This is a genomic window from Pseudarthrobacter sulfonivorans, from assembly GCF_031454915.1.
Taxonomy (GTDB): domain Bacteria; phylum Actinomycetota; class Actinomycetes; order Actinomycetales; family Micrococcaceae; genus Arthrobacter; species Arthrobacter sulfonivorans_C.
Map to the genome: position 1 here is coordinate 1 of NZ_JAVDRS010000012.1, position 56,216 is coordinate 56,216.

General features: G+C 64.7%; 53 protein-coding genes, 5 tRNA genes and 1 other RNA gene (1 of these 59 running past the window's edge). 37 read left to right on the plus strand and 22 right to left on the minus strand.

The genetic code is table 11. The annotated features are described in order from the left end of the window. Window positions 1-147: 147 nt before the first annotated feature. Complete coding sequence (gene aceE, locus J2808_RS20415; protein ID WP_309820314.1) at window positions 148-2,916, minus strand: pyruvate dehydrogenase (acetyl-transferring), homodimeric type; 2,769 nt, start codon at window positions 2,914-2,916, stop codon at window positions 148-150. Between the two features lie 397 nt (window positions 2,917-3,313). On the opposite strand from aceE, the gene J2808_RS20420 reads away from it, so the two are divergent. The 4 genes from J2808_RS20420 to J2808_RS20435 all read left to right on the plus strand — a co-directional run bounded on the left by J2808_RS20420 (window position 3,314) and on the right by J2808_RS20435 (window position 5,341). After that, complete coding sequence (locus J2808_RS20420; RefSeq protein ID WP_309820316.1) at window positions 3,314-3,733, plus strand: DUF3052 domain-containing protein; 420 nt, start codon at window positions 3,314-3,316, stop codon at window positions 3,731-3,733. Beyond that, a complete protein-coding gene (locus tag J2808_RS20425) occupies window positions 3,730-4,224 on the plus strand; it encodes a peroxiredoxin (RefSeq protein ID WP_309820318.1) in 495 nt (164 codons plus the stop codon). The genes J2808_RS20420 and J2808_RS20425 overlap by 4 nt, the downstream gene beginning before the upstream one ends. A 6-nt stretch (window positions 4,225-4,230) precedes the next feature. Beyond that, a complete protein-coding gene (locus J2808_RS20430; protein ID WP_309820320.1) occupies window positions 4,231-5,157 on the plus strand; it encodes an NAD-dependent protein deacetylase in 927 nt (308 codons plus the stop codon). Window positions 5,158-5,265: 108 nt separating this feature from the next. Continuing rightward, a tRNA-Val gene (locus J2808_RS20435) sits at window positions 5,266-5,341 on the plus strand. A 183-nt stretch (window positions 5,342-5,524) separates the two neighbouring features. Here the strand turns inward: J2808_RS20435 and J2808_RS20440 are convergent. Continuing rightward, window positions 5,525-6,595, minus strand: coding sequence for an NAD(P)/FAD-dependent oxidoreductase (locus tag J2808_RS20440; RefSeq protein ID WP_309820323.1), 1,071 nt, complete (start codon window positions 6,593-6,595; stop codon window positions 5,525-5,527). Between the two features lie 122 nt (window positions 6,596-6,717). Between J2808_RS20440 and J2808_RS20445 the strand changes: the two genes are divergently transcribed. The 4 genes from J2808_RS20445 to J2808_RS20460 all read left to right on the plus strand — a co-directional run bounded on the left by J2808_RS20445 (window position 6,718) and on the right by J2808_RS20460 (window position 10,217). Beyond that, on the plus strand, window positions 6,718-7,302 hold the full coding sequence (locus J2808_RS20445) for a helix-turn-helix domain-containing protein (RefSeq protein WP_309820325.1): 585 nt from the start codon (window positions 6,718-6,720) through the stop codon (window positions 7,300-7,302). 47 nt (window positions 7,303-7,349) lie between these two features. Next, window positions 7,350-7,640, plus strand: coding sequence for a hypothetical protein (locus J2808_RS20450; protein ID WP_309820327.1), 291 nt, complete (start codon window positions 7,350-7,352; stop codon window positions 7,638-7,640). 255 nt (window positions 7,641-7,895) lie between these two features. Then, window positions 7,896-8,693: an IclR family transcriptional regulator gene (locus J2808_RS20455; protein WP_309820329.1), complete on the plus strand. Its 798-nt coding sequence runs from the start codon at window positions 7,896-7,898 to the stop codon at window positions 8,691-8,693. Between the two features lie 174 nt (window positions 8,694-8,867). Next, a complete protein-coding gene (locus J2808_RS20460; protein WP_309820331.1) occupies window positions 8,868-10,217 on the plus strand; it encodes an MFS transporter in 1,350 nt (449 codons plus the stop codon). A 191-nt stretch (window positions 10,218-10,408) separates the two neighbouring features. Here the strand turns inward: J2808_RS20460 and J2808_RS20465 are convergent, their stop codons facing one another. Further along, window positions 10,409-11,473 carry a D-2-hydroxyacid dehydrogenase gene (locus J2808_RS20465; protein WP_309820333.1) on the minus strand — a complete coding sequence of 355 codons (1,065 nt, stop codon included), beginning with the start codon at window positions 11,471-11,473 and terminating at the stop codon, window positions 10,409-10,411. Window positions 11,474-11,546: 73 nt separating this feature from the next. Here J2808_RS20465 and J2808_RS20470 point away from each other — a divergent pair, with 73 nt between their 5' ends. Genes J2808_RS20470 through J2808_RS20480 form a run of 3 tightly spaced genes read left to right on the plus strand, consistent with a single transcriptional unit; the run spans window position 11,547 to window position 14,328 of the window. After that, window positions 11,547-12,476: an NAD(P)-dependent oxidoreductase gene (locus J2808_RS20470; protein ID WP_309820335.1), complete on the plus strand. Its 930-nt coding sequence runs from the start codon at window positions 11,547-11,549 to the stop codon at window positions 12,474-12,476. Beyond that, window positions 12,473-13,243: an SDR family oxidoreductase gene (locus tag J2808_RS20475; protein WP_309820337.1), complete on the plus strand. Its 771-nt coding sequence runs from the start codon at window positions 12,473-12,475 to the stop codon at window positions 13,241-13,243. Before J2808_RS20470 ends, J2808_RS20475 begins: the two co-directional genes overlap by 4 nt. After that, a complete protein-coding gene (locus tag J2808_RS20480; protein WP_309820339.1) occupies window positions 13,243-14,328 on the plus strand; it encodes an L-idonate 5-dehydrogenase in 1,086 nt (361 codons plus the stop codon). The genes J2808_RS20475 and J2808_RS20480 overlap by 1 nt, the downstream gene beginning before the upstream one ends. A 42-nt stretch (window positions 14,329-14,370) precedes the next feature. Here J2808_RS20480 and J2808_RS20485 read toward each other — a convergent pair whose 3' ends face one another. Further along, window positions 14,371-15,099: a FadR/GntR family transcriptional regulator gene (locus J2808_RS20485; RefSeq protein WP_309820340.1), complete on the minus strand. Its 729-nt coding sequence runs from the start codon at window positions 15,097-15,099 to the stop codon at window positions 14,371-14,373. A 173-nt stretch (window positions 15,100-15,272) separates the two neighbouring features. Between J2808_RS20485 and gndA the strand changes: the two genes are divergently transcribed. Beyond that, on the plus strand, window positions 15,273-16,709 hold the full coding sequence (gndA, locus tag J2808_RS20490; protein WP_309820343.1) for an NADP-dependent phosphogluconate dehydrogenase: 1,437 nt from the start codon (window positions 15,273-15,275) through the stop codon (window positions 16,707-16,709). A gap of 111 nt (window positions 16,710-16,820) precedes the next feature. Further along, a complete protein-coding gene (locus tag J2808_RS20495; protein ID WP_309820345.1) occupies window positions 16,821-17,663 on the plus strand; it encodes an oxidoreductase in 843 nt (280 codons plus the stop codon). Between the two features lie 3 nt (window positions 17,664-17,666). Here J2808_RS20495 and epsC read toward each other — a convergent pair whose 3' ends face one another. The 3 genes from epsC to msrA all read right to left on the minus strand — a co-directional run bounded on the left by epsC (window position 17,667) and on the right by msrA (window position 19,816). Further along, the gene (gene epsC / locus J2808_RS20500) at window positions 17,667-18,251 is read right to left on the minus strand and encodes a serine O-acetyltransferase EpsC (protein ID WP_309820347.1); all 585 of its coding nucleotides are present in this window, start codon (window positions 18,249-18,251) and stop codon (window positions 17,667-17,669) included. A 39-nt stretch (window positions 18,252-18,290) separates the two neighbouring features. After that, window positions 18,291-19,226, minus strand: a complete 936-nt coding sequence (gene cysK / locus J2808_RS20505) for a cysteine synthase A (protein WP_309820349.1) — start codon at window positions 19,224-19,226, stop codon at window positions 18,291-18,293. A 65-nt stretch (window positions 19,227-19,291) separates the two neighbouring features. Continuing rightward, window positions 19,292-19,816, minus strand: a complete 525-nt coding sequence (msrA, locus tag J2808_RS20510) for a peptide-methionine (S)-S-oxide reductase MsrA (RefSeq protein ID WP_309820350.1) — start codon at window positions 19,814-19,816, stop codon at window positions 19,292-19,294. 99 nt (window positions 19,817-19,915) lie between these two features. Between msrA and J2808_RS20515 the strand changes: the two genes are divergently transcribed. Further along, a complete protein-coding gene (locus J2808_RS20515) occupies window positions 19,916-20,830 on the plus strand; it encodes a Nif3-like dinuclear metal center hexameric protein (protein WP_309820352.1) in 915 nt (304 codons plus the stop codon). Window positions 20,831-20,932: 102 nt separating this feature from the next. Beyond that, window positions 20,933-21,670, plus strand: a complete 738-nt coding sequence (locus J2808_RS20520) for a zinc ribbon domain-containing protein (protein WP_309820353.1) — start codon at window positions 20,933-20,935, stop codon at window positions 21,668-21,670. Window positions 21,671-21,736: 66 nt separating this feature from the next. On the opposite strand, the gene J2808_RS20525 is transcribed toward J2808_RS20520, so the two are convergent. Next, entirely contained in the window at window positions 21,737-22,501 is a 765-nt protein-coding gene (locus J2808_RS20525; RefSeq protein ID WP_309820356.1) for a YaaA family protein, read from the minus strand. A 56-nt stretch (window positions 22,502-22,557) separates the two neighbouring features. Between J2808_RS20525 and rnpB the strand changes: the two genes are divergently transcribed. The 4 genes from rnpB to J2808_RS20545 all read left to right on the plus strand — a co-directional run bounded on the left by rnpB (window position 22,558) and on the right by J2808_RS20545 (window position 25,865). Continuing rightward, window positions 22,558-22,943, plus strand: an RNA gene (rnpB, locus tag J2808_RS20530) — RNase P RNA component class A. A gap of 258 nt (window positions 22,944-23,201) precedes the next feature. Next, entirely contained in the window at window positions 23,202-24,680 is a 1,479-nt protein-coding gene (locus J2808_RS20535; RefSeq protein ID WP_309820359.1) for a glyceraldehyde-3-phosphate dehydrogenase, read from the plus strand. 81 nt (window positions 24,681-24,761) lie between these two features. Then, window positions 24,762-24,965 (plus strand): hypothetical protein, encoded by a 204-nt coding sequence (locus J2808_RS20540; protein WP_309820360.1) that lies wholly within the window; start codon window positions 24,762-24,764, stop codon window positions 24,963-24,965. 102 nt (window positions 24,966-25,067) lie between these two features. Then, window positions 25,068-25,865, plus strand: a complete 798-nt coding sequence (locus tag J2808_RS20545; protein ID WP_309820362.1) for an HNH endonuclease family protein — start codon at window positions 25,068-25,070, stop codon at window positions 25,863-25,865. A 24-nt stretch (window positions 25,866-25,889) separates the two neighbouring features. Here the strand turns inward: J2808_RS20545 and def are convergent, their stop codons facing one another. The 3 genes from def to orn form a co-directional block, all read right to left on the minus strand. Further along, a complete protein-coding gene (gene def, locus J2808_RS20550) occupies window positions 25,890-26,462 on the minus strand; it encodes a peptide deformylase (RefSeq protein ID WP_309820364.1) in 573 nt (190 codons plus the stop codon). 115 nt (window positions 26,463-26,577) lie between these two features. Further along, window positions 26,578-26,650, minus strand: a tRNA-His gene (locus J2808_RS20555). Between the two features lie 129 nt (window positions 26,651-26,779). Then, window positions 26,780-27,403, minus strand: coding sequence for an oligoribonuclease (orn, locus tag J2808_RS20560; protein WP_309820366.1), 624 nt, complete (start codon window positions 27,401-27,403; stop codon window positions 26,780-26,782). Window positions 27,404-27,566: 163 nt separating this feature from the next. On the opposite strand from orn, the gene mptB reads away from it, so the two are divergent. Then, window positions 27,567-29,123, plus strand: a complete 1,557-nt coding sequence (mptB, locus tag J2808_RS20565) for a polyprenol phosphomannose-dependent alpha 1,6 mannosyltransferase MptB (protein WP_309820367.1) — start codon at window positions 27,567-27,569, stop codon at window positions 29,121-29,123. Between the two features lie 15 nt (window positions 29,124-29,138). Here mptB and J2808_RS20570 read toward each other — a convergent pair whose 3' ends face one another. From J2808_RS20570 to J2808_RS20580, 3 genes are all read right to left on the minus strand, one after another. Continuing rightward, window positions 29,139-29,825, minus strand: a complete 687-nt coding sequence (locus tag J2808_RS20570) for a DNA alkylation repair protein (RefSeq protein WP_309820369.1) — start codon at window positions 29,823-29,825, stop codon at window positions 29,139-29,141. A 79-nt stretch (window positions 29,826-29,904) separates the two neighbouring features. Further along, a complete protein-coding gene (locus J2808_RS20575; RefSeq protein WP_309820370.1) occupies window positions 29,905-30,561 on the minus strand; it encodes a GNAT family N-acetyltransferase in 657 nt (218 codons plus the stop codon). A 6-nt stretch (window positions 30,562-30,567) separates the two neighbouring features. Continuing rightward, window positions 30,568-31,668 carry a LacI family DNA-binding transcriptional regulator gene (locus J2808_RS20580; protein WP_309820371.1) on the minus strand — a complete coding sequence of 367 codons (1,101 nt, stop codon included), beginning with the start codon at window positions 31,666-31,668 and terminating at the stop codon, window positions 30,568-30,570. Between the two features lie 177 nt (window positions 31,669-31,845). On the opposite strand from J2808_RS20580, the gene J2808_RS20585 reads away from it, so the two are divergent. The 3 genes from J2808_RS20585 to J2808_RS20595 are packed head-to-tail and all read left to right on the plus strand — an operon-like array spanning window position 31,846 to window position 35,083. Next, entirely contained in the window at window positions 31,846-33,015 is a 1,170-nt protein-coding gene (locus tag J2808_RS20585) for a Gfo/Idh/MocA family protein (protein ID WP_309820373.1), read from the plus strand. Then, window positions 33,015-34,229 (plus strand): dihydrodipicolinate synthase family protein, encoded by a 1,215-nt coding sequence (locus J2808_RS20590; protein ID WP_309820376.1) that lies wholly within the window; start codon window positions 33,015-33,017, stop codon window positions 34,227-34,229. Before J2808_RS20585 ends, J2808_RS20590 begins: the two co-directional genes overlap by 1 nt. Further along, a complete protein-coding gene (locus J2808_RS20595; protein ID WP_309820377.1) occupies window positions 34,226-35,083 on the plus strand; it encodes a sugar phosphate isomerase/epimerase family protein in 858 nt (285 codons plus the stop codon). The genes J2808_RS20590 and J2808_RS20595 overlap by 4 nt, the downstream gene beginning before the upstream one ends. A gap of 482 nt (window positions 35,084-35,565) precedes the next feature. Here J2808_RS20595 and J2808_RS20600 read toward each other — a convergent pair. Further along, window positions 35,566-35,641 (minus strand) — tRNA-Arg (locus J2808_RS20600). A gap of 217 nt (window positions 35,642-35,858) precedes the next feature. Between J2808_RS20600 and J2808_RS20605 the strand changes: the two genes are divergently transcribed. From J2808_RS20605 to ettA, 3 genes are all read left to right on the plus strand, one after another. Further along, window positions 35,859-36,398 carry a single-stranded DNA-binding protein gene (locus J2808_RS20605; protein ID WP_309820379.1) on the plus strand — a complete coding sequence of 180 codons (540 nt, stop codon included), beginning with the start codon at window positions 35,859-35,861 and terminating at the stop codon, window positions 36,396-36,398. Between the two features lie 108 nt (window positions 36,399-36,506). Beyond that, complete coding sequence (locus J2808_RS20610) at window positions 36,507-37,079, plus strand: DUF6993 domain-containing protein (protein ID WP_309820381.1); 573 nt, start codon at window positions 36,507-36,509, stop codon at window positions 37,077-37,079. Window positions 37,080-37,125: 46 nt separating this feature from the next. Next, a complete protein-coding gene (ettA, locus tag J2808_RS20615; RefSeq protein WP_309820383.1) occupies window positions 37,126-38,808 on the plus strand; it encodes an energy-dependent translational throttle protein EttA in 1,683 nt (560 codons plus the stop codon). Window positions 38,809-38,880: 72 nt separating this feature from the next. Here the strand turns inward: ettA and J2808_RS20620 are convergent, their stop codons facing one another. Then, window positions 38,881-39,861 carry an acyl-CoA thioesterase gene (locus tag J2808_RS20620; RefSeq protein ID WP_309820386.1) on the minus strand — a complete coding sequence of 327 codons (981 nt, stop codon included), beginning with the start codon at window positions 39,859-39,861 and terminating at the stop codon, window positions 38,881-38,883. Window positions 39,862-39,924: 63 nt separating this feature from the next. Here J2808_RS20620 and J2808_RS20625 point away from each other — a divergent pair, with 63 nt between their 5' ends. Continuing rightward, entirely contained in the window at window positions 39,925-40,581 is a 657-nt protein-coding gene (locus tag J2808_RS20625) for a hypothetical protein (RefSeq protein WP_309820389.1), read from the plus strand. Here the strand turns inward: J2808_RS20625 and J2808_RS20630 are convergent. Together J2808_RS20630 and J2808_RS20635 are read right to left on the minus strand one after the other, a co-directional pair. Next, window positions 40,578-41,030, minus strand: coding sequence for a globin (locus J2808_RS20630; protein ID WP_309820391.1), 453 nt, complete (start codon window positions 41,028-41,030; stop codon window positions 40,578-40,580). The genes J2808_RS20625 and J2808_RS20630 overlap by 4 nt on opposite strands. Window positions 41,031-41,034: 4 nt before the next feature. Continuing rightward, window positions 41,035-41,724, minus strand: a complete 690-nt coding sequence (locus J2808_RS20635; RefSeq protein ID WP_309820395.1) for a mechanosensitive ion channel family protein — start codon at window positions 41,722-41,724, stop codon at window positions 41,035-41,037. A 118-nt stretch (window positions 41,725-41,842) separates the two neighbouring features. Here J2808_RS20635 and J2808_RS20640 point away from each other — a divergent pair, with 118 nt between their 5' ends. Next, a complete protein-coding gene (locus J2808_RS20640; RefSeq protein WP_309820396.1) occupies window positions 41,843-42,835 on the plus strand; it encodes an NAD-dependent epimerase/dehydratase family protein in 993 nt (330 codons plus the stop codon). A 15-nt stretch (window positions 42,836-42,850) separates the two neighbouring features. Here J2808_RS20640 and J2808_RS20645 read toward each other — a convergent pair whose 3' ends face one another. After that, window positions 42,851-43,324: an OsmC family protein gene (locus J2808_RS20645; RefSeq protein WP_309820397.1), complete on the minus strand. Its 474-nt coding sequence runs from the start codon at window positions 43,322-43,324 to the stop codon at window positions 42,851-42,853. A gap of 9 nt (window positions 43,325-43,333) precedes the next feature. Next, the gene (gene pepN, locus J2808_RS20650; protein WP_309820398.1) at window positions 43,334-45,901 is read right to left on the minus strand and encodes an aminopeptidase N; all 2,568 of its coding nucleotides are present in this window, start codon (window positions 45,899-45,901) and stop codon (window positions 43,334-43,336) included. A gap of 109 nt (window positions 45,902-46,010) precedes the next feature. On the opposite strand from pepN, the gene J2808_RS20655 reads away from it, so the two are divergent. From J2808_RS20655 to J2808_RS20665, 3 genes are all read left to right on the plus strand, one after another. Beyond that, complete coding sequence (locus J2808_RS20655; RefSeq protein ID WP_309820401.1) at window positions 46,011-47,027, plus strand: hypothetical protein; 1,017 nt, start codon at window positions 46,011-46,013, stop codon at window positions 47,025-47,027. Window positions 47,028-47,104: 77 nt separating this feature from the next. Continuing rightward, window positions 47,105-47,599 (plus strand): ribose-5-phosphate isomerase, encoded by a 495-nt coding sequence (locus J2808_RS20660; protein ID WP_309820403.1) that lies wholly within the window; start codon window positions 47,105-47,107, stop codon window positions 47,597-47,599. Further along, a complete protein-coding gene (locus J2808_RS20665) occupies window positions 47,599-48,486 on the plus strand; it encodes an Fpg/Nei family DNA glycosylase (protein WP_309820406.1) in 888 nt (295 codons plus the stop codon). The genes J2808_RS20660 and J2808_RS20665 overlap by 1 nt, the downstream gene beginning before the upstream one ends. Window positions 48,487-48,576: 90 nt before the next feature. On the opposite strand, the gene J2808_RS20670 is transcribed toward J2808_RS20665, so the two are convergent. Further along, window positions 48,577-48,650, minus strand: a tRNA-Gly gene (locus J2808_RS20670). Window positions 48,651-48,797: 147 nt separating this feature from the next. On the opposite strand from J2808_RS20670, the gene J2808_RS20675 reads away from it, so the two are divergent. The 6 genes from J2808_RS20675 to J2808_RS20700 all read left to right on the plus strand — a co-directional run bounded on the left by J2808_RS20675 (window position 48,798) and on the right by J2808_RS20700 (window position 54,060). Further along, window positions 48,798-48,872 (plus strand) — tRNA-Pro (locus J2808_RS20675). Window positions 48,873-48,956: 84 nt separating this feature from the next. Beyond that, complete coding sequence (gene tig / locus J2808_RS20680; protein WP_309820408.1) at window positions 48,957-50,360, plus strand: trigger factor; 1,404 nt, start codon at window positions 48,957-48,959, stop codon at window positions 50,358-50,360. Between the two features lie 250 nt (window positions 50,361-50,610). After that, a complete protein-coding gene (locus J2808_RS20685) occupies window positions 50,611-51,234 on the plus strand; it encodes an ATP-dependent Clp protease proteolytic subunit (protein ID WP_309820537.1) in 624 nt (207 codons plus the stop codon). A 39-nt stretch (window positions 51,235-51,273) separates the two neighbouring features. Continuing rightward, entirely contained in the window at window positions 51,274-51,933 is a 660-nt protein-coding gene (locus J2808_RS20690; RefSeq protein WP_190988153.1) for an ATP-dependent Clp protease proteolytic subunit, read from the plus strand. A gap of 179 nt (window positions 51,934-52,112) precedes the next feature. Continuing rightward, entirely contained in the window at window positions 52,113-53,393 is a 1,281-nt protein-coding gene (gene clpX, locus J2808_RS20695; protein ID WP_309820412.1) for an ATP-dependent Clp protease ATP-binding subunit ClpX, read from the plus strand. Window positions 53,394-53,445: 52 nt separating this feature from the next. Continuing rightward, window positions 53,446-54,060 (plus strand): mycothiol-dependent nitroreductase Rv2466c family protein, encoded by a 615-nt coding sequence (locus J2808_RS20700; RefSeq protein WP_309820413.1) that lies wholly within the window; start codon window positions 53,446-53,448, stop codon window positions 54,058-54,060. A gap of 374 nt (window positions 54,061-54,434) precedes the next feature. Here the strand turns inward: J2808_RS20700 and valS are convergent, their stop codons facing one another. Further along, a protein-coding gene (gene valS / locus J2808_RS20705; protein ID WP_309820415.1) for a valine--tRNA ligase crosses the window boundary here: on the minus strand, window positions 54,435-56,216 show its 3' portion. It continues 837 nt past the right edge of the window; 1,782 of the gene's 2,619 nt are visible here — the last part of the coding sequence; its start codon lies off the right edge, out of view — the gene reads right to left on this strand; the stop codon is at window positions 54,435-54,437.

Below are 56,216 nucleotides of genomic sequence, written 5' to 3' on the forward strand. Positions count from 1 at the left end.
ACTTCCTGTTGGAACGCGATCTTTCCATTAAAGACGGCACGGTCGTTGCAACTCCCAAAATCTCGGGGTGTTGCAACGACCGCTAGAACTCAAGTGGGGGCCGCCGTCGTCGTCTATTTCCGCTGACAGCAGGTCAGCAGGAAAGGATCAGGATTCGCCGCCTGCATTGCCGGTGGAACCGGCGTTGACGTTGTGCAGCTTATACTTCTCGATCGCCTGGGCCGGGGCCGGGGCATCAACTTCACCGCGGCGCGCCAGCATTTCCAAGGAACGGACCACGATGGAGTGGATGTCGTTCTTGAAGAAGCGGCGTGCTGCGGCGCGCGTGTCGGAGAAGCCGAAGCCGTCCGCGCCAAGGGTGGCGAACTCGTTCGGTACAAACTGGCGGATCTGGTCCGGGACGGCCTTCATGTAGTCGGAGACTGCAACCACGGGACCAGTGGCACCCGCGAGCTGCTGGGTCACGAACGGAACACGGGCGGGCTTGCCCGGGTTCAGGAACGCTTCTTCCTCGGCAGCCATGCCGTCGCGGCGCAGTTCGTTCCAGGACGTGACGGACCAGACGTCGGCGGAGACACCCCAGTCCTCGGCGAGCAGCCGCTGGGCCTCGATGGCCCAGGGGACGGAGACGCCGGAAGCCAGGATCTGGGTCCGGGGACCGTCGATCTTTGCCGGAGCCACCAGGTAGATACCCTTCAGGACGCCTTCGACGTCGAGATCCTCGGGTTCCGCGGGCTGCGTGATGGGTTCGTTGTAAACCGTGAGGTAATACATAAGGTTCCGGTCAGCAGAATCCGGCCCGTACATGCGTTCGATGCCGTCCCGGATGATGTGGCCCATTTCGTACCCGTAGGCGGGGTCGTAGGTGACCACTGCCGGGTTCGTGGAGGCCAGCAGCGGGGAGTGGCCGTCGGCGTGCTGGAGGCCTTCGCCGGTGAGGGTGGTCCGTCCCGCGGTGGCGCCGATGATGAACCCGCGGGCCATCTGGTCACCGGCTGCCCAGAAGGCGTCGCCGGTGCGCTGGAAGCCGAACATGGAGTAGAACACGTAGACCGGGATCAGCGGCACGCCGTGGGTGGCGTACGCGGTGCCGGCGGCGGTGAAGGCTGCCACGGCGCCGGCTTCGTTGATGCCGGGGTGGATCAGCTGGCCCTGCGCGGATTCCTTGTAGGCCAGGACCAGGTCCCGGTCCACGGAGAGGTAGTTCTGGCCCTTGGGGTTGTAGATCTTCGCCGTGGGGAAGAACGCGTCCATACCAAACGTGCGGGCTTCATCGGGAATGATCGGGGCGATGTGCTTGCCGAAGTTCTTGTCCCGCATGAGGTCCTTGAGGAGCCGGACAAATGCCATGGTGGTGGCGGCCTGCTGCTTGCCGGAGCCGCGCTTGGCGACCTCATACGTTTTGGCGTCGGGCAGGGCGATGTCCTGGTGCTTGGAGCGGCGCTCCGGCACGGCGCCGCCGAGCTCGGCCCGGCGGTCCATCATGTACTTGATTTCCGGCGCATCACTGCCCGGGTGGAAGTACGGCGGCTGGTACAGATCCTTCTCCAGCTGCTCATCGGTGACCGGGATCCGCAGGTGGTCGCGGAACTTCTTCAGGTCATCCAGGGTGAGCTTTTTCATCTGGTGGGTCGCGTTGCGGCCCTCGAAGTGCGGTCCGAGTCCGTAGCCCTTGACGGTTTTGGCGAGGATGACGGTGGGTTTGCCCTTGAATTCGGTGGCTGCCTTGTACGCGGCGTAGACCTTGCGGTAGTCATGGCCGCCACGTTTGAGGTTCCAGATCTCGTCATCGGAAAGGTCCGCGACCATGTCTTTGGTCTGCGGGGTCTTGCCGAAGAAGTGTTCGCGGACGAACCCGCCGGACTCGGCCTTGTAGGTCTGGTAGTCACCGTCCGGGGTTTCGTTCATGATCTTCACCAGCGAGCCGTCGGAGTCCTTGGTGAGCAGGTCATCCCACTCCCGGCCCCAGACGACCTTGATGACGTTCCAGCCCGCGCCGCGGAAGAACGCTTCGAGTTCCTGCATGATCTTCCCGTTGCCGCGCACCGGCCCGTCCAGGCGCTGGAGGTTGCAGTTGATCACGAAGTTCAGGTTGTCCAGGTTCTCGTTCGCGGCGAGCTGGAGCAGGCCGCGGGACTCGGGCTCGTCCATTTCCCCATCGCCCAGGAACGCCCAGACCTGCTGGTCCGAGGTGTCTTTGAGGCCGCGGTTGTGCAGGTACCGGTTGGACTGGGCCTGGTAGATCGCGTTCATCGGGCCGATGCCCATGGACACGGTGGGGAATTCCCAGAACTCCGGCATCAGCCTCGGGTGCGGGTAGGAGGAGAGCGCGTGGCCTTCCTTGGACTTTTCCTGCCGGAACCCGTCCAGATCCTCCTCGGTCAGCCGGCCTTCCATGAACGCGCGGGCGTACATGCCGGGGGAGGCGTGGCCCTGGAAGAAGACCTGGTCACCGCCGCCGGGGTGGTCCTTGCCGCGGAAGAAGTGGTTGAAACCCACCTCGTACAGGGTCGCGGCGCCGGCGTAGGTGGAGATGTGCCCGCCCACGCCGATGTTGGCCCGCTGGGCCCGGTGGACCATGATCGCGGCGTTCCAGCGCATGTAGGCGCGGTAGCGGCGTTCGTATTCCTCGTTGCCGGGGAACGGTGCTTCCTGGTCCACCGGGATGGTGTTCACGTAGTCCGTGGTGGTCACCATCGGCACGCCCACGCTCTGCGCGCCGGCACGCTGCAGCAGGCTCCGCATGATGTATTGGGCACGCTCGGTGCCCTGTTCCCTGATCAGCGCGTCCAGGGACTCAACCCATTCGGCGGTCTCTTCCGGATCACGATCAGGCAGCTGGTTAGTCAACCCGCTGAGGATATGGGAGGTATCTTCTCCTGCAGCCACGTCCAACCTCTCTTTGCGCGCATGCATCGGCGCCCCCACACCGGGCAGGGTGACTGCCCGGGATGAATGCGACGTGTGCGACGTATCGGTTACAACAGCCCGGTCATGTGCGCCGGGCAGGGTCCTGCCACGCCTATGTCTGCATTCAATTCCAGGCGGTCGCCCCGCAGGCATAGTTGTCACCAGCCACTCTAGCTGTGACTCCAGCGCGATGCGTAGCCGCGTCCGTGGCACCGTGGTTGTATTTCGCCGTCATACTGGTTGTGTGACGAAAGCCGCTGCAATGCAGGCTGAAGGCCCCGGATGTGACGCAGAATATGGCGGATCGCGGGGTGGGCAGCTTGAAGCGCAGGCACAAAGGGTGTTGGCTTGGAGTAATGGAAATCACTATGCGTATCGCATGTATTAGGCATTGGAGGAACACGTGAGCGAGGCCGACGCCGCCACTTCGGTAAATGTGGCGGAAAAATTGGGTTTCAAAAACGGGGATCTGATTCAGGAGTTCGGTTACGACGATGATGTCGATTTCGACTTACGTGATGATATTGAGGACCTGACCGGGTCCGAGCTCCTGGATGAAGACGACCACGACGTTGTAGACGCCGTGATTTTTTGGTGGCGTGACGGCGACGGTGACCTCGTGGATACCCTCATGGACTCGCTGACCACATTGAGTGAGGGCGGTGTTGTCTGGGTCCTGACTCCGAAGTCCGGCCGGCCGGGTTATGTTTCTCCGGCAGAAATCCAGGAAGCGGCACCCACGGCAGGACTGCACCTCACTACCTCAGCCGGTGTCTCCAAGGACTGGAGCGCAACCCGGCTGGTCAGCAAGAAGAACAAGTGACGGCAGCGCTTTCCGTCGCCGCCGGGCCTGTCCCCGCGGTAGGGGAGTCCGCCCCGGATTTCGAACTGGTTAACCAGTTCGGGGAGCCGGTGAGACTGTCCTCTTTCCGCGGGCAGAACGTTGTATTGGTGTTTTATCCGTTCGCTTTTTCGGGCATCTGCACCGGCGAGCTGTGTGAAATCCGTGACAACCTGGCACTTTTCGAGGATGCCCGGGCAACGGTTCTGGCGGTGTCCGTAGACAGCAAGTTCAGTTTGCGGGCGTATGCCGAAAAGGAAGCCTACGGCTTCGATTTGCTGGCCGACTTCTGGCCGCACGGGGCAGTGGCAAGCACCTACGGCGTCTTCGATCAGGAGACCGGGATGGCCGGGCGCGGAACGTTCATCATCGATGCGGCTGGAATCATCCGCTATGTTGTGGTGAATCCGCGAGGCCAAGCCCGCGAACTCTCCGAATACCGCGATGTTCTGGCGGGTCTGGAACAGGCCTGAGGCCGGATGGACCAGCAGCGGCGGGGCGTTGGCGTTGGCCTGACGGGCTTCGCCAGCCTGCCCGCTGCGACCCCCACTGCGCTGTCTGCTGAACATCTGCAGGCTCTGGAAAACGTGCGGGAGCTTCTGTCCGGCCAGCGCCTGGCCCTGCTGACGGGCGCTGGGCTGAGCACGGATTCCGGCATACCGGATTACCGCGGCCCGGACTCTGTGCCACGCTCTCCGATGACGTACCAGGAGTTTGTGCGCGATTCCGCCAACCGCCAGCGCTATTGGGCGCGGAACCACATTGGTTGGTCGCATTTGCGGCATGCCGATCCCAACCAGGGGCACCGTGCCGTGGCGGAACTGGAACGGCGGGGGCTGCTGAGCGGCCTCATCACGCAGAATGTTGACCGGCTGCATGAAGACGCCGGCAGCGTCAATGTCATCGACCTTCACGGCCGTTATGACCAGGTGGTGTGCCTGGACTGCAAGCGGACCTACAGCCGGCGCTTGCTGGCAGGGGTACTGTCGGAACTGAACCCTGGATTCCTTGAACGTGCCACGAGGTCTGGCTTGGTGGAAATGGCCCCCGACGCTGACGCGACCGTTGACGATGCTGCCCTTATCTCCAGCTTTGTCGTAGCGGCTTGCCCGGCCTGCGGCGGTACGCTCAAGCCGGACTTCGTCTACTTCGGCGAGAACGTGCCCAAAGAGCGGGTGGAAGCCGCCTACGCCATGGTGGACGACGCCGCCGCCCTCCTGGTTGCCGGATCCTCACTGACGGTGATGAGCGGCCTGCGGTTCGTCCGGCACACGGCAAAGGCCGGTAAGCCGGTGGTGATCATCAACCGCGGCGAGACCCGGGGCGACTCCCATGCCACCATCAAGCTCCACACCGGCGTGAGCGAGTCACTGACGTGGCTTGCGGCCGAACTTCCGGATCTCTGAGCGACTGACCCACCCACCGCCGGGCACGCGGATTGGCTTTTGCTCCATTGCATCAGGTAGAGTTTATGTTCGTTGGTCGACGCGCTGAAGTGCGGAAACCGGCAGTTTGGGTCTTTAGCTCAGCTGGTAGAGCGCCACGTTTACACCGTGGATGTCATCGGTTCGATCCCGGTAGGACCCACCACCAAACCCCGCTGCTCCCGGCCATGCCGCCCGGAGCAGCGGGGTTTTTTGTTGTCCCGAGTTCGTCAACTTCCATCAGCCGGGGTGGCCACCCATGTGCTCCGGAGGGGCGCGGGGTTCCAGCTCGATATCGTCGGGGCGCCGCTCAGTCAGCAGCAGCCCGCGTGCTGGTTGGCGTGGTGGTTCATGCTGATTCCTGTTTTACTCTGGTCGCGGGGCCCTTGCCGGCTGTCCGCTGCCTATCATCAAGGCCATGGCGCCGGGGGCCCAGCACGGTCGCACAAACGGCTGCCTCCGAGGCGGCCGAAAAGGGGCCGAAGTTTCCTTCAACTGCCCACCGGGTTTCCTCTTCGATGAGGTCGGCGTTAATCCGTGCGCCGGCCATGACACCCTCGGCTGCCGCGGTGATCACCTGAGCCATGATGTTGGCGACGTTGCCCGCCGCGTACACGCCGCGGACGGCCGTGGCACCCATGGCGTCGGTCTCGATACACCGTCCAGCGCCCGACGGGTGCACCTGGGGACGTAGCCCAAGTGATTCCAGCAGCACGGACCTGGCCTCCATCCGGGTGCCCACCGCCAGTGCGGTTACGGAAAACGAAGAGCCCTGGCGGAGCGTAACCCCCGTGAGGACACCACCGACAGCGTCAACAGAGGCCAGGGCCCCGTCGACGACAGTCACTGACCGGGCAGCGAGCTTGTCCCATTCCTCGTCGGTTGGTTCCACGGTGTCGTTGAGGAAGAGGGTGACGTCCGGAGACCACTGCCTGAACAGCAGTGCCTGATGGACAGACAGCGGGCCTGTGCCCAGCACTCCAATCCGTTGCCCGCGGATTTCCCAGCCGTGGCAATAGGGACAGTGCACTACGCCCTTTCCCCACTGCTCCTGCAGCCCGTTGATGGGAGGCAACTCGTCCGTCAAGCCCGTGGTGACGAGGAGGCGCCTGCCCGAGAACCGGCGGTCGTCTCCTAGAATCACCTCGAATCCGTCGGGGCTCAGGTGTGCCGAAACGGCTTCGCCGTCAACAACCGTCCCTCCGTAAGAGAGCACTTCGCTGCGTCCGATGGCCAGGAGTTCCCGGGGGTTCATGCCGTCCCTCGAAAGGTAACCGTGCACACCCGCTGCGGGCGCGTTGCGTGGAGTTCCGGAATCGATGACCAGCACCGAGCGCAGCGCCCGGCCCAGCGTTGTCGCCGCGCTGAGTCCCGCCGCACCGCCGCCAACAATTACAACGTCATACCGTGTGGTGTTCATGCTGTATTTTTCCTTCGTCGCGTCCTGAAAGTTCGCCGCCAGCGTTCCTGGGCGGTTCCACCAGCTTTCACCGCATCAAAGATTATTGGCAAACTATATTGCCGATATGGCAAAATGGAAGGATGGTAAATGAGCTTGACGATGTCCTCGGTGCGGTCGGTCCGCGGCTTCGGGCACTCCGTACGGAACGGAACCTCACCCTGGGAGAGGTGTCATCCGCATCTGGAGTGTCGGTAAGCACCCTGTCCCGCCTGGAATCCGGCCAACGCAGGCCAAACCTCGAAATCCTGCTGCCGCTTGCTAGGTTGTACGGTGTTCCGCTTGATGATCTGGTGGGCGCACCGCCCACCGGGGATCCGCGAATCCATCTCCGGCCCATCACCCATGCCGGCATGACAGCCGTTCCCCTCACGCGCCGCCCCGGCGGATTGCAGGCCTTCAAGATGGTGCTCACCGGTGATGACCGCGGGGCAGAGCCCGACCCCCGCGTTCACGAAGGCTACGAATGGCTGTACATCCTCAATGGACGACTGCGTCTGGTGCTGGGCGACAAGGACTTTGAGCTCCGCCCTGGCGAAGCGGCGGAATTCGACACCCACACACCGCACTGGTTCGCCAGCGCCGACGGTAAACCCGTCGAGTTCATCAGCCTGTTCGGTCAGCAGGGCGAGCGGATGCACGTACGGGCGCGGCCCAAACCCTCATAGCTGGGAGGATCGCTTGATTGTCAGTGCCACTCCTTAGTGTTCCCCGTATGGAATTTGTGGAGATCAGGACGTCCCGTGACGGCGCTCCGACGGCGGTCCTCAGCAACGGCAGGGAATGGGCTGTCGGTGCCGAAGCGGTGCGATGGTTTGAACGCGTGAGTTGGTGGGAGGATCAGCGGCGGATGCCCAAGGGCCTGGGCCGGGTGGACGTCGAGGTGCTGCAGGTCCAGGTGAGGCTGGGGCGCAACCCGCAGTCTGCGCTGACCACTATGGTGCTGGAGCGCGACGGCCTGGGCGGTGGCTGGCGGCTGCGGGAAGCGGCGGCCGATGCGGCCTGAGGGCCGGGGCCCATGTTTGGGGCATTGGAAAACCCTCCACCGCGACTATTGGGGGATGCCGCGGTGGAGGGTCTTCCATGAATATACAGTGAATTTCCGGAAACAAACAAATGCCCCGGGCTTCGTGTCCGTGCCGTCTATCCGGCGGGGGTCCTTCCGGCGCCAAATCAGGCCGCAGCCATTATGATGGTTACTGTTCAGTGGAATGGACACCTACACGTGAAGCGCCCCAGGCGTGCCAATTGAAGGAGAATCATGGCTGATTCCCGCACACCCCGTTCCTCCGATGGATTGGGGAGCGCATCGCCGGCACCGGCGGTCACCCGGGCCGCCGCCGTCATGGACGCCCTTGCGGCTTCCGCTAACGGTCGCCTCACATTGAGTGATCTTGCCCGGGAACTGGGGATCCCCAAGTCATCGACGTCCAACCTGCTGCTGGCCCTTGAAGAAGCGCGGCTCATCAGCCGCCAGGGAGCGGAGTTCACGCTGGGACGCAAGCTGGTGGAGCTGGGTGCAGCTTATTTGAGCCGGCTCGATGAGGTGCAGGAATTCTACCGCTTCTGCGAGCAGGCGCCCACGCTCTCCGGGGAGACTGTCCGGATAGCCATGCTCGATGGCACCAACGTCATCTACCTTGCCCGCTATGAGGGGCACCCGGCGGTCCGCCTGACCTCTAATATCGGCGACAAAATGCCTGTGTCGCTGTGCGCCGTGGGCAAGGCCCTGATCGCGCGCCTTCACGACCATGACATCGACGCCATGTTTTCCGACACGGCTGAGCTTCCCGTACTCACGCCCAAGTCGCTGCGCACGGGCGCTGAGCTCAAAGCCCAGCTGCGCACTATCCGCGAACAGGGCTACGCCTTCGAGGATGAGGAGTCCACCACAGGCGTCGTATGCCTCGCAGTGTCCGTCCCCACCCGCGGCGCCCATGGGCCGAGCCTGGGCTTGTCCGTCACGGCGCTTAAAGCGACGTACACCGAGGAACAGGGATCCCAGATGGTCAAGGAGCTGAATGAGCTGGCCCGGTCCCTGGGCAATCCCATGGGCTAGAGGGCCTCTCCCGCTTGCTGCCGGCTTTGACGGTCGCAGGAAGCAACAATTCAGGATGCCCCTTGCGGCCTGTCCAACTTGCTGTACTCTGTTCAGTATAGTGATCCACACAACAGGTGTCGTCGCTAACCCACCAGGCCAACGGGGGCCTGGAGTGTTTTTGAGGGAGTTCTTGTGACAACTCGTACTAAATCACCGCAGGCTGACGCGGACGGCGCCGTCGTCGATCCGGAGCAGCTGCGAAGGGCAACTCTTGCCAGCTCAGTAGGCTCCGCGCTGGAGTACTACGACTTCTACATTTATGGGCTAGCGTCCGCACTCATTTTCGGCCCGCTCTTCTTCTCACCCCTGGGGGAAAGCGGTGCGGTCATCGCTTCCTTCGCTACCTACGGCGTGGGTTTTGCTGCCCGGCCGTTCGGCGGCATCGTTTTCGGCTACATCGGTGACCGGTTCGGCCGGAAGATGGTCCTGATCCTGACCATCGGCCTGATGGGCATGGCAAGCTTCGCCATCGGGCTCCTGCCCACCTTCGAACAGGCCGGAATGCTTGGGGCCGTTCTCCTGGTGGCCCTCCGCATCCTCCAGGGCCTGGGCGCAGGTGCCGAGCAGGCGGGTGCCACAACGCTGATTTCGGAGGTGGCCCCCCGCCGCCGTCGTGGATTCTTTGCCTCCCTGCCGTTCGTCGGCATTCAGCTGGGCACGCTCCTGGGGGCAGGAACCTTCGCGCTGATGGCGCTGGCCGACAAGGACGTGCTCCAGGGCTGGCTCTGGCGCGTGCCCTTCCTGGCGAGCGTCATCCTGATCGTCATCGCGGTCTTCATCAGGCTCCGGCTCAAGGAAACCCCTGTGTTCCAGGAGCTTGAGAAGCACAAGGCCGTGGTGAAGAACCCCGTGGGCCAGATCTGGAAGCACTCCAAGAAGAACGTGCTCATCGGCATCGGACTCCGTATGGGTGAAAACGGCAACTCGTCCATCTACTCCGCGCTCCTGGTGTCCTTCATCAGCCTGCCCGCCGGCGTCTTTGCCGGTGACAAGTTCATTGGCCCCACCGGCCTGCTCATTGCCGCAGGGTTCGCCGCGGTCATGGTGGTCACCTTCGGAGCGCTGTCCGACCGCTTCGGGCGTGTTCCGGTCTACCGGTACGGCGCACTCTTCCAGGCCATCATCGCCCTGCCGGCCTTCTACCTGGTCACCCTGGGCAACGTCACCCTCGTCTGGGTGGTCATGGCAGTAGGCATCTCCCTGGGTGTGCAGTCCATGCTCGGCCCGCAGTGCGCCCTGCTCCCGGAACTCTTCGGCGCCCAGCACCGCTTCACGGGCGTGGCCCTGAGCCGTGAACTCTCAGCAGTCCTGGCCGGAGGCTTCGCCCCCATGATCGGTGTAGCCCTCCTGGCTGCCACCGGACACTCCTGGCTGGTTCCGGCGATCTACTCGCTGGTCCTGGCGCTGATCTCCTTTGGCACAACGTTCTTCACGCCGGAGACGAACGGCCGTGACCTGGTCCTTGTGGAGGATGCCAGCTAGGCGCAGCCCATACGCAGTCGATGGCGGCCTTCCCGGTAGCGGGGAGGCCGCCTTTGGGTGCTTCCGGGGCAGCCGCAAAGTAAGCTTCGGCGCGGCAGCAACCGAAGGTCCGGATACGCGAAGAGCCCCTGCTGGATTCCTGAAGCGAGGAGTCCAGCAGGGGCTCTTTTGTGCGGCCGGGGCAGTGCCGGTCAGTAGAAGTGGACCGGGTCCACCAGGTGGGGCAGGTCGCCGCCGTCGAGGAACGTGCGGAGGTTGCTGGCGAAGCGCTCGGCGATGAGGCGGTTCTCTGCTGCGCTGAGCGCCGAGGTGTGCGGTGACACCAGGACTTTCGGGTGATCCCACAGCGGGCTGTCCTGGGGGAGCGGCTCCACAGCGAAGACGTCGAGGCAGGCGTAAGACACCTGGCCGTTGTCGAGGGCCTCCAGGAGCGCGTCTTCGTCCACCACGGTGCCGCGGCCGACGTTTACAAACACCGTTCCGGGCTTCATTGCGGCAAAGACGTCGCGGCTGAACAGCTTCTCCGTGAACGGTGTGCCCGGCAGCGTGTTCACCACGGCGTCGGCAGTGGCAAGGAGCCCGGCGAGTCCATCGTTGTCAGCAACCTGTTCGATTCCCTCGATGGGTTCCACCGTGCGCTTGGTTCCACTGACCTTCATGCCCAGGGCGCGGGCGATCCGGGCGGTCTCCAAGCCGATCTCACCCAGGCCCGTGACCACCAGGGTGGAACCGCTGACCAGCCGGGTGGGGGTCCGGAGCTCAGGCCACATCTTGGCGGCCTGGTCCTGGACCAGCTCGGCGCTGCGCTTGAACCCGTTGAGGATCCCGAATGCGGCGAATTCGGCGAGCGGCAGGGCGTGAACGCCGGCCGACGTAGTCACCTTGAATTTCCGCAGTGTCTCCTGGTCCAGCCCGGAAGCCTTGACGGCGCCGCCGGCCCCGGCAGCCATGGCGTGAACCCACTGGAGCCGCGGGTTCTCGCGGGCAATGCGGGCCAGGCCGGCCGGGCTTTCATTGGGCAGGCCGTACAGAATCTGTGCCCTGTTGAGCATGTCCCAGTACTGCTCCTCCTGCGCGGGCGTCCGCTTGAAGTCCGGATCCCCGGAGTGGTCAGCGGGAAAACGCTCGGGCGGAAGGAGGTCGGGCTCGTAGAGAACGGTTACGGAGGGGTCTACTGCGCGGATGCGGTCCACGAGCTCTGCTTCGAGCGGGACGGCGATCGCGACGGTGGTTTGAGTCGTCATACTGTTCATCATACTGAATAGCGGCTAGGATATTGGACAGATTTCCCTACATTAACCACACAACGATGTGAGTCGAGGCCTTTTGATGGAAGACAAACGAGCGGGCTTTGTGGGCCTTGGACTGATGGGGCTGCCCATGGCGGAGAATCTGCTCCGCGCCGGCTGGGACGTGAGCGCCTGGAACCGTTCCGCCGGGCCCCTGCAGCATCTGGAGGCACAGGGTGGCCGTCCGGCCCGCGATGTCGCCGCCTTGCGGGATCTGCCGGTCATCGCTTTTATGCTGCCGGACCTGTCCTTCATCGAGGAAGCAGCGGAGGAACTGCTGGCCAGCTGGGCCGAAACGCCACCGGCAGCCGGAACTGCGGTGGTGGTCATGAGCTCTGTTTCACCTGCCAAGGTCAAGGACTTCGGCCGCCGGGTGCAGGACGCGAGTGGCGGCCGCGCCGTGGTGGTGGACGCCCCGGTCAGCGGCGGAACCAAGGGGGCAACCGACGGCACCCTGGCCATCATGGCAGGCGGTTCGCCCGACGACTTCCAGCGGCTCGAGCCCTTCTTTGCGGCGATGGGAACCACCGTCCGTCACATGGGCGCATTGGGCTCAGGGTCGCTGGCCAAGGCCTGCAACCAACTCATCGTGGGAACCACGACGGCGGCGCTCGCCGAGGCGGCCGAACTCGCCGAGCGTTCGGGCATGGATCCGGCGGCGCTCTTTGACGTTCTGGCCGGCGGTCTGGCCGGCAGCCGCGTCCTGGACAACGTGGGACCACGGCTGGTCCGGAAGGACTACACCCCCACGGGCCCGGCGAAATTCATGCACAAGGACCTTTCCTTTGTGCTCGAGTCGGCACAGGCGGCCGGTGCTGCTGTGCCCATGGCGACCGCCGGCGTCGAGTTGTACGCCGAACTCAAACGCCAGGGCTTGGGCGAACAGGACCTTGCCGTCGTACGGCAGGCCATTTCACAACTCAGCGACGCAGCAGCGGACAGCGCTATGAAAGGGACAATTTCAGCATGAGTGGACTTTTTGACCTGACGGGGCGGGTTGCCTTGGTGACGGGGTCGAGCCGGGGGATTGGTAACGCGTTGGCGCGGGCTTTGGCTGAGGCCGGGGCGACGGTGGTGTTGAACGGGATTAATGCGGAGCGGTTGAAGGCGGCGGAGGCTGTGTTGGCGGCTGATTTCGCGCCGGGCCGGGTGCATAGTGTCGCGTTTGATGTCACGAGTGATGCGGAGGCCGCGCGGGGTGTTGCCTGGGTGGAGGAGCATGTGGGGCCGTTGCAGATCCTGGTGAACAACGCCGGGATCCAGCACCGGGTGCCGATGCTGGAGCTGGACGTCGCGGACTGGGAACGGGTGATCGCGACGGACCTGACCAGCGCGTTTTTGGTGGGGAGGGAGGCGGCCCGGCACATGATCCCGCGGGGGAGGGGCAAGATCATCAACATCTGCTCGGTGCAGACGGACCTGGCCCGGCCCACCATCGCCCCGTATGTGGCGGCGAAGGGCGGTTTGCGGAACCTGACCCGTGCCATGACGGCGGAGTGGGCGGGGTCGGGGTTGCAGATCAACGGGATCGCCCCGGGCTATATCCATACGGAGATGACGCAGAACCTGGTTGATGATGAGCAGTTCAATGCCTGGATCCTGGGCCGGACCCCGGCGCACCGGTGGGGGACCGTGCAGGATTTGGCCGGCCCGGCGGTGTGGCTGGCCTCGGACGGTTCGGACTTTGTGAACGGGCAGACGATCTTTATTGATGGCGGAATGACGGTGGTGGTCTGATGGGAGTTTCAGCGGCACAGGAATCAGGAGTTAGTGTCCGGCCGGTTGCTGGTCCGGCGGTGGTCGCGTATGCGGCCGGGGATCTGCGGGTCGAGGACGTGCCGTTAGCGGCGCCGGGACCGGACGAGGCCGTTATTGAGGTGGCCTTTGGCGGGATCTGCGGGTCGGACCTGCATTACTGGCTGCACGGGGCGGCGGGTGAGTCGATCCTGAAGGCGCCGATGGTCCTGGGGCATGAGATTTCCGGGACCGTGGTGGTGGCTGCGGCGGACGGGACGGGTCCGGCCGCGGGGACCCCGGTGGCGGTCCATCCCGCGACCCCCGGCCCGGGCGCGGGTGATATCCGGTTCCCGGCGGACCGGCCCAACCTGTCCCCGGGCTGCACGTACCTGGGCTCCGCGGCGAGGTTCCCGCATACCGACGGGGCGTTCGCCCGGTATGTGAACCTGCCCGGCCGGATGCTCCGGGCCCTGCCGGCAGCCCTGGACCTGCGCACGGCGGCGCTGATCGAGCCCGCGTCGGTGGCCTGGCACGCGGTGGCCCGGGCCGGGGACGTGGCCGGCAAGTCCGCCCTGGTGATCGGGTCCGGCCCGATCGGAGCACTGGCCATCGCGGTCCTCAAACGTGCCGGCGCGGCCCGGATCACCGCCGTGGACATGCATCCCAAACCGTTGGAGATCGCCGCGGCGGTCGGGGCGGACCAGGTCCTGCAGGCAGAGGACGCGGACGCGATCGCGGCCGTGCAGGCCGAGGTGGTGATCGAATCCTCGGGCAGCCACCACGGCCTGGCCTCGGCCATCCAGGGCGCCGCCCGGGGCGGGACCGTGGTCATGGTGGGGCTGCTGCCCACCGGACCCCAACCGGTCCTGATCTCGCTGGCCATCACCCGGGAACTGGACCTCAAGGGCTCGTTCCGCTTCAACAATGAGATCGATGACGTCATCACAGCCCTCGCCGACCACAGCCTGCACATCGGCCCGGTCGTCACCCACGAATACCCGCTCAGCCAGGGACTCGAGGCATTCGCCACCGCCAAAAACTCCGCCGAATCCGGCAAAGTCCTCCTCGACTTCCGGCCCGAGTAAGCCGCGTGGGGACGGCTGGTCCGGTCAGTTCCGGCGGTTCACTCAGGTCCTGCGGACAGGAATGAACACCCGGGGCTGATCGGTCCAGGTTTCGGACAGCCGGGACGTGGTGCGGCGCATGATCTGTTCGGAGGCGTCCCGGGCAGCCGCTGCGTCGCCAGCAGCAACCGCTTCTGCGAGGTCCACGTGCCACTGCAGCGCACCCTCGTGGGGGTGGTCCGGCATCAGGCCGTGCACCGTTCGCCCAGTGAGCGTCTCGGCCACCTGGCCCATCAGGTTGGCGAACATTTCGTTACCGGATCCGGAAAGCAGCACCGAGTGGAAGGCGATGTCCAGCTCCAGGAACTTCTGCCCATCGCCGGTATGGCCGGCATCGCGCAGGGCATGGGCGATGTCCACAAGTTCACGGCGCAAGTCCGCCGGCGCATTCTTCGCTGCCAGCTCTGCAGCGGCCGGCTCGACGGCGGACCGCAGCTCGATCAGCGACCTCAGCTGGGCTCCGCGGCCTTCGCTGGAGAGCCGCCAGCGGATGACCTGCGGATCGTAGGGGTTCCACCGGCTGGGCGGCAGGACGCGGATGCCCACGCGCTTGATGGTTTCCACCAGGCCCAAGGACTGGAGAACACGCACAGCTTCGCGGACCACAGACCGGGAAACCTTCAGTTCCTCCTCCAGCTGCTCGGCGAGCATAACGTGGCCAGTGGGGAGGTCGCCCGTGATGATTCGGGTGCCAACATTCTCAATGGCACGGTGGTGCAGGCTGGTCGACATGGTGTCAAGCCTAGACGGGGATTGACCCGCCGCGTTCCACAAAGTGGGCATCACTTCCCCTTCGCGCTTCGAATATATATGCTTTATTAGGATCGATCGGTTCGTGAGAGCGTGCTTCGCAACGAACGCGGAGCCATCTGCACATCCATTGCACACAATGAATTGGAGTTTTGATGTCTGCACACATCGGTGTCACCGGCCTTGCGGTGATGGGAGCAAACCTTGCCCGCAACCTGGCCCGCAACGGTTTCACGGTTGCCCTGCACAACAGGTCGGTGGAAAAGACCGACGCACTGCTCGAAAAGCACGGCACGGACGGCGATTTCATCCGCACCGAATCCCTGCAGGAACTGGTTGACTCGCTGGAGAAGCCCCGCCGCGTCCTGATCATGGTCAAGGCCGGCAAGCCGGTGGACTCCGTCATCGAGCAGCTTGAACCGCTGCTGGAAGCGGGCGACATCATCATCGACGCCGGCAACTCGCACTACGAGGACACCCGCCGCCGGGAAGCCGCGCTGGCCAAAAAGGACCTGCACTTCGTGGGCGTCGGCGTTTCCGGTGGCGAAGAAGGCGCGCTCAACGGCCCGTCCATCATGCCGGGCGGCTCCAAAGAGTCCTACAAGGCCCTCGGCCCGCTGCTTGAGAAGATTGCCGCAAAGGTGGACGGCGAGCCCTGCTGTGCCTGGGTTGGCACCGATGGCGCCGGCCACTTCGTCAAGATGGTCCACAACGGCATCGAATACGCCGACATGCAGGTCATTGGCGAAGCCTTCGACCTCCTCCGTTCAGGTGCCGGCATCGAGCCCGCCGAACAGGCCAAGATCTTTACCGAGTGGAACAAGGGCGATCTTTCCTCGTTCCTCATCGAAATCTCCGCCGAGGTCCTGGGCCACGTTGACGCCAAGACGGGAAAGCCGTTCGTTGACGTCGTCGTTGACGCCGCAGGCCAGAAGGGTACGGGCCGCTGGACGGTCATCTCGGCCCTTGAACTCGGCTCCCCGGTCTCCGGCATCGCCGAATCCGTTTTCGCCCGTGGGCTTTCTTCCCAGGCCGAGCAGCGCAAGCTCGGCCAGGAGCTGCTGGCCGGCGGAGAAGCCGCAGTGGAAATCCCCGAAACCTTCGTTGAGGACGTCCGGCAGGCGCTGTACGCCTCCAAACTGGTCTCCTACGCGCAGGGCCTGGACATGCTGACGTCCTCCGCCAAGGAATACGGCTGGGACCTCAAGCTGGATGAGATCGCTTCCCTGTGGCGGGCAGGCTGCATCATCCGCGCCGAGCTGCTCAAGGACATCACCAAGGCCTACGCAGCTGAAGAAAAGCCGGCAAACCTGCTCTTCGCACCGGCCTTCACCCAGGCCATCGCTGATGCACTGCCGGCCTGGCGCCGCGTGGTTGCCACTGCCGTCCAGCTGGGCATCCCGGTACCGGTATTCTCCTCGTCCCTCGCGTACTACGATGGCCTGCGCCGCAAGCGCGTGGCTGCCGCACTGATCCAGGGCCAGCGCGACCTCTTCGGCGCCCACACCTACGGCCGCGTCGACTCCGAAGGTACGTTCCACACCCTTTGGGGCGAGGACAAGTCCGAAATCGAAGCAGTAGACACGCACTAACACCGCTTACTGCATCACCCTGCGGCCGGCACTTCCGAGGATATTCTGGGAGCTGCCGGCCGTTGGCGTTTCACGGCAAGCGCGGTGTCCGTCCAGCCAAGGAGTCCAAAGATGCCAAAGCCAGTCGCCTTCATCACGGGAGCGTCCACCGGAATCGGTTTCGAGGCAGCCAAGAGACTCAGCGGCCACGGTTTCCTGGTGTATGCGGGAGCCCGCCGGGTGGACAGGATGGAGCCGCTGGCGGCCCTCGGTGTCCAGGTACTGGCGCTCGACGTGACGGACGAGGATTCGATGCGCGCCGCCGTCGGACGTGTCCTGGAAGAACGCGGGCGGATTGACGTTCTGGTCAACAACGCCGGCTACGGATCGTACGGGGCGCTGGAAGAAGTGGACGTGGCCGAAGGCCGGCGCCAGTTCGAGGTGAATGTCTTCGGGCTGGCCAGGATGACCCAGCTGGTATTGCCGGCCATGCGGCAGGCAGGCCGCGGACGCATCATCAACGTTTCATCCATCGGCGGAAAATTCTATGAGCCACTTGGTTCCTGGTACCACGCCTCGAAGTTCGCCGTCGAGGGTCTGAGTGACTCACTGCGGCTGGAGCTGAAGCCGCACGGGATCAGCGTCTCGATCATCGAGCCCGCCAGCACTATCTCCGAATGGGGACGCATCGCCGCGCAGGGGCTGCTGGAGACCAGCGGTACCGGGCCATACGCCTCCCAGGCGCAGCTGATGGCCGGGGCGCTGGCCTCCACTGAACAGGCCGGAACCTCAACGCAGCCGGCTGTCATAGCCGATGCGGTGCTGCACGCGGCCACGTCAGCCCGGCCCCGGACCCGTTACCCGGCGGGCAGCGGAGCCCGTGCCATCCTGACCCTGCGGCGCGTCCTGCCCGACAGGCTATTCGACCCGGTGGTCATGTACGTACTGAAGCGGGTGGCCGGCGGAAAAGCCTAGGCGTCAGATCCGGTATTCGATGTCGTACTCGGCCGGGTCAACCGCTGGCTTTGTTTCGCGCTGTGAATCCCGGTGGCGCCATTTAGCGGGCACCCCCGTGACAATCGATTCCGGCGGTGCGTCCTTCACCACAACGGCGTTGGCGCCCACGGCGCTGTCCCGGCCGATGGTGATGGGTCCCAGGATCTTGGCGCCGGCGCCAATAGTCACCCGGTCCTCAATGGTGGGGTGACGCTTGACCTTGGCCAGGGAACGGCCGCCCAATGTCACTCCGTGGTAGATCATCACGTCTTCGCCTATTTCGGCGGTCTCCCCGATGACCACACCCATGCCGTGGTCGATAAAGAAGCGGCGACCGATGGTGGCACCGGGATGGATTTCAATGCCGGTCAGGAAACGGCCAAGCTGGGATACCAGCCGGGCCGGGAAACGCAGCCCCGGCACCTGCCACAGCCGGTGCGTCAGCCGGTGGATCCAGATGGCATGCAGCCCTGAATAGGCGAAAAAGTTCTCAAAAGAACCTCGCGCCGCCGGGTCGTGGGACCGGGCGGCGTCGAGGTCTTCCTTCAGTCTTGCGTAAAAGCCCACAAAGTTCTTTCTACAGGAAACGGGGCGACAACGGCTGGATCAGCCGCGGATGTCGTCATAGAGCACGGTGGAGATGTAACGCTCACCGAAGTCGCACACGACGGCGACGATCAGCTTGCCGGCATTCTCCGGGCGCTTGGCAAGTTCCAGGGCACCCCAGACGATGGCGCCGGAGGAGATGCCGCCGAGGATGCCTTCCTGGACGCCGAGTTCACGGGCAACGCGCACGGAATCCTCGAGGGTGGCATCCAGTACTTCGTCATAGACGTTGGTGTCCAGGATCTCCGGGATGAAGTTCGCGCCAATTCCCTGGATCTTGTGCGGTCCTGGGGCGCCACCATTCAGGATGGCGGAGTCCTTCGGTTCGATGGCAACAATCTGGACGTCAGGATTGCGCTCCTTCAGGACCTGGCCGACGCCGGTGACGGTTCCGCCGGTGCCGATGCCGGCAACGAAGATGTCAACCTTGCCGTCGGTGTCGGACCAGATTTCCTCGGCGGTGGTGGTGCGGTGGATCTCAGGGTTGGCCTCGTTGGCGAACTGCTGGGCCCAGATGGAGTTCTCCGTGTTGGCCACAATCTCCTGGGCCTTTTCAACAGCGCCGCGCATGCCCTCGGAACCGGGGGTCAGCACAATTTCGGCGCCGAACGCACGAAGCATGACGCGACGCTCGGTGGACATGGTTTCGGGCATGGTCAGGATGACTTTGTAACCGCGGGCAGCACCCACCATGGCCAAGGCGATCCCGGTGTTGCCGGAAGTGCCTTCAACGATGGTGCCGCCGGGCTTGAGGGCGCCGGACTTCTCAGCGGCATCAACGATGGCCACGCCGATGCGGTCCTTCACGCTGTTGGCCGGGTTGTAGAACTCAAGCTTGACGGCCACAGTGGCGCCCAGGCCCTCAGTGAGCCGGTTCAGGCGGACCAGCGGGGTGCCGCCGACCAGCTGCGTTACATCGTCATAGATCCGTGCCATGTAGATATGCCTATCTCTCAAGAGTGAATGCTGAGGTCAGCCTAACGATGGCTGAGCGGCCTCGGCTAAGCATTAAGCCATGCAGAGTAATATTTCCGGGCCTTCGCGAGCTTGGGGTTGATGATCACCTGGCAGTACCCCTGCTCAGGGTATTTGGCGTAGAAGTCCTGGTGGAAGGCCTCGGCTACGTGGAACCGTGGCAGCCGGCTGACCTCGGTGACGATCGGATGGGTCCACAATGCCTGGTTCCGTTCGATGGCCTCCTCGAAGAGAATCTTCTCCTCGGTGGTCTCGTAGAACATGGATGAGCGGTACTGGGTGCCGACGTCGTATCCCTGGCGGTTGAGCGTGGTGGGATCGTGCAGCGCGAAGAACATGTCCAGGATGACCTCGGCCGGAATGATGGCCTCATCAAAGGTCACTGCCACCACTTCGGCGTGACCGGTGGTCCCGCTGCAGACCGAATAGTAGTCAGGTTGAGGATCGTGGCCGCCCGTGTAGCCGGAAACAACCGACGTGACGCCCTTGGTTTTTTGGTAGACAGCGTCCAGGCACCAGAAGCAGCCTCCGCCCAGAACAAAAGTTTTCATGATCTCTTCAATGGTTGAGTGCCCCGGATGATTCCCAGACCACCCTACGAGACTGTGGCACATGCCGGCTAAACGGCCTGATGGGGTAAAACTGAGTTTATGGAATCTGCAGACACCGGCGTTACAGATGCTGACAGTGGCGGCACCGGATCCGAGGAGAATGCGCCGGCAGAGGCACCGGCTCCCACCCTGGGGCAGGTCCTGCTGGCCGTAGAGGAACTCTGGCCCGAGTCCCTGGCCGAAAACTGGGACGAAGTGGGCCTCGTGGCCGGCCACCCCTCGGCGCCGGTCACCCGGGTGATGTTCGCCGTTGATCCCACGCTGGCGGTCATCGATGAAGCCGTGGAATGGGGTGCCGAACTGCTGATCACGCACCACCCGCTGCTGCTCAAAGGAGTCACGTCAGTGGCTGCCACCACTGCCAAGGGGCAGGCCATCCACCGTCTCATCGAGTCGGGCACGGCGTTACTGACCGTCCACACCAATGGTGATTCCGCCGTCGGCGGCGTTTCAGACGTCCTGGCCGACGCACTGGGACTGGAGGACGTTGCCCCGCTGACCGTGGCCGCGAACGGCCTGCCCGAAGAAGGCATCGGCCGCGTGGGGGATCTCGCCGACGTCATGAGCCTGGGCGATTTCGCTGCCCGGGTTTTCGGCATCCTGCCGTCCGTGGCCGGGGGAGTCCGGGTATCCGGCGACAAGGACGGGCTGGTGCGGCGCATTGCAGTGTGCGGCGGCGCGGGGGACTCGCTGTTCGACGAGGTGCGGGCCAGCAACGCCGACGTCTATGTCACCGCCGACCTCCGCCACCATCCCGCCTCCGAAGCCCGCGAGGCGGCAGTAAACGGCCGGCCGTACCTCATCGACGTTTCGCACTTCGCCAGCGAGTGGCTCTGGCTGCCGGCTGCGGCGTCGGCACTCGGCAACGTGCTTGCTGACCAGGGCCACGATGTGGAGATCCAGGTGAGCAACACCAACAGCGACCCCTGGGACTTCATTCTGACTCCCGGCTAAGCCTGGTGTATGCGAGGCAGGGGAGCAGGCTAGGCGCTAGAGTCTAGGGAGCGCCGATCGGGTGCCCGGCTCCGGCCGGCAGGATACAAGCGGAGGTAGCAGTTGGCTAAGGCAGCACCGGCGGAACAGTTGAAGTTGCTCGAACTGCAGGGGCTGGACGCCAAGCTCAAGTCCCTGTCGAACCGCCGCCGCACGCTGAGTACCGATCCGCGGATCACGGACCTTGAGGCCGCGCTCGCTGTGGCCAACGGTGAATTGGGCGGCGCCAAGGTGGCCGTCCATGACGCCGAAGCCGAACTCAAGCGGGCTGAGGCCGACGTCGAGCAGGTTGCTTCCCGGATCGAGCGCGACGAAGCCCGGCTCAACAGCGGTACAGGACTGTCCAAGGATCTTGTGGCGCTGCAGAAAGATATTGCCTCGCTGAACAAGCGCCGCTCAGATCTTGAGGACGTGGAGCTCGAAGTGCTGGAACGCCTCGATTCCCTTCGCGCCCGGCAGGCCGCCCAGCAGCAGATCGTTGATGACATCCAGGGTTCCTTCAGCGGCATCCGTGCCGAGCTCGATGAAGCCCTGGCCGAAGTGGATGCTGAAGCCAAGGCTGTCCGCGCCCAACGCGACGAATTCGCTGCAGGACTCGACGCCGGGATGCTGGCCGTCTACGAAAAGACCCTCGCCAAGCGCGGTGTGGGCGCCGCCCGGCTGTTCCACGGCACCTCCGAGGCGTCAGGCATGAAGCTGAGTCCCGGCGACCTCGCCGAGATCAAGGCCGCCGCAAAGGACGACATCGTATTCTGCCCGGACTCCGGTGCCATCCTGGTGCGTTCCGCAGAGTGGAACTAGGCTTTCCTGGGCCCACGCCGTCAGGGTTCCTTGGCCGAGCTTGCGAGGCGAGGGTGGCGGTGGGGACTAGTTGGGCAGGATGATGTTGAGCGCATGCGGTTTCCGCGCTGAACCGTCCACCAGTTCCGCATCCCACTTTTCGCGCGTGGCCTTGAGGAGCTGGGCCGGGGTCTGCGGAGCATTGCCGCGGCGGGACACCAAGTGCCGCGCCAGCTCACCTCGGGTATGTTTCGCGAAGTGGCTCACTACCTTGCGCACGCCGTTGACCTCTGTGAAGACGTTGACCGAGACGGTTTGTGCCGGCGGCGGTGCCCATGCTGCCGCGTACGTGCTGGAGCGGCAGTCCACCAGCAGGTGTCCGGCAACCGCCTCCGCGAGGGCCGCCGAGAGCTGCGGCTTCCAGAAGGAAGCGAGGCGGCCGACGTCGGGCAGTGCCGTTCCCATCGACAGCCGGTACGCGGGCACCCGGTCAGCGAACCGGATGGCGCCCCACAGCGCGGAAACCACGAGCACCGATTCATCGGCTTTGCGGCGCTGCGCCGGCGTCAGTGATTTGTAACCGAGTGCGTCGTAGAGAACGCCCGAATAGATCTGGTGCGCAGGCGCCGCCGGTTCCGCGTGGAGCCGGGTGTTGCGTTCGACGTCGTCCTTCAGTGAGGCGCCGACGCCCAGCAGGGCGAGGGCGTCTTCGTGGGCGCTGACCGTCCCCAGCGCCTCCAGGACTTTGGCCCGGTAGGAGTTGAGTGCCGGAAAGCTCAGCGCGGGCCAGTCGACGGCGGATCCGCGGACTGCGGGGGTCTTGCCTTCAGAGGGGGGAAGCAGAATCAGCACCGTACGATCCTACCGGCGACGGCGGTGCCTCCATCCCCGGTAGACTGGCTTGCGGATGGGTTGACCAGGCGGCCGCGCGTCACGCAAGTGGCTCGAGGAACGTCCGGGCTCCGCAGGGCAGGGTGGTGGGTAACGCCCACTCGGGGTAACCCGCAGGCCAGTGCCACAGAGAACAGACCGCCTGTGTCTTCCGGTAACGGAAGGCCGCAGGTAAGGGTGAAACGGTGGTGTAAGAGACCACCAGCTTCCCGGGTGACCGGGAAGGCTAGGTAAACCCCACCCGGAGCAAGGCCAGACAGGACACGATTGAGGGCTGCCCGCCCGAGTGTCCGGGTAGGCCGCTGGAGGGCGTCGGCAACGGCGTCCGTAGATGGATGGCCGCTACTCCCGCGCTGGTAACGGCACGGGAGCACAGAACCCGGCGTATCGGTCAACCCATCCCACTAATTTCAGCAGGCAGGGCATGTGAGTGACTTCACGTCTGCAGCGGCAATCCAGGCCGCGCCGCCAGCTTAGAATAGAGAGCGAACGTAGAAGTTCCGCCGCCGGGTCTGCGTTCGCAGCCGGTGGCTTTTCTTTGCGCTTCTCCACGGCACCCGGGATGAACAGAATCCCGCCGGTGCCAGAGCCCCTGGACAACGTCAGGTGGCCGACATCCGCATACGAGGACGTATGCGGCTGAACCGAGGAAGGTAGTTCTGTGAGCCAGACGTCAGATTCTTGTCTTGATACGTGGATGGGCCGGGAGGCTCTCGCTGAGGCCATGATTCCGGTGATTGGCCGGCTGTACCGCGAGAACAACGTGGTGACCAGCATCCACGGCCGCAGCCTGATCAACAAGTCCACCATGAACATCCTCAAGGCACATCGCTTCGCGCGCCGGATGAGCAACACCGAGCTCCTGCTCGAAGAGACCGCACCGCTGCTGAACGCTCTCGCAGAGCTGGAGCTCGGCGCCGCAGCCATCGACGTGGCCCGCCTGACCGAGAAGTTCAAGCTCGAAGGCAACGGCGCGTCCCTGGACGAGTTCCTCCGCGCCGAGTTGGCCGAGATCGTGGGCAAGCGCGGCGCTGATGACCGCACCAGCACCGACGTCGTGCTCTACGGCTTTGGCCGGATCGGCCGCCTCCTGGCCCGCCTGCTCATCGAAAAGGCCGGTGGCGGGCACGGCCTGCGCCTGCGCGCCATCGTGGTGCGCCGCGGATCGGACAAGGACCTCACCAAGCGTGCCAGCCTGCTGCGCCGCGACTCGGTCCATGGCTCCTTCGAGGGCACCATCAGGGTCGACGAGGAAGCCAACACCATCACCGCCAACGGCGTGCAGGTCCAGGTCATCTACTCGGACAACCCCGCCACGATCGACTACACCGCCTACGGCATCAAGGATGCCCTCGTCGTGGACAACACGGGACGCTGGCGCGATGCCGAGGGCCTTTCGCAGCACCTGCAGAGCAAGGGCGTGGCCCGCGTGCTGCTCACCGCGCCGGGCAAGGGCGCGCTGAAGAACATCGTGCACGGCATTAACCACGGCAGCATCGAGGACACTGACCAGATCGTCTCGGCAGCGTCCTGCACCACCAACGCCATCACTCCGGTCCTGAAGGCGATCAACGACAAGTTCGGCGTGATCCACGGGCACGTGGAGACGGTCCACTCGTTCACCAACGACCAGAACCTGATCGACAACTTCCACAAGGGCGACCGCCGCGGCCGCTCCGCCGCGCTGAACATGGTGATCACCGAAACCGGAGCGGCCACTGCAGTGGCGAAGGCACTGCCCGAACTTCAGGGCAAGCTTTCCGGCAGCTCCATCCGCGTTCCCACGCCGGACGTTTCGCTGGCCATCCTGAACCTGAGCCTGGAAAAGGGCACCACCAAGGACGAGGTGAACGACTACCTGCGCCAGATGTCGCTGCACTCGGACCTGCGCAAGCAGATTGACTACATCGATTCGCCCGAGGTTGTTTCCACGGACTTCGTCGGATCACGCCGTGCCGGCATCGTGGACGGCCTTGCCACCATCTCCAATGACAAGAACGTCATCCTCTACGTCTGGTACGACAACGAGTTCGGCTACAGCTGCCAGGTAGTCCGCGTTATGGAGGAGATGGCCGGGGTCAACCCGCCGTCGTTCCCGGCCAAGGAACCTGCCGCCGTCCTGGCCGCACTCGCCGTCTAAAGAGCCGCTACTGACGTGCCAGTACCGACATTCCCGGCTGATTCGCTGGAATCAGCCGGGAATGTCGACCACACTGGTGCCATGGATAACGAAACTCTCCACGACACCACCCTTGAACACGCCCTCGACGTCGCCAAGGCCAACCATAAAGAGGCCGTCAGGCTTCTGGAGCAGGCCCGTGCTTCCCTGGCTGCCGGCGACATAGGCGAGGACCGCGTCCGGCAGCTGGAGAGTCTCCTCCAGCTCGCCGAAGAGGATCTCCGCCGGGTGGTCCGGGAACAGTAGATCCCGGCCACTCCTCCTCCCCACTGTGGATAACCGTCCGGGTGTCAGTGGGGTGGCCTAGGCTCTTCTGGTGCATGGCATTTCCGGAAGAGTTGGTAGCCCGTGACCGTCAGTTGGGGCGCCTACCGCCGTGCCCGCCGTCGATCGAGGCAGGCCTGGGCTTTACTGGCGGTCCTCGCGATATCCGTGCTGGCGTCAGCTGTGTGGTTTTTCACGGCCGGCCAGTTCGCGGCAGCTGAACCCGCCGTTGCCGGACCTGCCCACGCGCCCGTGTTTGACGGCAGCTGGATGAAGCCGGTGGTGCCCGTGTACCCCGTACCGCAGGGGAATGCCCGCGCCGCCCTGGAGGGGCTGACCGTCAAGGGCCGTGCATCGAAAGACAATTACCAGCGCGAGGCATTCGGGCAGGCGTGGCTGGATGTTGACCGGAACGGCTGCGACACCCGCAATGACATCCTCCGCCGCGACCTTGCGTCAGTGGGCTTCACGGAGGGCTCGAAATGCCGAGTCGCTTCCGGTGCCATCGTGGAGCCGTATACAGGGAAGGCCGTGGTTTTCCGGCGCGGACCGGAGAGCAGTAAGGAAGTCCAGATCGACCACGTTGTGGCGCTCGGTGACGCATGGCAGAAAGGCGCCCAGAGGCTGACCCCGCTGCAGCGGCAACACCTGGCCAACGATCCCCTGAACCTCATCGCCGCGGACGGTCCCGCCAACCAGCAGAAGGGCGCAGGGGACGCCGCCACCTGGCTGCCGAAGAACAAGAACATCCGCTGCCACTACGTGGCCCGCCAGATATCGGTGAAGGCGTCCTACGGGCTGTGGGTCACGCAGCCTGAGAAGGATGCCATGGCCCGCGTCCTGGACTCATGTCCGGAACAGGCCACCATCGCGGCTAAGTGAACAGGTCCGGCCGGGTGGGGTTGCCTAGTGGCCGAACGGGTCCGGGTCCACGCCAGGCATCCAGGTCAGCCCGGGTACGCCCCAGCCGCTCTTCTTAGCCAGTTTCATGGCCTTCCGCGAGTAACGGTCCAGCAGCCTGTTGACATACAGCTTGCCGTCCAGATGGTCGTATTCGTGTTGGATGACCCGGGCAAACCAGCCCGTAGCCTCGAAGTCCACAGGCTGCCCATGCCCGTCGAAGCCTTGGACGCGGGCCCACTCGGCGCGTTTCAGCGGAAACTGGCCACCCGGGAAGGAGAGGCAGCCTTCTTCCTCTTCATCGGGGTCAGGCAGTGCTCCGGACACCTTGGAGAGCGTCAGGACGGGATTGACCAGAACTCCGACGGGGGGAGCGCCGTCCTCATTGGCGAATTTGTAGACGAAGATTCTTTTGCCGACGCCAACCTGCGGGGCTGCCAGGCCCACACCGTTGGCAGCGTCATTGGTTTCGAACATGTCGGCAATCAGGGTGCGCAGTTCGTCGTCGAACACTTCCACCTCGGCGGCACGGCGGTGGAGCACCGGTTCTCCCCAGATCGTGATCGGCAGAACTGTCATGGCAGGGGACCCTTCGTGCGAGCGGCGTGACGCCGGCATTTGTGCAAAAAAGAAAGGCCGCACCGGATATCCGGTACGGCCTCCAAGCGAACGGCTGCTACTGCCGCCCTGTGAGGGTGAGCTACGGGGGTTGAACCCGCGACCTCCTGGACCACAACCAGGCGCTCTGCCAACTGAGCTAAGCCCACCATGTGCCCTGCAGGTGATCCGGTGACCCGGTCCTCTGGAAAGGCAACTCAAATAGCTTACCTGCTGTTGGGGGATGGTTGTGCCACTTTTGGGGTTTTCGCGGAAAATTCCCCAAAACGTGGCGGAGATTACTCTCCCGGAGTGCCGGGCCCGCCTGTTACCCGCTGGGCAATCCCGCGGGCTGTGACGCTGTCAGGTCCGGGGGCCGGCACAAACACGGCCTCGCGGTAGTAGCGCAGCTCGTCGATGGAATCCTTGATGTCCCCGAGGGCGCGGTGGCCGCCCTTCTTGGCCGGGGACTGGAAGTACGCACGGGCGTACCAGCGCCGGGAGAGTTCCTTAATAGTGCTTACATCGATCACCCTGTAGTGCAGGTGTTCAACGACGGCGGGCATGTCACGCGAGAGGAAGACGCGGTCTGTTCCCACGGAATTGCCGCCCAGCGGGGCCTTGCGGGGATCCGGCACCCACTTTTCGATGTACTCCATCACGGCAGCCTCAGCTTCCGCCATGGTCTTGCCGTGCGGCAATTCCTCCAGCAGCCCGGACCGGGTGTGCATGTCCCGGACGAAGTCGTTCATCTGGGCGAGGGCGGCGTCCTCGGGCTTGATCACCACATCCACACCGTCACCCAGAATGTTCAGCTCCGAGTCTGTCACCAGCGCCGCCACCTCGATCAGGGCGTCGTTTTTGATGTCCAGGCCGGTCATTTCGCAGTCGATCCAGACGATGCGTTCGTTAGATATAGGCACCGGACCAGCCTACCGTTTAGCTCCGGTGCAACGGTCCGATGCTAGGATTTCGGGTACGGCGAGCCTGGCATTTCGGCCGCTGTGTTATGCCTGCGTGGCCCGGGCGGCTACCGCGGCCCGCCGGGCCGAAGCGCTGAAAGCAAAGAGATTGGACGATCCTGAGATGACGGCGCGTGTGCCTGCAGCGGGGGAGATGGCCGCCGCTGTGATCCCGGGGTCCGGTTTGGCCGAAGTGGATAACCCCCGGTCCCCGATCCTGGCCGGGTTTGTCGGCTCAGTCTTTATGGCGATCGGGTCCATCGGCGTCGGCTGGCTGGCGCCCGTCTCCGAACTCCGCAGGGTGCCCATTTTCATCTGGATGCGCACGGAGGCGATCGGGGTTGCCCTGGCCATCGTGTTGCTCGCGATCGGCGGCATGCTCCTTGTCCGTGCCTGGCTGCGGCTGGGCCAGCGGGTCCGGGTGTGGGGTCCTGGGGCGCGCAAGGCGACCCTGCAGGCGGTCGCGGCGTGGGGCCTGCCGATGGTGATCAGTGTCCCGCTGTTCAGCCGTGACGTGTACGCCTATATCGGCCAGGGCCGGCTGATGGTGGAGGGGTTCAACCCCTACGAGAACGGCATCTCGGCGCTGTCCAACTACTTCCAGCTTGGCGCCGACAGGCTGTGGACCGAAGCGCCGGTCCCGTACGGACAACTCTTCCTGTGGATTGAACAGTTTGTGGTCTGGTCCACCAACGTCCACCCCGAAGCCAGCGTGATGCTGTTCAGGCTGGTGGCGCTCGTGGGCGTGGTGCTCTGCATCATTTACGTGCCCAAGCTGGCCGAGCTTCATGGCGTCAACCCGCACCGCGCGCTCTGGCTCACGGCGGCCAACCCCTTGTTCCTGACCAACTTCATCGCCAGTGTCCATAATGACGCCCTGATGATCGGCCTGGCCCTGGCAGGGCTCTATTTCGCCGCCACCAGGCGCATGGTCCTGGGAATCGTCCTGGTGACGCTTTCCATCTCCGTGAAGCCCATCACCGTGGTCTTCCTGCCGTTCATCGGACTGATCTGGGCCGGGAAGAACGCCGGCTGGGGCCGGAAGTTCCTTTTTTGGGCCCTTACCGGCGGGCTGAGCCTGGCCATGCTGTACGCCCTGAGCCTGGTCAATGGATTCGGCTTCGGCTGGATCAACGGACTCTCTGCCCCCGGCAGCATCTTCATCTGGTACGCGCCGGTGGGGCTCGTGGGCCTGGTAGTCGCCTCTGTTACGAACGCGTTCGGGCTCGACGGGTGGACCCTGGCAGGTTGGGTGTTCGACGCCGGGAAGGTACTCGCCGTGGGCATCGTTGCCTTCCTGATTTTCAGGGGTGAGCACGAGCGCCTGATCAGGCGTCTGACGCTGGCATTCGCGGCGGTGGTGGTCCTGGCGCCCATGATCCAGTCCTGGTACGTGGTCTGGCTCATTCCGCTGTTTGCGGTGACTGGCATCCGCAACGACTGGCAGGTCAAGGCACTGTATTTCATTGTGTCGTTCTTTATGATCTACGCGATTTCGGACCAGCTGGAAGTATTTCCCTACCTCCAGACCGAAGATCTGGGGCTCGCCCTGGTGCTGGCCCGGTTCGCGGCGGCCATCACCGGACTGCTCTTTGCCCTGTACCTGATCTTCATGGATCCGCTCACCAAGCGGCTCTTCCGGAAAACGGGCGAGCCGGTTACGGAGCGGCCGGTCATCTGACAGCCCTGAGCAGGGTCAGCCGGGGTTCAGGCGGCGCAGGGCTTCCTTTCGGGACAGCGGACTCAATTGTGCGCCGTGTTCTGCCACGAAGTCGCGCACCCATGCAGGGTTGGTCTTTGCGTACTCGCGGAGCGCCCAGCCGATGGCCTTCCGGATGAAAAACTCCGGATCCGCGAGGTTGGGTTCGATGACTTCACGCAGCAGGTCACTATCGGTGGCGGCCTTCGCCTTCAACTGGGACGTGATGGCGGCGCGCCTGATCCAGAAGTCCTCATCGGTGCTCCAACTCCGCAGCACCGGTGTCATCGTGGCCCGGTGAGCCTGAAGCAACGCGCCAATGCGTTGGCTCACACCATCCACAAAGTCCCACCAGGCCCCCGTGCGGATGATTTCCTCATACACGGGCAGCATCAGGAGTTCCCTGGACGCCAGCCGTAGTCCCGTCAGGTCGATCGCCGCGTACCGTTCTTCCCGCCACTGCGCTTCCCGCCACAATTCCAGGACGGTCGCGCGCAGTTGTTCGGGCGACTCGAACGGATGGGCGGCGGCAGCCGCTACCACCGAACGGCGGACCTCGGGCACCCGGACGCCCAGGGACAGGATGGATGATTTCATGTACGCCTCCGCCCCCGCAGCACGCAGCGGATCAGCCTGCTCCATCAGCGCTGTGCGGATCGCGGCCAGGAGTTCGCGGTTCACCATCCTGCAACTCTAGCCAGCCACGGAACGGCCCGGCTGAACGGGCGCGCCCGCGTCCCTTCGGCCGGTATCTGCACCAGTACTACTGCGCAGCGGAGCTGTCTCCGGCGAGGCGCAGGCGCACCACGGCCCGCCCCGGAACCGCGGTACTGACCACGTTAAAGCCAGCGCCAAGGAACAGGCCCAGTGTGCCGTGGTACAGGTCGGCGGCTCCGGCTTTTGGACGTTGTGCGGGGTCCACGGGGTAGCCTTCCACGACGTCCGCACCATGGACCTGCGCGTGGTCGACGGCGGCGCGAAGCAGGGCGGCTGCCACGCCGCTGCGGCGGTGGCCGGCGGCAACCACAAAACAGGTCACCGCCCAAATCCCGCCAGACGTGCCGGATGTGGCGGCGTCGGCAGCGGTCAATTCGGCCTCCGCCCGGACGGAGGCTTCCGCCGACCGGAGGACCCGGGAGCGAAGAACCCGGGGATAACACTCACGTGGCTCCACCGCACACCAGCCCACAGGGTCGCCGTCACGGTAGGCGAGGATGCCGGGGGCCGGGGGCCCGGCGTCGAACTTGTCCTTCAGCTGTTCCTTCCGGGCTGCCGGACTCAGTGCGGTGTACTCCGGGCCGGTGAGGGCAAAGTAGCGGCACCAGCAGCGGGATGGTTCGCCCGGACCGCCGAACAGCCGCTCGACGTCATGCCACTGTGCGGCGGACGTCGTCAGGTCGGAGGCTGGCCGGGGATTCATGCTCGGTTAGTCCGAGGCGCTGGCCTGCAGCTTGAGGTCAGTGCTGCGCCGCAGCGTGACGTGGCCGGTGACGGGCGATGGTGCGGCGTCATCGTCGGCCGTTCCCGCTGCCCGGCGCGTGGCTTGCCGGCCGATTTCCTCGAGCGGCAGGTGGACAGTGGAGAGGGCCGGACGGAAATCCCGGAGCGTCTCAATATCGTCGAAGCCTGCGATGGTGGCATCCCGGGGAATGCGGAGCCCCTCCGAGCGCAGTGCTGCGGCCGCCCCGATGGCCATGACATCGTTCACGGCAAAAATGCAGATCCGTCTGCTGGTTTGCGATGTGCCGCTGTCCTCGGCAGCATGGGCAGCTTTGATCCGGGCGGCCAAGGCAACGCCGGCCTCGAACCCGCCGGAGCGGTTGAAGCCCGTGCGGATGACTTCCGCGGCTGGCAATCCTGCTGCGGCAAGGCCGCGCTGGAAACCTCGGACGCGGTCGTCCGAGGTGAACAGGCCGGCCGGGCCGCCGATGATGACGAAGTGGTCATCCCGCATGGCGGCCAGTTCTGAGGCAAGGGTGGCGGCGAGCTCCTCATTGGGCACTGTAAGCACGTGGTAGCCCTCGGAAACTGACGCGCCGACGACCGCATGCCCGACGACGGCAACCTGGCCGCCGTTACGGCAGTAGCGGTCCAGTTCCGCGGCCAGTTCGGCGTTGCCGTCTTGGTCCTCAGGGCGGGCGGAGCGGGATCCGGCGATGACAATCGAATCGGCCCGGCGGGCGGCAAAGGCGGCCACCGCTTCCTTTTCGTCGGCAGGGGCGCCGGCAGTAGTCGCCAGCAGAACCATCCGGCCCTGTTCCCGGGCGGCTTCCTGGACGCCGCGGGCAATCGCGGCAAAGTACGGGTCGGCGATGTCGTGGACGATCAGCCCGATCAAGCCCGAACTCGATTTGGCCAGACCCTGGGCCTGCGCGTTGGGGATGTACCCCAGGGAGTCGGCGGCCTTGCGGACCCGCTCGGCAATGTCCTGCCCGGGCTTCCGGGCGGAGCCATTGAGTACGCGTGAAGCGGTGGCCGGCGACACGCCGGCGAGGCGGGCGACCTCGGTGAGGGTACTGGCTACCACGGCGTCTCCTGTTTGGGCGAAATCCAGCGTGAATGGCGCTCGTTCCAGTATGGCAGTTTGCGGATGTTTGGGAAAGCGCTTGCCAAGCGCGGACCGGCTGGTGCATCATGAATGCAGTGGGAATGCGCTTTCCCAGTTCAGCTTGAGTAACCAACGCTCACTCACCGTGGAGGACACATGGGCTTCGAAACAAGGACAATCCGTATCGCCATGAACGGCATCACCGGCCGGATGGGTTACCGCCAGCACCTGCTGCGTTCCATCCTGCCCATCCGTGATGGCGGTGGCTTCACGCTGGAGGACGGCACCAAAGTCCAGGTCGAACCGATCCTCGTGGGCCGCAATGAAGCCAAGATCCGCGAACTCGCAGAACTGCACAAAGTCTCCGAATGGACCACTGACCTTGACTCCGTGATCAGTGACCCCACCGTTGACATCATTTTCGATGCCTCCATGACCAGCCTCCGGGCCGCCACGCTCCGTAAAGCCATGCGGGCAGGCAAACACATCTTCACCGAGAAGCCCACGGCTGAGACCCTCGAAGAGGCCATCGAGCTCGCCCGCATTGGAAAGGAAGCCGGCGTCACGGCCGGCGTGGTGCACGACAAGCTGTACCTGCCCGGCCTGGTCAAACTGCGCCGCCTGGTGGACGAAGGCTTCTTCGGACGCATCCTGTCCATCCGCGGAGAATTTGGTTACTGGGTCTTCGAGGGCGACGTGCAGGCAGCGCAGCGCCCGTCCTGGAACTACCGCAAGGAAGACGGCGGCGGAATGACCACTGACATGTTCTGCCACTGGAACTATGTCCTCGAAGGCATCATCGGCAAGGTCAAGAGCGTCAGCGCCAAGACGGCCACGCACATCCCGGCCCGCTGGGACGAGGCAGGCAAGGAATACAAGGCCACCGCCGACGACGCCTCCTACGGCATCTTCGAACTCGAGACCCCGGCCGGCGAGCCTGTTGTTGGCCAGATCAACTCCTCCTGGGCCGTCCGCGTCTACCGCGACGAACTCGTGGAATTCCAGATCGACGGCACCCACGGTTCCGCCGTGGCCGGCCTGAACAAGTGTGTTGCCCAGCAGCGCGCCCACACCCCAAAGCCGGTCTGGAACCCGGACCTGCCCGTCACGGAATCCTTCCGCAGCCAGTGGCAGGAAGTCCCCGCCAACGCCGAGCTGGACAACGGCTTCAAGCTCCAGTGGGAAGAATTCCTCCGCGACGTTGTCGCCGGCCGCGAACACCGCTTCGGCCTGCTCTCCGCTGCCCGCGGCGTCCAGCTCGCCGAGCTTGGCCTGCAGTCCAACGACGAACGCCGCACCATCGACATCCCGGAGATCACGCTCTAATGACTTCCCTCATCCTTCCCACCCACGACGGCGGCACCCGCGAGTACCGCCTCCAGGGCGGGGTGTCGTGGGCCCGCCCCACCGCCCCGCTCACGTCACGGCGCGCCTATGCCGCCGCGCACGTCATTCCCGAGGTCCTGGCGGACAACACACCGGGTGCCCCGGCCAGCCTCGACTGGGACGCCACCATGGCGTACCGGCACGAGCTCTGGTCCTATGGCCTGGGGGTTGCGGACGCCATGGACACGGCACAGCGCGGCATGGGGCTGGACTGGGCCGCAACCCAGCAGCTCATCAAGCGCACCGGTGTGGAGGCCGCTTCGGTGGTCTCCGCCGGCAGCGCCGCCACCGCCGGCAAGACTGTCCGCGACCTCGTCTCCTGTGGCGCCGGTACGGACCAGCTGGAACTCGACTCGCTGCCAGCAGGCGAAGCCGGACGTGCTGCCGTTTTGGACGCCTACCGCGAGCAGATCGCCGTCGTCAGCGAAGCCGGACCCAAAGTCATCCTGATGGCCTCCCGGGCACTGGCACGGGTGGCTACGAGTCCGGAGGATTACCTGAGGGTCTACTCCACGCTCCTCCAGGAGGTGGACCAGCCCGTAATCCTGCACTGGCTGGGGACCATGTTCGATCCCGCGCTGGCCGGCTACTGGGGTTCGGACGACGTTGCCGAGGCCACGGAGACGTTCCTGTCCCTGATCCGGGACAACGCGGACAAAGTGGACGGCGTCAAGGTTTCCCTGCTGGACGCTTCGCATGAAGTTGCGCTGCGGGCTGCGCTGCCGGAAGGCGTCCGCCTCTACACGGGCGACGACTTCAATTACCCGGAACTGATCGACGGCGACGGTACGCATCATTCGGACGCGCTGCTGGGCATCTTCGCCGCAATCTATCCTGCGGCGTCCGTGGCCTTGCAGCACTACGATGCCGGGGACGCTGCCAAGGCACGGGCCATCCTTGATTCCACCCGGGAACTGGGCAAGCACATCTTCAGCGCACCCACGTTTTACTACAAAACAGGGATCGCCTTTATGTCCTGGCTCAACGGCAAGCAGCCCGGCTTCCAGATGGTGGGCGGCCTGCATTCCGGCCGGTCGGTGTGCCACTTGTCCAAGACGTTCGAACTCGCGGACCAGGCAGGGCTCCTGAAAGACCCCGCCCTGGCTGCGTTCCGGATGTCCGACTACCTGCGAATCAACGGAGTGGGAGTATGACCTTACATTCAGGCCCGTCGCCTTTTGAGCGCCTGTCGATGAACAGCGCCACCACCAAGAATTGGAGTCTGGCCGAAGTGGTGGACGGCTGCGTCCGCGCCGGAATCCCGGCCATCGGCCCGTGGCGGGACCGCGTTGAAGAAGCCGGGCTGGACAAGGCCGCCAAGCTGATCAAGGACGCCGGCCTACGGGTCTCCTCGCTCTGCCGCGGCGGGTTCCTGACAGCCGCCGACGCCGAGGGGCAGGCCGCCGCCCTGGCCGACAACCGCGCCGCGATCCTCGAAGCCGTGGCGCTTGACACCCGGGAGCTCTTCCTCGTGGTGGGCGGACTCGCACCGGGGGAGAAGAACGTAGTGGCGGCACGCCAGCGGGTGGCAGACCGCCTTGCCGATCTGGTCCCGTTCGCCGCAGAGAACGGGATCCGGCTGGTGCTCGAACCGCTGCACCCCATGTACGCCGCCGACCGCGCACTGATCTCCACCCTGGGCCAGGCCCTGGACCTCGCTGCGCCGTTCGATGCGCGCATTGTCGGCGTCGCTGTTGATACTTTCCACGTCTGGTGGGACCCGGACCTGAAGGCGCAGATCGAGCGGGCCGGCCGGGAGGGGCGTCTCGCCTCCTACCAGGTCTGCGACTTCAACATGCCCATTGCAGCTGATCCGTTGCTGTCCCGGGGCTACATGGGCGACGGCGTCATTGACTTCGCCACCATCACCACCTGGGTCAGGGACGCCGGATACACGGGCGACATCGAGGTCGAAATCTTCAACCAGGAGATCTGGAACGCCGACGGCAACACCGTCCTGGAAACTGTCAAGGCCCGCTACGCGGAACTCGTGTTGCCGTACGCCTGACCGGATTCAGTCCGCGGTCACTGACAGACAGGAGCACTCCGGTTCAATGACGGGTGTTCTTTGCTGCCCCATTTGCCAGTCAGCGGACGTCACCGTACTCGGATATGTGATGCCGTCATGCGGCCTGGAAAGGTACAACGCCGACGTATCTGAGTACACGTGTGGGAACCCGAGCAGTCGGGGTCCGATAAAGCGAGTACCAACCACTCGTGTGTTCGGCGGCGGGAGGCTGTCTACTAATAAGCGCCGGCGGCCTCAGAGCAACCAATGAGACCGGAAACTCTGTCCCCCAACGTCGCCGGCGCACAACGCTATTGTTAGCCCCAAGCAGTGCCCGCCCACCGAAGTGGACGGGCACTGCTTCGGCTTTGCGGAATCCCGGCTCCTGGAATTGATTCCGGCGGGGAAACGGTGGCCCGGATTTCAAGGGTAAGACAACAGCGGCTTTGACCTGCGCTTCTGCAGGTCAAAGCCGCTGTTTTTGGTGCCCCAGGAGGGAATCGAACCCCCGACCGGCGGATTAGAAGGCCGCTGCTCTATCCCCTGAGCTACTGGGGCACGTGGCGCCACGACCAAGAAATCCGGCGCATAAAAAAGTTTACATTGCCCCGGGTGCCGCCGCGTCACTGCCGCACCACAGGGGGCACTTGTCCTCAACATGGCGGTTGGGGGCAGGGTTGTGCACATAGGCAAAATTGTCCCTCGCGGTCCGTTGGCGGCCGCGGGAAGCTGGTTCTGCCGCCTAAGGCACCACCTTTCGAGACAGGACATGACGATGAGTGATTACATGACGTTCCGGGGCTTTGTTGCCACTGATATCAAGACCTCCACCACAACCACCGGCGTGGGGACCGCATCATTTCGCCTCGGGTCAACGGCCAGGCGCTTCGACCGCACTACGAATTCGTGGGTAGACATGCACACCAACTGGTTCACGGTCCAGGGGTACCGCCAGTTGGCCGGGAACATGGGCTGCAGCATCAAGAAGGGCCAGCGAGTCATCGTGGTGGGCCGGCTCAAACTGCGCACGTGGGAGAAGGAGGGCCGCATCCACTTCGCGCACGAAATTGATGCAGAGTCCGTGGGGCACGATCTTATGTGGGGTTCGGCCAATTACATCCGCACGGTCAACAACGGACCGCAACTTGTGGCTGACGGCGGCCCGTCCGATCCTGACAGGGATGGCGGGGAGGCAGGCGAGGAGCAGGAACCCGATGACGATCTGGCGGCGTCGGAAATTTTCCACGAGGATGCGGACGGCAACTACATCCCGGTGGACATCGAAACAGGCGAGCTCGCCGACTCTGCCGTCTGAACGTGCAGATGGCAATCACCGACCGGGAAAGCCGCGGGCGGGGTGCCGGCGGTCTGCCGGTACCCCGGCGGTTCCATTGCGGCCTTGGCGCCGTGGCAGAATGGCGGCATGAAGCGCGCGACCGAAGACTGGCAGGCAACGCCCATCACCAGCCGGCCGGCGCTTCCCCGGCGGCGTGTCACAGTCCGGGGCAGGGCTTCGGCATCCATTGCAGTTGGTCTCCTGGCAACCCTTTTATTGTCGGCCTGCAATACAGGGTCACCGGCCGTGACGGGCCCGGACGCCAGCGGGCCTGGCACGGCTGGGGCCACTGAGCCAACTGCCGGACCAGGCACTGCCGGGCCAAGCGCTGCCGGGCCATCCGGCAGCACCCCGGCAGAGGACCCTGCCACCGTAACGATGAAGCAGACGGTGACGGATGCGCTGAACCGGCTCGCGGCGAAGACGCCCAAGCCGGCTACGGCCCAGGTAACCGAGGCTCTCACCGGCGCCGGTGTTGCCCCGGCAGTCCTTGAAGTATCGGCGAGCCGCACGCCTACCGGGCTGAAGGCTGATGCCATTGAGTCCGCAGTGCTGCAGGGCACGGATTGCGTCCTCGGCCATATCCGTGACGGCAGCGTCACGGTCACGGTCCTGCCGGTCCTGGCCAGCGGCAAGTGCTTCGTGGGTGCAGGAGTCTGAGGCACCGAATGTGAGTTAAGCCCGCCAACCCACTAGATTTGGAACCATGGCGGAATTTATCTACACAATGACCAAGGCCCGTAAGGCTGTTGGCGAAAAACTCATTCTTGACGACGTAAGCATGTCCTTCTTTCCGGGCGCCAAAATTGGTGTTGTTGGCCCGAACGGTGCCGGTAAGTCCACCATTCTAAAGATCATGGCCGGCCTGGACACCCCGTCCAACGGTGAGGCCCGGCTCAGCCCCGGCTACACGGTGGGCATCCTGTTGCAGGAACCGCCGCTGAACGAGGAAAAGACCGTCCTGGGCAACGTCCAGGAGGGTGTTGGCGAGATCTACGGCAAGATCCAGCGCTTCAACGAGATCTCCGAGGAAATGGCCAGCCCCGACGCTGACTATGACGTCCTGCTCGAAGAAATGGGGCAGCTGCAGGAAGCCATTGATAACGCGGACGCCTGGGACCTCGACTCCCAGCTTGAGCAGGCCATGGATGCACTCCGCTGCCCGCCCGCAGACGCTGACGTGACCCTTCTCTCCGGCGGTGAGCGCCGTCGGGTGGCGCTCTGCAAGCTCCTGCTTCAGAAGCCGGACCTCCTGCTCCTGGACGAGCCCACCAACCACCTCGACGCAGAGAGCGTTCTGTGGCTGGAACAGCACCTCTCCAACTACGCCGGGGCAGTCCTTGCCGTCACCCACGACCGGTACTTCCTTGACCACGTCGCGGAATGGATCGCCGAGGTTGACCGCGGCCACCTCTACCCCTACGAAGGCAACTACTCCACGTACCTGGAGAAGAAGCGCGCCCGTCTGGAAGTCCAGGGCAAGAAGGACGCCAAGCAGGCCAAGCGCCTCACCGAGGAACTCGAATGGGTTCGTTCCAACGCCAAGGGCCGGCAGACCAAGTCCAAGGCCCGACTGGCCCGCTACGAGGAGATGGCTGCCGAGGCAGACCGCACCCGCAAGCTCGACTTCGAAGAGATCCAGATTCCGCCGGGCCCGCGCCTGGGTGGCTTGGTCCTGGAGGCCAAGAACCTGCAGAAGGGCTTCGACGACCGCACCCTGATCGATGGCCTTTCCTTCACGCTGCCGCGCAACGGCATCGTTGGCGTCATTGGCCCCAACGGTGTAGGCAAGTCCACTCTGTTCAAGACCATCGTTGGGCTGGAACCGCTTGACGGCGGCGAGCTGAAGGTTGGCGATTCGGTCAAGATCTCCTACGCGGACCAGAGCCGCGGCGGCATCGACCCCAACAAGACGTTGTGGGAAGTTGTTTCCGACGGCCTGGACTACATCCAGGTTGGCCAAGTGGAAATGCCGTCCCGCGCCTACGTTGCCGCTTTCGGCTTCAAGGGACCGGACCAGCAGAAGAAGGCCGGCGTTCTCTCCGGCGGCGAGCGTAACCGCTTGAACCTGGCGCTGACGCTCAAGCAGGGCGGAAACCTGCTGCTCCTTGACGAACCTACTAACGACCTCGACGTCGAAACGCTCAGCAGCCTTGAGAACGCCCTGCTGGAGTTCCCGGGCTGTGCCGTCGTGGTATCGCACGACCGCTGGTTCCTGGACCGGGTGGCCACGCACATCCTGGCCTACGAAGGCGACGAGGAGAACCCCTCCAAGTGGTACTGGTTCGAGGGCAACTTCGAATCCTACGAGGAGAACAAGATCGAGCGGCTCGGCCCCGATGCGGCCAAGCCGCACCGTGTCACGCACCGCCGCCTCACCCGCGACTGATCCTGGCGTGAGAATGGCCGGTACCCCTCACGGGGTGCCGGCCATTTTGCTGCCTGCGACAAACGCGCAGAGTTAGTCCCGCACGGCCTTGCGGATCTGGTGCTGCAGCAGTTTGGACTGGACCGCCCCCACTACTTTGTTCTTCAGGTCCGTAGGAACACGGACCATCCCTTCCTGGGCCACGGAGGCGACGTGCTGCCCGGCCTGGTTGAAGATCTTGCCCGTGGCCAGGCCGCGGGCTCCCTGGGCGCTGGGGGATTCCTGGACGTAGAGCAGCCACTCATCCACGCGGGCGGGCCGGTGCCACCACATGGCATGGTCCAGACTGGCGACGCTCATGCCGGGGGTGATCCAGCTCAGCCCGTGCCGGCGCAGGATGGACTCCAGCAGTGTGTAGTCGCTCGCGTAGGCCAGCGCGGCCCGGTGCAGGTTCGGATCATCCGGCATGGGTCCGAAGGTCTTCATCCAGACCGCGTTGCGGGCTTCCTGCTTGCCCTTGGCGGAGACATAGATGGGTGTGTCCACGTGCCTGATGTCGAAGGGCCGTTCATAGGCCCAGTGCTGGGCGATGGGGTGGTCGAATTTGCCCAGCAGCTCGGCGGTGCTGGGCAGGGACTCGGGATGGGGAATTCCGGCAGGCATCTCCGATTCGTGGTCGAGGCCTTCATCCAGGTCCTGGAACGACGCGATCATCGACAGGATGGGCACGCCTTCCTGGTACGCGTGGACGCGCCGCGCCGAAAAGGACCGGCCGTCCCGCAGCCGCTGGACCCCGAACGTGATGGGCTTGTTGGCATCGCCGGGCCGCAGGAAGTAACCATGCATGGAGTGGACGAAGCGTTCCGGGTCCACGGTCCGCATGGAAGCAACCAGTGACTGCGCCAGCACCTGGCCGCCGAACACCCGTTCGCGGGGCTGTGGCTGCGACGGGCCGAGGAAGATGTCTTCATCGGTCCTGGCGCCTTCCAGCTCGCCGAGGTCAAGGAGCTGGATGAGCGTTGCGGTGGGATCGCCGCTGGGTGGCGCCAGCAGTCCGGTTTCGGCTTCAGTCATGGTTCGACTCTAGACGCAGCCCCGGCACCGCTCAACCAAGGCGCAGCCGGTAGTCTTCTTAGTGTGTCTGATCTACTCACCCAGTCCTTCCGCTTCGCCGATCCGCGTGATCTTGCCGATCTGCGCACTTTCGCTACGCGCGCCAAGACCATCGACGACGGCGCCATCCGGCTCCAGGCTTCGGGTTCCGTTTTAGCGGCGTACGTGTGTGTCCTGCGGCCCCGGCTGCTGGGCGAATCCACGCCCACGATCCTCGGCCTGCGGACCATCGGGCTGGCGGAACCTTCCACGATTGACGCCACGGTCGCGTTGTCCGCGGTCCTTGACCGCCTGGCCAGGGCGGGGGAGGAGGACGTCGAGCTGCCGGTTCCGCCGACCAGCGTCACCGAATCCTGGACCGGCGTCGGCGCACCGCGGAGCGGCTGGGAACTGGTGGGCGCACTGCCGGACACCGATCTCCGCCGGGCAGCCGAGACCGGCATCACCGAAGTGGCAGGCATCGTTCCCGCCCAGCCGGGGGCGCTCATCGTCAACAATGCGCGCGCTGCCGTGTGGGGCCGTGCCCTGGATGGCTCCGGGCTTCCGGCCGGAGCGGCTTTCGCGGCCCTCACGCTCGGATTCCTGGCAGACGGAGAGCAGATGCTCTACCGGGCGGGCCGGTGGTACCGCCTCAGCGGTCCCCGCGGTCACGTCCTGGTTCGGACGGGCAGCGGTTTCTAGGCTTCAGACGGACTGTTCACCATGGACAGCGCGGCGCGCTCCATGTAGTCCCAAAGGGTTCCCTCGTACAGGGGCGGCAACTCCAGTGAGTCCACGGCTGTCCGCATGTGGAACAGCCAACGGTCCTTGGCCTCCGGGGAGACCCGGAACGGCATGTGGCGCATGCGCAGCCGCGGGTGCCCGCGTTCTTCGCCGTACGTGGTGGGCCCGCCCCAGTACTGCTCCAGGAACATCAGGAAGCGGCGCTTGGCGGGGGCGAGGTCCTCTTCCGGGTACATCGGGCGCAGCAGCGGATCCGTCGCCACGCCGTCGTAGAACACATCGATCAGTTTGACGAACGTCTGGTGCCCGCCCACGGCGTCGTAGAAATTATCCGTGTAGCCGGGCTGGCTGAAGGGATCGTTCTGCATCAGCTGGCGTGGCTGCTGCGGTTCGGCGGGTATGGTCATGGCTCTATTCTCCCGCCTTCTGGGGCGTCTTCCTGGCCTCGGTGGCCGGCTCGTGCAAGGCAACCTCGGGCCCGGCCGCCGGCTCATCCGGAACGGGAACATAAGTCCCCTGCGACCGGTTGCCCACGCGCAGGATCTCACCGTTGCGGAGGTACCAGATGGCGCCGTCCTCGGAGCGGACCCGGGTGATACGCAGTCCCATGGACTCCACCACACCCACGACCTCGCTGGTTTCGATGACATCGCCGATCCCGTACTGGTCCTCGATGGTGATGAAGATGCCGGCGAGGAAGTCTCGGATCAGCTGCTGGGCACCGAAGCCAATGGCCACACCCAGGATTCCCACGCTGGTCAGCAGGGGGGCGATATTGATGTCCAGGTTCTGCAGGACATACATGGTGGTGATCACGGCCACCAGGACACCCACGATGCTGTTGAGCAACGAACCGATAGTTTCCGCCCGCTGCACCCGGCGCTCATGGTCCAGTGCCCGGATGGCGGGGGCAACCCATTTGAAGTGTGCTTTCTTAAAGAAATTGCTGCCTGACGCCACGCGCTTGCTGATCCGGGAAATCAGGAACGTCGCGACGAGCCAGATCGTGACACCGACACCGAGACTGATCGCGATGCCTGCGACGCTGACGCCGTCGGGATCGGCGGTAAGGGACGGGGCAATCGACATCATGCTGAACATAAAGGGTGAAACTCCTTGGGGTCTCCGGCGGCGGCCGGGGATAACGAAGGCCTGCACCGGGTTCGCCCGGCGCTTAAGGCTCTGTTCTCCCTTAACCCTAGCGCCGTACCGTGGACCCATGCGCATCCTGATCCTCGGCGGAACCGCCTTTCTCTCCTCAGAAATTGCCCGGCAAGCTGTGGCGGCAGGACATCCGGTCACGTGCCTGGCCCGCGGTTCCGCGGCGGAACCGCCGGCCGGCGTGCGGTGGGTGAGAGCCGACCGTTCACTTGGGACGGACAGCTACGCGGAAGTGGCAGGCGACTGGGACGCCGTCATCGAGGTGGCCCGTGATCCAGTGCCTGCCACCGAAGCGCTGGCAGCACTGGCGGATCGCGCCGGCCACTGGACGTTTGTGTCCAGCTGCTCCGTGTACGCAGACCATTCCACGCCGGACGCCCCCGAAGACGCACAACTCCTGGAGCCACTGCCGCGCGGAACCGAATCCACCCCCGAAAACTATGGGGAGTCCAAAGCAGCCATCGAGCAGGAAACCCTGAGGGCAGCCGGCGGCAAAGCCCATCTCTGCCGCGCGGGCCTGATTGGCGGTCCCGGCGACGGAACGGACCGCTACGGCTACTGGCCGGCCAGGTTCGCCCGGGACAACGGGCCCGCCGTCGTCCCTGACATTGCCAGCCATACGACGCAGGTGATGGACGTGCGGGATCTGGCCGCCTGGGTCCTGAGCGCGGCGGAGCACGGGGTGACCGGCGCGCTGAACGCGGTGGGGGACCAGGTGCCCTTTGGTGACTATGTTGAGGAATCGCGGACGGCCGCCGGTTACACGGGCGAGGTGCTTCGCGCTTCGGAGGACTGGCTCGCGCAGCATGGCATCGACTACTGGTCCGGGCCTGATTCCCTCCCGCTGTGGCTGCCGCCCGGCTACGAAGGGTTCTGCACCCGGAGTAACCAGGCGGCGCGGTCCTTCGGCCTGGCTATCCGGCCCTGGCAGGAGACCTTGGCGGACGCGCTGGCGGACGAACGCAGCCGAGGCCTGGAGCGCCACCGCAAGGCAGGGCTGGCACCGGCAACGGAAGCCCGGCTCGCTGAGGCGCTCCTTAGCGGACTCTGACCCCCACCCCGGGGGTCAGGCAGCCACGGTCACCGGGGAATGATGCACGGGGAAATTGACGCTCCGGGCAATGAAGCAGACGGCGTTGGCCTCCCGGTGAAGCTGGCCGGCCAGCTCCACGTGGGCCGGATCCGTCACTGTGACCCGAGGTTTCAGCGTGACCGACTCGAACTGCCCGCTGCCGTCCCGGTTCAGGCGCATCAGGCCCGTGGCGTTGTCCTGGTAGTCAGTGACCACCACCCCGTGCCGCACCGCCACGTGCAGGAAGGACAGCATATGGCACTGGGCGAGCGCGGCCAGGAGCAGCTGCTCCGGGTTGTAGCGTTCACGGTCCCCGTGGAACGTCGGATCGGCTGACCCCTTGAGGACAGGCAGACCGGGGATCATGATGTCGTGGTCCCGCGAATAGCCACGGTAAGACGAGGTTCCGTCGCCCAGGTTGCCGGTCCATTGCACCGTCAACGAATAATGGTGCTCGCCCAGGGTCATGCCGCAGGCCTACGCATCGCCCGGAAGCACGTCCGCCGCACGTGCCGCCAGCGCCCGCGCCACGCCGTCGCGGTTCTCCAGCATCATGCGCCGCAGGGCCGCACTGTCCGCCGGGAGTCCGGCCAGGAAACGGTCCGTCCGGTCCACGGTTTCCTGCGTTGTCAGCAGCGCCGGGTAGAGTCCGACGACGATCTGCTGGGCGAGTGCGTGGGTGCGGTTCGCGACGATCCCGGGAACGGCCTCGAAGTACTTTTCCGAGTAGGGCTCCAGCAACGTCCGGTCCAGTACCCGCATAAAGCCGGTGACCGCTGAACCCTGCAGCGCATTGGAAAGATCTCCTGTGACCACAACCGATTCCCAGGCTGCGGCCTTGGCCTCGGGGGTGGGGATCGCGGCCTGGGCCAGGGCGGCAGCGTTTTGCCCGCTGGCTGTGTTGTCCCGCTCCAGTTCGGCGTTGATCTGTTCCTGGCCCTGCCTGCCGCCGGCAACGAGTGACGTGAGCAGTTCCCAGCGCAGGTCCTGGTCCACGGCCAGCCCGTCCAGCGCCACGGAGCCGTCCAAAAGGCCGGCCACAGTGTCCAGCTGGCCGCCGCTGGAAGCCAGCAGGGCAAACGACTTCACAAACTGCAGCTGGGCGTCAGACCCGCCGGCTGCTGCGCCGGAGAGGTCCCACAGCGTGTCTGCGGCAGCAACAGTGGTGGCTTCGCGGTGCTCTTCGGCGACGTAAAAGCTCAAGGTGGTGGCCAGCTGGCGCAACTGGACCAGAATCACGGAGGAATCCGATTCGGCAGCTATGTTGGCCAGGATCAGCTCCACATAAAGGCGCGCGGGGGTGTCGCCGTCACGCGCCGCGTCCCAGGCGGAGTTCCAGACCAGGGTGCGGGGCAGGCTCTCGCTGAAATCCTTCAGGTGTGCCGTGGCCGTGGCGAGGGACTTTCCGTCCAGCCTGACCTTGGCGTAGGCGAGGTCGTCGTCGTTGACCAGGATCAGGTCCGGCCGTGCCAGACCCGCCAGGGCAGGCACCTCGGTGCGCTCGCCGTCGACGTCGAGTTCCTCACGGTGCACGCGTTCGAGCTTGCCGGCGCTGTTGAGGTTGTAGAACCCGACCGCCAGGCGGTGCGGACGGATGGTGGGCCATTCCGCCACTGCGGACTGGACGATGCTGAACGCGGTCAGGTTCCCGTCGGCGTCCACCTCGAGTTCCGGCTTGAGCGTGTTGACGCCGGCGGTCTCCAGCCAGAGCCGGCCCCACCGGTCAAGATCGCGGCCGCTGGCCTTTTCCAGCTCCACCATGAGGTCGCTGAGCTCGGTGTTCTGCCAGGCGTACTTGGCGAAGTATTCGCGGACGCCGGCCATGAACTGTTCCGGCCCCACCCAGGCCACCAGCTGGCGCAGCACTGAGGCGCCCTTGGCGTAGGTAATCCCGTCGAAGTTGACCTCCACGTCCTGGAGATCGTTGATTTCGGCGAAGATCGGGTGGGTGGTGGGCAGCTGGTCCTGGCGGTAGGCCCAGGACTTCTCCACGGAGGCGAAGGTGGTCCACGCGCTGGTGAAGGCAGTGTTCTCCACCGCGGCGAGGTGGGACATGTATTCGGCGAAGGACTCATTGAGCCAGAGGTCGTTCCACCAGCGCATGGTCACCAGGTCACCGAACCACATGTGGGCCAGTTCGTGCAGCACCGTGATGGCCCGGCGTTCGACCTGTGCCCCGGTGACTTTGCTGCGGAAAACGTAGCCTTCCAGGATGGTGACGGCCCCGGCGTTCTCCATGGCGCCGGCATTGAACTCGGGCACAAAGAGCTGATCGTACTTTTCAAACGGGTAGGCGACGCCGAACTGCGCCTCGAAGAATTCGAAGCCCTGCCGGGTCAGGTCGAAGATGTTGTCTGCGTCCAGGTACTGCATGAGTGATTTCCGGGCGAAGACGCCCAGGGGGATCACGCGGCCGTCGGAGCTGGCCACTTCGCTGCGAACGGACTGGTACGGTCCCGCGATGAGTGCCGTCACGTACGAGGACAGCCGCGGGGTGGGGGAGAACGTCCAGACGGAACGGGCGCCGCCACCGTCCCCGGGCGTAGTCTCTACCGGCACGGGGGTGGGGGAATTGGAGATGACATCCCAGTGTGAGGGCGCCGTGACGGTGAACGCGAAGGTGCCCTTGAGGTCCGGCTGTTCAAAGACCGCGAACATCCGCCGTGAATCGGGCACCTCGAACTGGGTGTACAGATAGACCTCGTTGTCCACCGGATCGACGAAGCGGTGGAGCCCTTCGCCCGTGTTCATGTAGGGCGCTTCGGCCACCACCGTGAGCTCGTTCGAATCTGCCAGGTCCGGCAGCTGGATCCGGGCACCGTCGGCGACGGACTGCGGGTCCAGGGCGTTCCCGTTGAGGGTGACGCTGTGCACGGTGTGCGTGACGGCGTCGATAAACGTGGAGGAACCGGGCACTGCCGTGAACTTCACCGTAGTGGTGGTCCCGAAGACTTCCTCGCCCCGGGTGAGGTCCAGGATGACGTCGTAAGAGTCAACGTTGATGAGTTCGGCACGCTCGCGGGCTTCGGCGCGAGTCAGGTTCATACCTGGCAAGTGGGTCCTCCAGAAGGGTTCGGTTGCCGGCGGGCGGTGGCCTGCACCGGCACAAGTGAAGTCATTCTGTCACGGCCGCTGGCGGGAGTAGCGTTAATGCATGGGAAAGTTCCGGGATTCGGTGGATGCCAAGGCGTTGCGGTTCGCAGTCGGCTTTCCGGTGGTCCTGGCGGCGGCTTTTGTGTTTAGCGCGTTTTTGTTGCGTGCCGATCTTCCGGACCCGGTGGCGATCGGCTGGACGGCCGACGGCGGCGCCTACTTTGCGCCCTTCGGCGCCTACGCGTGGGGCGGCGCGCTGCTGATCATCGCCGCCGGGTGGCTGGTGCTGTCCCAGGCGGTGCCCGTGTCCCGTCCCGCAGTGATGCGGCGGATCATGATGGGCACCGGACTGTTCCTGAGCCTGTTCATTACCGCTGTCCTGGCGGCGGGACTGGTAGGCCAGACCGGGCTCGCTGATGCCCGGGAGTCCCACGTGGACATGATCGTCCTCGCGGTGGGAAGCGGCGCGGCACTGTCGCTGGGAGTCATTCTGGGTTTTGTTTTCAAAGCTGACAGCCAATGGACACCCGAGGATGACAGGGCCCTGGAGCTCGCCCTCGCCCGTGAACTGGATCCCGAACTGGCCGGGGATACCTACCGGCTCTGGGTGCACGCCCGGAGTTCGGTGTTTGTCATGATCGCTGTTGCCAGCCTCTTTCCGGCCGCGCTGATTGTGGTGGCCCTGCCCTGGCTTGGTGCCCTGGTGGCGGCCGTTGCTGTGGTGGCCGCTGCCTTCCTCTTCGCCCGGGTCAAAGCGGACCGCCGGGGCCTGCGCGTGCTGGTGGCCGGCGTCCTGCCGGTCATGGACGTCCCAGCGGCCGCGATTTCCGCTGCCAGCGCCGCGGACGTCCGGGCGGCCGACTATGGCGGGTGGGGCTACCGCAACCACGGCGGCACCGCCGCAATGCTGGTCAGCAGCGGGCCCGCCGTCGTCGTCCGCAAAACGGACGGCCACAACGTGGCCGTCAGCGGCGGAAGTCCTGCGACGGCCGCCCGGCTGGCCGAAGTGCTGACCCGTGTCGCGGCAAGGGCCCACGGCGGTGGCTCCGGCGCAGGTGCTGCGGAGCCCGAGTCCTAGTAACCTTGTCCGTGTTGATCTGACCCTGGCCTGAACCAGCACCGCTGGCCCCGGCGCCGAAACGAACGGATACTGCTGTGACTTCTTCCCCTGCCTTCCCGCGCGTCCACATCGCCACCGACCACGCAGGCATGGAACTCAGCGCCCACCTGGTCAGTCACCTCACGGCCAAGGGCTACGACGTGGTGGACCACGGTCCCAAAGAGTACGACGCGCAGGACGACTACCCCTCCTTCTGCATCAATGCTGCGCTCGCCGTGGTGGCTGACCAGCAGGCAGGGGTGCATGCTTTGGGCATCGTCCTGGGCGGCTCGGGCAACGGCGAACAGATTGCGGCGAACAAGGTCAAGGGCGTGCGCGCGGCCCTGGCCTGGAACCGTTCCACCGCCACACTGGCACGTGAACACAACGACGCAAACGTTGTGGCCGTGGGCGGGCGCCAGCATTCTGTTGAGGAAGCAACGGAACTGATCGAAGCCTTCCTCGCCGAGCCGTTCAGCAACGACGAACGCCACGTCCGCCGGATCGGCAAGATCGCTGCCTATGAAGCCACCGGCGAGGTTGTCGAGTAGTGCCCGAAGGCCATTCGGTCCGCCGGCTCGCACAACAGTTCGGCGATGTTTTTACCGGCGAAGCACTTTCTGTCAGCAGTCCGCAGGGCAGGTTCGCCGCCGGCGCTGCGCTGCTGGACGGCCACATCCTGACAGACTCGCGCGCCCACGGCAAGCACCTCTTCCTGCACTTTGACCACGCGGTGGTGCTGCACGTCCACCTGGGGCTCTACGGCGCCTGGGACTTCGGCGGCGATGCCACGTTCCTCGGGGCGTCCAGCATCGGCGCGCCGCGGAAGATCGGGGAGCGCGAGGTCTTCGACGACGACGGGACCGCCGAATACGCGGGACCTCCCGAGCCACGGGGAGCCGTCCGTGTCCGCCTGGTCAGCGCCCACGGCTGGGCTGACCTGCGCGGTGCCACAACCTGCGCTGCCATCACCGAGGCCGAGGCGGGCGCCGTCCTGGCCCGTCTCGGTCCGGACCCGCTCCGGAACCAGCCCGAAGCCAGGACGCGGTTCGTGACGGGCGTTTTGTCCCGCAAGACGCCCATCGCTGCCCTGCTGATGGACCAGAAGGTGATAGCCGGCGTCGGAAACGTCTACCGCGCCGAAGTGCTCTTCCGCCAGGGACTGGATCCATGGCTGCCGGGCAACGCCCTGCAGGGCAGCGCTGCCGGACTTTTGTGGGACGACACCGCCGTGCTGATGGCCGACGGCGTCCGCGACGGGCGGATCATCACCACACCGGCGGGGTATTGGGCGGAAGGCGCCGCCCTTCCGTCCGGTGACGACGCGCATTACGTATACAAGCGGGAAGGGCTCCCGTGCAGGGTCTGCGCGGCTCCGGTGGCCATCACGGAACTGGCTGGCCGCAAGCTCTACTGGTGCCCTGGCTGCCAGCAGTAGCAGCGGCTGCCTGCACTAGCGCGGCTGCGGGCAGTGGCAACAAGAGTCAGGCAATAAAAAAGCAGGGCCCCACTGGGGGCCCTGCTCATATGGAGGGGACGACGGGAATCGAACCCGCGTAATCAGTTTGGAAGACTGAGGCTTTACCATTAAGCTACGTCCCCGGAGAAGTCCAGCTTAGCCACGTTTCCGGGCTGTCTGCGTTTCTTCGGGCTGGCTGTTGAAGCCGGATACAACTAAACCTAATTCATGCCCCACGTGTCAAATGTGCAATCAGCACCAGAATCACCGTAGACTTGCCTGTGCACTTACGGGGTGTAGCTCAGCTTGGCTAGAGCACCTGCTTTGGGAGCAGGAAGTCGCAGGTTCAAATCCTGTCACCCCGACTCTGCGGCCTGGATCGTGCAAACGGCCTGGGCAGAAAATTGCGTTGCAGATACCCATCCCACAAACCCAGGAGTACTTAGACCGTGAAGAGCGCTGTCGAGAACCTCACCCCCACGCGGGTCAAGCTCAATGTTGAGGTCCCCTTTGAGGAATTGAAGCCCAGCATCGACGAGGCATACAAGACTGTTGCTTCGCAGATCCAGGTCCCTGGCTTCCGTAAGGGCAAGGTCCCCTCCAAGCTGATCGACCAGCGCGTCGGCCGCGGCTACGTCCTGGAGACGGCCATCAACGAAGGCCTCAACGGCTGGTACCAGGCAGCGGTGCAGGAATCCGGCATCCGCCCCCTGAGCCGTCCCGAGGTTGAGATCACCGAAGTTCCGGACCCCACCTCCACGGACGGGGAACTGAAGTTCCACGCCGAGGTTGATGTCCGCCCGGAGATCGAACTCCCGGACTACGCCGGCATCAAGGTCGAGGTAGCTGCTGCGGAATCCTCCGACGAAGACGTGGACAAGGCGCTGGACGAACTGCGTGGCCGCTTCGGCACGCTCAAGTCCGTGGACCGCCCGGCTGCCGATGGCGACTTCCTCACCATCGACATCACCGCCACGATCGACGGCGCCGACGTCGACTCCGCTTCCGGCCTGTCCTACCAGGTAGGCGCCGGCACCATGCTTGAGGGCCTGGACGAAGCCGTCACCGGCCTGAGCGTTGACGAAGACGCCATCTTCGACACCACCCTGGTGGGTGGCGACCACGCCGGCGAGTCCGCCCAGGTGAAGGTTGTCCTCAAGGCCGTCAAGGAGCGCGAGCTCCCCGAGGCCAACGACGACTTCGCCCAGCTGGCGTCCGAGTTCGACACCCTTGCTGAACTCCGCGAGGACCTGGCCAAGCAGGCTGCTGACTCCAAAGTTGTTGAGCAGGGCGTAGAGGCCCGCGACAAGGTGCTGGACAAGCTCGTTGAGCTCGTTGAGGTTCCGGTTCCGGACTCTGTGGTTGAAGAGCAGCTCGAAGCCCACTTCAAGGAGGGCAGCGGCCACGGTGAAGGCGAGCACGACACCGAGGAGCACCGCGAAGAGGTCAAGGCCAACACCGCCCGCGCCTTCCAGAACGAAATCATCCTCGACGCGATCGCCGAAAAGGAAGAAGTCAATGTCAGCCAGAACGAGCTGATCGACTACATCGTCTCCACCGCCAGCCAGTACGGCATGGATCCGAACCAGTTCGCCCAGATCATCGATCAGAGCGGCCAGGTCCCCATGATGGTTTCCGAGGTCCGCCGCCGCAAGGCGCTGGCCGTGGTCCTCGGCCAGGCCACCGTGACCGACTCTGACGGCAAGGCCGTTGACCTCAGCGACTTCGTCCGCCCCGGCGGCGAAGAAGAGGCTCCGGCCGTTGACGGTGAAACCGAGACGGACGCTGTTGAAGACGCCACCGCCGGGACCGAGGCCACCCCGAGTGACGACCCGGCAGCTGTGAAGTTCTAGCACGCCCCAGGCAGTGCGACTGAAGGCAGCCCCTGGACCTACCGGTCCGGGGGCTGCCTTCGTTAACGGCACTCCATCAATTGGCCCGGCTCCAACGCTGCCCGGCGATCGTGCGCCGTCAGCGAACAGCGCGATTCCGGCGAACAAATCGGTGATCAAACCGGTTAGTGTCCAAGTAGTGAAGTTCAGTGATGTCACCGTCACCAGCGAGAGGTAAGTACACATGTCACAGCACGCAGAGGCCCCCCGGATGGCGACTGTCGATCCGGCCGCCCAGGACAACTACATCTACAACCGCCTCCTGAAAGAGCGGATCATCTGGCTGGGCTCCGAGGTGCGCGATGACAACGCGAACGCCATCTGCTCGCAGCTGCTGCTCCTGTCCGCCGAGAACCCGGAAAAGGACATCTACCTCTACATCAACTCTCCCGGCGGCTCCGTGACCGCAGGCATGGCCATCTATGACACCATGCAGTTCATCCCGAACGACGTCGTTACCGTCGCCACCGGCCTGGCAGCCTCCATGGGCCAGTTCCTGCTGTCATCCGGCACCAAGGGGAAACGCTACGCCACCCCCAACGCCCGCGTCCTGATGCACCAGCCCTCCGGCGGCATCGGCGGCACCGCCTCGGACATCAAGATCCAGGCCGAGCTGATTCTGCACATGAAGAAGGTCATGGCTGAACTGACTGCAGACCAGACCGGACAGAGCGTGGACACCATCCTCAAGGACAACGACCGCGACAAGTGGTTTACGGCCGCCGAAGCCCTCGAATACGGCTTCTTCGACAAGATCGCGGCGCACGCCGGTTCCGTCTCCGGCGGTGGCGGAACCGCCAACGGCACCTCCGGCGAGTCGGCATCCGAGAAGTAACCCGGCATTTTCGAACATTCAGATCAGGAGCAACAAAAAATGACGTACAACTTCGGATCGACTGCCGGTAACCTTCCGACCAGCCGCTACGTACTTCCCCAGTTCGAAGAGCGCACGCCGTATGGCTTCAAGCGCCAGGACCCCTACACCAAGCTGTTCGAGGACCGCATCATCTTCCTCGGTGTCCAGATCGACGACGCCTCAGCCGATGACGTCATGGCGCAGTTGCTGGTGCTCGAGTCCACTGACCCGGACCGCGACATCACGCTCTACATCAACTCCCCGGGCGGCTCCTTCACCGCCATGACCGCGATCTACGACACCATGACGTACATCCGGCCGGAGATCCAGACCGTTTGCCTCGGCCAGGCCGCCAGCGCTGCCGCCGTGATCCTCGCGGCCGGCACCCCGGGCAAGCGCCTTGCCCTGCCCAACGCCCGTGTCCTGATCCACCAGCCGGCCCTCTCCGGCGGCCAGGGTGGACAGGCCTCGGACCTCGAAATCCAGGCCGCGGAAGTTATGCGGATGCGCTCCTGGCTTGAGGACACCCTGGCCCACCACTCGGGCCGGACCCCGGAGCAGGTCAACAACGACATTGAGCGTGACAAGATCCTGACCGCCGCCGAGGCCCTCGATTACGGCCTCATTGACCAGGTGCTTGATTCCCGCAAGATGAAGCCGCAGGCCATCACCAGGTAACAAGGCTCTTCAACGGCCGGTGCGGTCCAGCAATTTGGGCCGCACCGGCCTTCGCTTTCCACCCTTGCGGGCAATTGTGACCTAGAGTGGAAGGTGTCACGGCCGGTCCTCCCAGGCCCGCCTCGATTCCAGCAACGGTGCACAGCTGCCTGGCAGCAAGATTCTAAAGGGGTTCACATATGGCTCGGATTGGCGAGAGCACGGATCTGCTGAAGTGTTCTTTCTGTGGAAAGAGCCAGAAGCAGGTACGGAAGCTCATTGCCGGGCCCGGTGTCTACATCTGCGACGAATGCATTGAACTCTGCAACGAGATCATTGAGGAAGAGCTCGCGGAAGTGGCCGATCTGGGCAGCTTCGAATTGCCCAAGCCCCGCGAAATCTTTGATTTCCTGCAGGAATACGTCATTGGCCAGGAACCCGCCAAGCGGTCCCTCGCCGTCGCCGTCTATAACCATTACAAGCGGATCCAGGCCGGCCACGCCCCGAAGAGCGGCAGCCTCGCCGACGGCGGCCACCATGACGACGTCGAAATCGCCAAGTCCAACATCCTGCTGATCGGCCCCACGGGCTGTGGCAAAACCTACCTCGCCCAGACCCTGGCGCGGCGGCTGAACGTTCCGTTCGCTGTTGCCGATGCCACCGCGCTGACCGAGGCCGGCTACGTGGGTGAAGACGTGGAGAACATCCTCCTCAAGCTCATTCAGGCGGCGGACTACGACGTCAAGAAAGCCGAACAGGGCATCATCTACATCGACGAAATCGACAAGATTTCGCGCAAGAGCGAGAACCCCTCCATTACCCGGGATGTCTCCGGTGAAGGTGTGCAGCAGGCCCTGTTGAAGATCCTCGAAGGAACCGTTGCATCGGTGCCGCCGCAGGGCGGACGCAAGCACCCCCACCAGGAATTCATCCAGATTGACACCACCAACGTGCTGTTTATCGTGGCCGGCGCCTTTGCGGGCCTGGAAGAGATCATCGGCTCGCGTTCCGGGCGCAAGGGCATCGGCTTCGGCGCGCCGCTCAACGATGCCAGCAATAAAGTGGACTCCTATGGCGAGGTTATGCCCGAAGACCTCCTCAAGTTCGGCCTGATCCCGGAATTCATCGGCCGCCTGCCCGTGATCACCACGGTCTCCAGCCTGGACCGGGACGCCCTCATCCAGATCCTCTCCACGCCCAAGAACGCGCTGGTCAAGCAGTACCAGAAGATGTTCCAGATCGACGGCGTGGACCTCGTCTTCGACGAGGATGCCCTTAATGCCATCGCCGAGCAGGCCCTGGAACGTGGCACCGGCGCCCGTGGCCTGCGGGCCATCATGGAGGAAGTGCTGCTGCCGGTCATGTTTGACCTGCCCAGCCGTGAGGACGTGGCCAGTGTGGTCATCACCGCCGACGTTGTCCTGAGCAAGGCCGAGCCCACCCTGATTCCGCATGTGACCAAGCGACGCAAGTCCGCCTGACCCCTGCCACACTCCGGCTCCCACTACACTGACGAACACCGAGGACTGACGCATGACTGAAACCACCACCAACCAGGCCGATTTCTGGTTCGATCCGCTGTGCCCGTTCGCCTGGATCACGTCACGCTGGATCAGCGAGGTGGAGGAAGTCCGCAGGATCAAAACGGTCTGGCACGTGATGAGCCTCGCCGTCCTGAACGAGGGCCGCGACCTTGAGCCCGCCTACCGCGAAGCCATGGATAAGGCCTGGGGCCCGGTGCGGGTCATCATTGCTGCCCAAGAGCAGCACGGCGACCAGGTGGTGAAACCGTTGTACGACGCCATGGGCACGCTGATCCACCTTGGCGGGGAAAAGGACTTCGGCACCGTCATCAGCAAGGCACTGGCCGACTGTGGACTGCCGGCCAGCCTGGCGGACGCTGCAGCCACGGACGCCTTTGATACCCAGCTGAGAGCCAGCCATGAAGAAGGCATCTCCCTGGTGGGCCAGGACGTCGGTACGCCCGTAGTAGCCTTCAACGGCACCGCTTTCTTCGGTCCCGTGCTGACCCGCATCCCGCGCGGCGAGCAGGCCGGGCAACTATGGGACGCCACGGTCACGCTGGCCGCTTACCCGCACTTCTTCGAGATCAAGCGCAGCCGCAGCGAACGCCCCGAATTTAACTGACACCAGTTCGCCGGAGGTCCGTTTCGGAGCCCGCAAAGAGCCCCGAAAGAATTACTCTGATGTAGTTCCTCCAGGGCTCTTGCGCATCCCCATCGGCGGGACCAAAATAGTTCTTACCCACTTCGAAAGAAGTGAGACGCAGGAACCAAAGATTCAGTGATATATATCCGACGCAGCCTTCGGCAAAGTCAGATATAAGCTACCAGTGACGAGGTAGGAAGACCTGAAGATCCAAGGATCCTGCCAGACCATCAAGACGTCACCAGATGGCCGAAAAGTCGAAGCCCCACCAACGGCAAAACGCTGATGGGGCTTCCCCTTTGCCCAAAAACAGGCTGATGCTTCGAAGCGGGGCCCCTGGGGCCCCGCTCCAGTCAGGCGGTGGGCTGCTCCTCGGGAGCCGCCAGGACCACGTCGCTGACCGTGAGTTCACCGTCGCCGGCCACCAGGGTCAGTTCACGGGCGTTCGACGCCGCCTTCAGGTCGCCCAGCCCGGCCTTCAGCTGTGTGGTCAGGGACTCTGACGCCGTGATCGTGGCGGACAGGACCTCAGTGCGCTGCTTGACCTTGGCCTCGGACTTGGCCTTGCGGACGCCGCTGAGGGCCGTGCCGACGGTGGCCAGCAGGGTGGTGTCGCCGTCCACCTCAACGGCGGTGGGCCACGCGGCGCGGTGCACGGACCCGGTGCGCCACCAGCCCCAGACCTCTTCGGTGGCGAACGGCAGGAACGGGGCGAAGAGGCGCAGCAGCGTGTCCAGGCTCGTGGCGAGGGCGGCCAGGACCGATGCCTGCTCAGCTTCGCCGGCGGCACCGTAGGCGCGGTCCTTGATGAGTTCCACGTAGTCGTCGGTGAACTGCCAGAAGAAGCTCTCGGTGATCTGCAGGGCACGGGCGTAGTCGTAGTTCTCGAACGCCTTGGTGGACTGGCGCACCACGTCGGCCAGCTGTGCCAGGACTGCGCGGTCCAACGGGTTGGTCAGGACGGAGAGATCCGTGGAGACGACTGAATTCTCGGTGGCACCAAGGTTCAGCACGAACTTGGAGGCGTTCAGCAGCTTGATGGCCAGCCGGCGGCCGATCTTCATCTGCGCGATCTCGTAGGCCGTGTCGGCACCCAGCTTGGCCGAGGTAGCCCAGTAGCGGACCGCGTCGGAACCGAATTCGTCGAGCACGTCGGTGGGAACCACCACGTTGCCCTTGGACTTGGACATCTTCTTCCGGTCCGGGTCCAGGATCCAGCCGGAGATGGCCGCATGCTTCCAGGGGGCAACGTTCTGCAGCGCGTCGGCCTGTACTACGGAGGAGAAGAGCCAGGTGCGGATGATGTCGTGGCCCTGGGGCCGCAGGTCGAACGGGAACACCTTGGCGAAGAGGTCCCCGTCCCGGCTCCAGCCGCCCACGATCTGGGGCGTCAGGGAGGACGTCGCCCAGGTATCGAGGATATCGGCGTCTCCGGTGAAGCCACCCGGAACATCGCGCTGCGCCTCGCCGTAACCAGGCGCGGCGTCGGCGGCGGGGTCCACCGGCAGCTGCTCGTCCGTGGGCACGATGGGGGTGTCGTACTGCGGGTTGCCGTCGGCGTCCAGCGGGTACCAGACGGGGATGGGCACGCCAAAGAAGCGCTGGCGGGAGACCAGCCAGTCGCCGTTCAGGCCCGAGATCCAGTTCTCGTAGCGGGACCGCATAAAGGCGGGGTGGAAGTCGATCTCGTGGCCGCGCGCGATCAGGCGTTCGCGGCGTTCTTCGTCGCGGCCGCCGTTGCGGTAGTACCACTGGCGGGACGTGACCACTTCGAGGGGCTTATCGCCCTTTTCGTAGAAGTTCACCGGGTGCATGATCTTCTTCGGTTCACCGTCGATCAGGTCCTCGGCGGCCAGGAGCTCCACTACCGTTTCCTTGGCGCTGAAGACGGTCTTACCGGCGATGGCTTCGAACGCGGTGCGGCCGGTGTCGGTGGTGATCCAGTCCGGGGTTTCCCCGATGATCCGTCCGTCGCGGCCCACGATGGCGCGGGTGGGCAGCTGAAGTTCGCGCCACCAGGTGACGTCGGTGAGGTCACCGAAGGTGCACACCATGGCGATGCCGGAGCCCTTGTCGGCCTTGGCCAGCGGGTGGGCCTTGACCTCAACCTCGACGCCGAACACGGGGGACGTGAC

Bases quoted from the DNA above. Each gene is read 5' to 3' on its own strand.
- J2808_RS20485 (WP_309820340.1), bottom strand. From the start codon at position 15,099: ATGTCGACCAGCCTGCACCACCGTGCCATTGAGAATGTTGGCACCCGA.
- J2808_RS20470 (WP_309820335.1), top strand. From the start codon at position 11,547: ATGGAAGACAAACGAGCGGGCTTTGTGGGCCTTGGACTGATGGGGCTG.
- J2808_RS20590 (WP_309820376.1), top strand. From the start codon at position 33,015: ATGACTTCCCTCATCCTTCCCACCCACGACGGCGGCACCCGCGAGTAC.
- J2808_RS20515 (WP_309820352.1), top strand. From the start codon at position 19,916: ATGGAATCTGCAGACACCGGCGTTACAGATGCTGACAGTGGCGGCACC.
- J2808_RS20585 (WP_309820373.1), top strand. From the start codon at position 31,846: ATGGGCTTCGAAACAAGGACAATCCGTATCGCCATGAACGGCATCACC.
- J2808_RS20430 (WP_309820320.1), top strand. From the start codon at position 4,231: ATGGACCAGCAGCGGCGGGGCGTTGGCGTTGGCCTGACGGGCTTCGCC.
- msrA (WP_309820350.1), bottom strand. From the start codon at position 19,816: ATGAAAACTTTTGTTCTGGGCGGAGGCTGCTTCTGGTGCCTGGACGCT.
- J2808_RS20455 (WP_309820329.1), top strand. From the start codon at position 7,896: ATGGCTGATTCCCGCACACCCCGTTCCTCCGATGGATTGGGGAGCGCA.
- ettA (WP_309820383.1), top strand. From the start codon at position 37,126: ATGGCGGAATTTATCTACACAATGACCAAGGCCCGTAAGGCTGTTGGC.
- J2808_RS20575 (WP_309820370.1), bottom strand. From the start codon at position 30,561: ATGAATCCCCGGCCAGCCTCCGACCTGACGACGTCCGCCGCACAGTGG.
- J2808_RS20630 (WP_309820391.1), bottom strand. From the start codon at position 41,030: ATGACCATACCCGCCGAACCGCAGCAGCCACGCCAGCTGATGCAGAAC.
- J2808_RS20450 (WP_309820327.1), top strand. From the start codon at position 7,350: ATGGAATTTGTGGAGATCAGGACGTCCCGTGACGGCGCTCCGACGGCG.
- J2808_RS20620 (WP_309820386.1), bottom strand. From the start codon at position 39,861: ATGACTGAAGCCGAAACCGGACTGCTGGCGCCACCCAGCGGCGATCCC.
- J2808_RS20640 (WP_309820396.1), top strand. From the start codon at position 41,843: ATGCGCATCCTGATCCTCGGCGGAACCGCCTTTCTCTCCTCAGAAATT.
- pepN (WP_309820398.1), bottom strand. From the start codon at position 45,901: ATGAACCTGACTCGCGCCGAAGCCCGCGAGCGTGCCGAACTCATCAAC.
- J2808_RS20635 (WP_309820395.1), bottom strand. From the start codon at position 41,724: ATGTTCAGCATGATGTCGATTGCCCCGTCCCTTACCGCCGATCCCGAC.
- J2808_RS20610 (WP_309820381.1), top strand. From the start codon at position 36,507: ATGAAGCGCGCGACCGAAGACTGGCAGGCAACGCCCATCACCAGCCGG.
- aceE (WP_309820314.1), bottom strand. From the start codon at position 2,916: ATGCATGCGCGCAAAGAGAGGTTGGACGTGGCTGCAGGAGAAGATACC.
- J2808_RS20480 (WP_309820339.1), top strand. From the start codon at position 13,243: ATGGGAGTTTCAGCGGCACAGGAATCAGGAGTTAGTGTCCGGCCGGTT.
- J2808_RS20685 (WP_309820537.1), top strand. From the start codon at position 50,611: ATGGCGACTGTCGATCCGGCCGCCCAGGACAACTACATCTACAACCGC.
- J2808_RS20655 (WP_309820401.1), top strand. From the start codon at position 46,011: ATGGGAAAGTTCCGGGATTCGGTGGATGCCAAGGCGTTGCGGTTCGCA.
- J2808_RS20440 (WP_309820323.1), bottom strand. From the start codon at position 6,595: ATGAACACCACACGGTATGACGTTGTAATTGTTGGCGGCGGTGCGGCG.
- gndA (WP_309820343.1), top strand. From the start codon at position 15,273: ATGTCTGCACACATCGGTGTCACCGGCCTTGCGGTGATGGGAGCAAAC.
- def (WP_309820364.1), bottom strand. From the start codon at position 26,462: ATGACAGTTCTGCCGATCACGATCTGGGGAGAACCGGTGCTCCACCGC.
- clpX (WP_309820412.1), top strand. From the start codon at position 52,113: ATGGCTCGGATTGGCGAGAGCACGGATCTGCTGAAGTGTTCTTTCTGT.
- J2808_RS20540 (WP_309820360.1), top strand. From the start codon at position 24,762: ATGGATAACGAAACTCTCCACGACACCACCCTTGAACACGCCCTCGAC.
- J2808_RS20645 (WP_309820397.1), bottom strand. From the start codon at position 43,324: ATGACCCTGGGCGAGCACCATTATTCGTTGACGGTGCAATGGACCGGC.
- J2808_RS20465 (WP_309820333.1), bottom strand. From the start codon at position 11,473: ATGATGAACAGTATGACGACTCAAACCACCGTCGCGATCGCCGTCCCG.
- J2808_RS20495 (WP_309820345.1), top strand. From the start codon at position 16,821: ATGCCAAAGCCAGTCGCCTTCATCACGGGAGCGTCCACCGGAATCGGT.
- J2808_RS20605 (WP_309820379.1), top strand. From the start codon at position 35,859: ATGAGTGATTACATGACGTTCCGGGGCTTTGTTGCCACTGATATCAAG.
- J2808_RS20570 (WP_309820369.1), bottom strand. From the start codon at position 29,825: ATGGTGAACCGCGAACTCCTGGCCGCGATCCGCACAGCGCTGATGGAG.
- J2808_RS20700 (WP_309820413.1), top strand. From the start codon at position 53,446: ATGACTGAAACCACCACCAACCAGGCCGATTTCTGGTTCGATCCGCTG.
- cysK (WP_309820349.1), bottom strand. From the start codon at position 19,226: ATGGCACGGATCTATGACGATGTAACGCAGCTGGTCGGCGGCACCCCG.
- J2808_RS20445 (WP_309820325.1), top strand. From the start codon at position 6,718: ATGGTAAATGAGCTTGACGATGTCCTCGGTGCGGTCGGTCCGCGGCTT.
- J2808_RS20595 (WP_309820377.1), top strand. From the start codon at position 34,226: ATGACCTTACATTCAGGCCCGTCGCCTTTTGAGCGCCTGTCGATGAAC.
- J2808_RS20690 (WP_190988153.1), top strand. From the start codon at position 51,274: ATGACGTACAACTTCGGATCGACTGCCGGTAACCTTCCGACCAGCCGC.
- J2808_RS20475 (WP_309820337.1), top strand. From the start codon at position 12,473: ATGAGTGGACTTTTTGACCTGACGGGGCGGGTTGCCTTGGTGACGGGG.
- mptB (WP_309820367.1), top strand. From the start codon at position 27,567: ATGACGGCGCGTGTGCCTGCAGCGGGGGAGATGGCCGCCGCTGTGATC.